Source organism: Gracilibacillus alcaliphilus (assembly GCF_016909015.1).
Classification (GTDB): Bacteria; Bacillota; Bacilli; order Bacillales; family Amphibacillaceae; genus Gracilibacillus; species Gracilibacillus alcaliphilus.
Genome location: NZ_JAFBFA010000004.1, coordinates 173,015 through 230,685, shown reverse-complemented (window position 1 = coordinate 230,685; position 57,671 = coordinate 173,015). Strand labels below are relative to the sequence as shown.

Annotated in this window: 46 protein-coding genes and 1 pseudogene (2 of these 47 running past the window's edge); 42 read left to right on the top strand and 5 right to left on the bottom strand. The window is 38.6% G+C overall.

Going from position 1 to position 57,671, the window contains the following annotated elements:
* The 22 genes from flgL to JOD18_RS05135 all read left to right on the top strand — a co-directional run.
* On the top strand, positions 1-109 hold the final stretch of the coding sequence (gene flgL / locus JOD18_RS05240) for a flagellar hook-associated protein FlgL (RefSeq protein WP_204667887.1). Its footprint begins 791 nt before the window's first position; 109 of the gene's 900 nt are visible here — the last part of the coding sequence; its start codon lies off the left edge, out of view; it ends in the stop codon at positions 107-109.
* Between the two features lie 60 nt (positions 110-169).
* Positions 170-760 (top strand): DUF6470 family protein, encoded by a 591-nt coding sequence (locus JOD18_RS05235; protein WP_204667886.1) that lies wholly within the window; start codon positions 170-172, stop codon positions 758-760.
* A gap of 14 nt (positions 761-774) precedes the next feature.
* Positions 775-1,221 carry a flagellar assembly protein FliW gene (gene fliW, locus JOD18_RS05230; RefSeq protein ID WP_204667885.1) on the top strand — a complete coding sequence of 149 codons (447 nt, stop codon included), beginning with the start codon at positions 775-777 and terminating at the stop codon, positions 1,219-1,221.
* Between the two features lies 1 nt (position 1,222).
* Positions 1,223-1,453 carry a carbon storage regulator CsrA gene (gene csrA, locus JOD18_RS05225; RefSeq protein ID WP_204667884.1) on the top strand — a complete coding sequence of 77 codons (231 nt, stop codon included), beginning with the start codon at positions 1,223-1,225 and terminating at the stop codon, positions 1,451-1,453.
* Positions 1,454-1,579: 126 nt separating this feature from the next.
* Positions 1,580-2,413: a flagellin N-terminal helical domain-containing protein gene (locus JOD18_RS05220; RefSeq protein WP_204667883.1), complete on the top strand. Its 834-nt coding sequence runs from the start codon at positions 1,580-1,582 to the stop codon at positions 2,411-2,413.
* Between the two features lie 131 nt (positions 2,414-2,544).
* Positions 2,545-3,129: a DUF8042 domain-containing protein gene (locus tag JOD18_RS05215; RefSeq protein ID WP_204667882.1), complete on the top strand. Its 585-nt coding sequence runs from the start codon at positions 2,545-2,547 to the stop codon at positions 3,127-3,129.
* 42 nt (positions 3,130-3,171) lie between these two features.
* Positions 3,172-6,030 carry a motility associated factor glycosyltransferase family protein gene (locus JOD18_RS05210; protein WP_204667881.1) on the top strand — a complete coding sequence of 953 codons (2,859 nt, stop codon included), beginning with the start codon at positions 3,172-3,174 and terminating at the stop codon, positions 6,028-6,030.
* Positions 6,031-6,054: 24 nt separating this feature from the next.
* Positions 6,055-7,017 carry a UDP-N-acetylglucosamine 4,6-dehydratase (inverting) gene (gene pseB, locus JOD18_RS05205; RefSeq protein WP_204667880.1) on the top strand — a complete coding sequence of 321 codons (963 nt, stop codon included), beginning with the start codon at positions 6,055-6,057 and terminating at the stop codon, positions 7,015-7,017.
* 36 nt (positions 7,018-7,053) lie between these two features.
* Complete coding sequence (pseC, locus tag JOD18_RS05200; RefSeq protein ID WP_204667879.1) at positions 7,054-8,208, top strand: UDP-4-amino-4,6-dideoxy-N-acetyl-beta-L-altrosamine transaminase; 1,155 nt, start codon at positions 7,054-7,056, stop codon at positions 8,206-8,208.
* 87 nt (positions 8,209-8,295) lie between these two features.
* Positions 8,296-9,009 (top strand): phosphocholine cytidylyltransferase family protein, encoded by a 714-nt coding sequence (locus JOD18_RS05195; protein WP_204667878.1) that lies wholly within the window; start codon positions 8,296-8,298, stop codon positions 9,007-9,009.
* 6 nt (positions 9,010-9,015) lie between these two features.
* The gene (locus tag JOD18_RS05190; RefSeq protein ID WP_239587925.1) at positions 9,016-9,936 is read left to right on the top strand and encodes a CatB-related O-acetyltransferase; all 921 of its coding nucleotides are present in this window, start codon (positions 9,016-9,018) and stop codon (positions 9,934-9,936) included.
* A gap of 136 nt (positions 9,937-10,072) precedes the next feature.
* Positions 10,073-11,287, top strand: a complete 1,215-nt coding sequence (locus tag JOD18_RS05185; RefSeq protein ID WP_204667877.1) for a CDP-glycerol glycerophosphotransferase family protein — start codon at positions 10,073-10,075, stop codon at positions 11,285-11,287.
* Positions 11,288-11,348: 61 nt separating this feature from the next.
* A complete protein-coding gene (locus JOD18_RS05180; RefSeq protein ID WP_204667876.1) occupies positions 11,349-12,746 on the top strand; it encodes a CDP-glycerol glycerophosphotransferase family protein in 1,398 nt (465 codons plus the stop codon).
* Between the two features lie 71 nt (positions 12,747-12,817).
* Positions 12,818-13,798 (top strand): glycosyltransferase, encoded by a 981-nt coding sequence (locus tag JOD18_RS05175; RefSeq protein WP_239587935.1) that lies wholly within the window; start codon positions 12,818-12,820, stop codon positions 13,796-13,798.
* 87 nt (positions 13,799-13,885) lie between these two features.
* Positions 13,886-15,286: a CDP-glycerol glycerophosphotransferase family protein gene (locus tag JOD18_RS05170; protein WP_204667874.1), complete on the top strand. Its 1,401-nt coding sequence runs from the start codon at positions 13,886-13,888 to the stop codon at positions 15,284-15,286.
* 5 nt (positions 15,287-15,291) lie between these two features.
* Entirely contained in the window at positions 15,292-16,449 is a 1,158-nt protein-coding gene (locus tag JOD18_RS05165) for a glycosyltransferase family 2 protein (protein ID WP_204667873.1), read from the top strand.
* Positions 16,439-17,119 carry an HAD family hydrolase gene (locus JOD18_RS05160; RefSeq protein WP_204667872.1) on the top strand — a complete coding sequence of 227 codons (681 nt, stop codon included), beginning with the start codon at positions 16,439-16,441 and terminating at the stop codon, positions 17,117-17,119. Before JOD18_RS05165 ends, JOD18_RS05160 begins: the two co-directional genes overlap by 11 nt.
* Positions 17,120-18,079, top strand: a complete 960-nt coding sequence (locus tag JOD18_RS05155) for an ATP-grasp domain-containing protein (RefSeq protein ID WP_204667871.1) — start codon at positions 17,120-17,122, stop codon at positions 18,077-18,079.
* A 4-nt stretch (positions 18,080-18,083) separates the two neighbouring features.
* Positions 18,084-18,806, top strand: coding sequence for a cytidylyltransferase domain-containing protein (locus JOD18_RS05150; RefSeq protein ID WP_204667870.1), 723 nt, complete (start codon positions 18,084-18,086; stop codon positions 18,804-18,806).
* Positions 18,807-18,836: 30 nt separating this feature from the next.
* Positions 18,837-19,907 carry a UDP-2,4-diacetamido-2,4,6-trideoxy-beta-L-altropyranose hydrolase gene (gene pseG, locus JOD18_RS05145; protein ID WP_204667869.1) on the top strand — a complete coding sequence of 357 codons (1,071 nt, stop codon included), beginning with the start codon at positions 18,837-18,839 and terminating at the stop codon, positions 19,905-19,907.
* Positions 19,904-20,959 (top strand): pseudaminic acid synthase, encoded by a 1,056-nt coding sequence (gene pseI, locus JOD18_RS05140; RefSeq protein ID WP_204667868.1) that lies wholly within the window; start codon positions 19,904-19,906, stop codon positions 20,957-20,959. Before pseG ends, pseI begins: the two co-directional genes overlap by 4 nt.
* A gap of 345 nt (positions 20,960-21,304) precedes the next feature.
* Complete coding sequence (locus tag JOD18_RS05135; protein WP_204667867.1) at positions 21,305-22,117, top strand: flagellin N-terminal helical domain-containing protein; 813 nt, start codon at positions 21,305-21,307, stop codon at positions 22,115-22,117.
* A 504-nt stretch (positions 22,118-22,621) separates the two neighbouring features.
* Here JOD18_RS05135 and JOD18_RS05130 read toward each other — a convergent pair.
* The 4 genes and pseudogenes from JOD18_RS05130 to JOD18_RS05115 all read right to left on the bottom strand — a co-directional run bounded on the left by JOD18_RS05130 (position 22,622) and on the right by JOD18_RS05115 (position 26,819).
* Positions 22,622-23,077, bottom strand: a pseudogene (locus JOD18_RS05130) (DUF2188 domain-containing protein).
* Positions 23,078-23,182: 105 nt separating this feature from the next.
* Entirely contained in the window at positions 23,183-24,487 is a 1,305-nt protein-coding gene (locus JOD18_RS05125) for a GTPase (RefSeq protein WP_204667866.1), read from the bottom strand.
* A 300-nt stretch (positions 24,488-24,787) separates the two neighbouring features.
* Positions 24,788-25,546, bottom strand: coding sequence for an EAL domain-containing protein (locus JOD18_RS05120; protein ID WP_204667865.1), 759 nt, complete (start codon positions 25,544-25,546; stop codon positions 24,788-24,790).
* A 211-nt stretch (positions 25,547-25,757) separates the two neighbouring features.
* Positions 25,758-26,819, bottom strand: coding sequence for an NAD(P)/FAD-dependent oxidoreductase (locus JOD18_RS05115; RefSeq protein ID WP_204667864.1), 1,062 nt, complete (start codon positions 26,817-26,819; stop codon positions 25,758-25,760).
* A gap of 454 nt (positions 26,820-27,273) precedes the next feature.
* Between JOD18_RS05115 and JOD18_RS05110 the strand changes: the two genes are divergently transcribed.
* From JOD18_RS05110 to JOD18_RS05035, 16 genes are all read left to right on the top strand, one after another.
* On the top strand, positions 27,274-28,230 hold the full coding sequence (locus JOD18_RS05110) for an AAA family ATPase (RefSeq protein ID WP_204667863.1): 957 nt from the start codon (positions 27,274-27,276) through the stop codon (positions 28,228-28,230).
* Between the two features lie 8 nt (positions 28,231-28,238).
* Positions 28,239-29,342, top strand: coding sequence for a DUF58 domain-containing protein (locus JOD18_RS05105; RefSeq protein WP_204667862.1), 1,104 nt, complete (start codon positions 28,239-28,241; stop codon positions 29,340-29,342).
* Positions 29,342-30,634 carry a hypothetical protein gene (locus JOD18_RS05100; RefSeq protein WP_204667861.1) on the top strand — a complete coding sequence of 431 codons (1,293 nt, stop codon included), beginning with the start codon at positions 29,342-29,344 and terminating at the stop codon, positions 30,632-30,634. The genes JOD18_RS05105 and JOD18_RS05100 overlap by 1 nt, the downstream gene beginning before the upstream one ends.
* Before the next feature lie 460 nt (positions 30,635-31,094).
* Positions 31,095-33,152 (top strand): flagellar filament capping protein FliD, encoded by a 2,058-nt coding sequence (gene fliD / locus JOD18_RS05095; RefSeq protein ID WP_204667860.1) that lies wholly within the window; start codon positions 31,095-31,097, stop codon positions 33,150-33,152.
* Between the two features lie 16 nt (positions 33,153-33,168).
* Positions 33,169-33,345, top strand: coding sequence for a YjfB family protein (locus JOD18_RS05090; protein WP_204667859.1), 177 nt, complete (start codon positions 33,169-33,171; stop codon positions 33,343-33,345).
* Positions 33,346-33,496: 151 nt separating this feature from the next.
* On the top strand, positions 33,497-33,877 hold the full coding sequence (gene flaG / locus JOD18_RS05085; RefSeq protein ID WP_204667858.1) for a flagellar protein FlaG: 381 nt from the start codon (positions 33,497-33,499) through the stop codon (positions 33,875-33,877).
* Positions 33,878-33,900: 23 nt separating this feature from the next.
* The gene (fliS, locus tag JOD18_RS05080; RefSeq protein WP_204667857.1) at positions 33,901-34,299 is read left to right on the top strand and encodes a flagellar export chaperone FliS; all 399 of its coding nucleotides are present in this window, start codon (positions 33,901-33,903) and stop codon (positions 34,297-34,299) included.
* Entirely contained in the window at positions 34,296-34,649 is a 354-nt protein-coding gene (gene fliT, locus JOD18_RS05075) for a flagellar protein FliT (protein ID WP_204667856.1), read from the top strand. The genes fliS and fliT overlap by 4 nt, the downstream gene beginning before the upstream one ends.
* 311 nt (positions 34,650-34,960) lie before the next feature.
* The gene (hpf, locus tag JOD18_RS05070) at positions 34,961-35,521 is read left to right on the top strand and encodes a ribosome hibernation-promoting factor, HPF/YfiA family (RefSeq protein ID WP_204667855.1); all 561 of its coding nucleotides are present in this window, start codon (positions 34,961-34,963) and stop codon (positions 35,519-35,521) included.
* A gap of 449 nt (positions 35,522-35,970) precedes the next feature.
* Positions 35,971-38,481 carry a preprotein translocase subunit SecA gene (secA, locus tag JOD18_RS05065; RefSeq protein ID WP_204667854.1) on the top strand — a complete coding sequence of 837 codons (2,511 nt, stop codon included), beginning with the start codon at positions 35,971-35,973 and terminating at the stop codon, positions 38,479-38,481.
* A 14-nt stretch (positions 38,482-38,495) separates the two neighbouring features.
* Positions 38,496-39,600 (top strand): peptide chain release factor 2 gene (prfB, locus tag JOD18_RS05060; protein WP_204667853.1). Its coding sequence is split into 2 segments (ribosomal slippage): positions 38,496-38,567 and positions 38,569-39,600, totalling 1,104 coding nucleotides; the frame shifts between segments, so codons are not numbered across the junction.
* A gap of 859 nt (positions 39,601-40,459) precedes the next feature.
* Entirely contained in the window at positions 40,460-41,146 is a 687-nt protein-coding gene (ftsE, locus tag JOD18_RS05055) for a cell division ATP-binding protein FtsE (protein WP_204667852.1), read from the top strand.
* A complete protein-coding gene (ftsX, locus tag JOD18_RS05050) occupies positions 41,136-42,029 on the top strand; it encodes a permease-like cell division protein FtsX (RefSeq protein ID WP_204667851.1) in 894 nt (297 codons plus the stop codon). The genes ftsE and ftsX overlap by 11 nt, the downstream gene beginning before the upstream one ends.
* Before the next feature lie 34 nt (positions 42,030-42,063).
* The gene (locus JOD18_RS05045; RefSeq protein ID WP_204667850.1) at positions 42,064-43,707 is read left to right on the top strand and encodes a murein hydrolase activator EnvC family protein; all 1,644 of its coding nucleotides are present in this window, start codon (positions 42,064-42,066) and stop codon (positions 43,705-43,707) included.
* 287 nt (positions 43,708-43,994) lie between these two features.
* The gene (locus JOD18_RS05040; RefSeq protein WP_204667849.1) at positions 43,995-45,476 is read left to right on the top strand and encodes a S41 family peptidase; all 1,482 of its coding nucleotides are present in this window, start codon (positions 43,995-43,997) and stop codon (positions 45,474-45,476) included.
* Positions 45,477-45,733: 257 nt separating this feature from the next.
* Positions 45,734-46,891, top strand: coding sequence for a PDZ domain-containing protein (locus JOD18_RS05035; protein WP_204667848.1), 1,158 nt, complete (start codon positions 45,734-45,736; stop codon positions 46,889-46,891).
* Positions 46,892-46,905: 14 nt separating this feature from the next.
* Here JOD18_RS05035 and JOD18_RS05030 read toward each other — a convergent pair whose 3' ends face one another.
* On the bottom strand, positions 46,906-50,139 hold the full coding sequence (locus tag JOD18_RS05030; RefSeq protein ID WP_204667847.1) for a DEAD/DEAH box helicase: 3,234 nt from the start codon (positions 50,137-50,139) through the stop codon (positions 46,906-46,908).
* Between the two features lie 158 nt (positions 50,140-50,297).
* Between JOD18_RS05030 and JOD18_RS05025 the strand changes: the two genes are divergently transcribed.
* The 4 genes from JOD18_RS05025 to JOD18_RS05010 form a co-directional block, all read left to right on the top strand.
* Positions 50,298-51,881: a peptide chain release factor 3 gene (locus JOD18_RS05025; protein ID WP_204667846.1), complete on the top strand. Its 1,584-nt coding sequence runs from the start codon at positions 50,298-50,300 to the stop codon at positions 51,879-51,881.
* A 412-nt stretch (positions 51,882-52,293) separates the two neighbouring features.
* The gene (uvrB, locus tag JOD18_RS05020; protein WP_204667845.1) at positions 52,294-54,279 is read left to right on the top strand and encodes an excinuclease ABC subunit UvrB; all 1,986 of its coding nucleotides are present in this window, start codon (positions 52,294-52,296) and stop codon (positions 54,277-54,279) included.
* A gap of 5 nt (positions 54,280-54,284) precedes the next feature.
* Positions 54,285-57,137 (top strand): excinuclease ABC subunit UvrA, encoded by a 2,853-nt coding sequence (uvrA, locus tag JOD18_RS05015; protein WP_204667844.1) that lies wholly within the window; start codon positions 54,285-54,287, stop codon positions 57,135-57,137.
* 196 nt (positions 57,138-57,333) lie between these two features.
* Positions 57,334-57,671, top strand: partial view of a YojF family protein gene (locus tag JOD18_RS05010; protein ID WP_204667843.1) — the 5' portion only. 16 nt of this gene lie beyond the right edge of the window; 338 of the gene's 354 nt are visible here — the first part of the coding sequence; its start codon is at positions 57,334-57,336; its stop codon lies beyond the right edge, outside the window.

The window sequence follows — 57,671 nt, the reverse complement described above, 5'->3', positions numbered from 1 at the left end:
TTTTGAAGAAGTCATTATGAATCTTATTTCTCAAGAGTCAATCCATCGTGCGGCTTTAAGTGGTGGTGCCCGAATCATTCAACCTAGTTTATTAGATTTCTTACGTTAAGAGAAAAGCCTTACCTATGTTGACAAGAGGTAAGGCTTTTTTGAAAAGGAGGGATGACCTGTGCAGCTTCCACAAATACGTATCCAACAGCAATCAGCTGAAATCGGCATTCGTTATCAACCACAACAAATAGAGGTGGAACAAGAGGAGGCGCAGCTGCATATCGATCAGCGGCCAGCTGAATTACGAATGACAACCAAACCAGGGAGATTAACCATTGATCAATCCAAGGCATTGGCAGATCTTCATATGATTCCATCCGAGCAATTTATTCGTAAAACGGCGAATGAAGCGATGCAAACAGCAATAGCAGGAACGAAAAAGAAACAGCGTGAAGGTGACCGCTTAATGAAAATTGAAAACGGCGGCAACCCGATAGCCGATATTGCCAAACAGAATGGTCAATGGCCGAAGAAGCAGATCGCACTCGGCTGGCTTCCCTCAGGCGGTGGAGTGACATTCGACTATCAGCCGGCAGAGTTAGAGATTGAGGCAATTGTTCAACCAGTTGCCTTCCGGGTTCAGTCAGCTGTCAGGAATATACATTATCAGCGCGGCGGTGTGGAAACCTATTTACAGCAAAAGAATTGGATCCAGATTGATTTCGATCAATTGAAATTTCGTGGTTTTCAATATGAACTAGATATTTAAAAAAGGGTGAAACTATGCAAATTCGTACAAAATACTTTGGTGAAACAGAGATTAATCCTGAGGAAACTATTCATTTCTCACAAGGACTGCCCGGCTTTTTACAAGAGAAACAATTTGTCTTATTAGGTTTAGAAGAGAACGGCTTCTTTCAAGTACTTCAGTCTACTGTGACAGAGCAGCTTGCCTTTGTGGTAGTGAACCCGTTTCTGTTTGTAGAGGATTATCAATTGCAATTAGAGGATACAGTACTTGAACAGCTTGCGATCAAACATGAGCAGGATGTGATGGTTTTGGCCATTGTTACGGTTAAAGATCCATTAGCGTGCAGTACAGCTAATTTACAAGCACCAATCGTAATCAATCATACCAATAAACGCGCCAAACAATACATTATCAAGAGCCAGCATTACACACCAAGAGAAACAATCTTCCAACAGGCTGAGAAGAAAGAGGTGGAGTGAGATGTTGGTTTTATCAAGGAAGGTAAACGAAGCTATTCAAATAGGTGATGAGGTCGAAATAAAAGTAATCAGTGTTGACGGAGATCAAGTCAAGCTTGGCATCACTGCTCCAAAGGAGATTGAAGTCCATAGACAGGAGATTTACCAGGCAATTCAGGCGGCAAATAATGATGCTGCACAGGTATCAGAAACTATTTTTGATTTAATAAAAAAAAATCATAAAAAGTCCTAAACAATCTATTGAACAGACCGATAATAGTAATAGGAACTAGTTCTAGTGATTGGCGGCCGCTTTCACCAGAGCTAGTACATACCACAAGGATGTGGAACTTAAACACTCTCAAGGAGGAAATCTATTATGATTATTAACACTAATATCCCTGCGTTAAATACGCATCGTCAATTAGGGATCAACCAAGGCAATATGCAAAACTCAATGGAGAAATTAGCTTCTGGTCTTCGTATCAACCGTGCAGGTGACGATGCAGCAGGTCTAGCTATTTCTGAAAAAATGCGTGCGCAAATCCGTGGTTTGGATCAAGCGAGTCGAAATGCAGCAGATGGTATTTCTATGATTAAGACTGCTGAAGGTGGATTAGATGAGGTTCATTCTATCCTTCAACGTATGCGTGAATTAGCAGTTCAATCAGCAAACGATACAAACGTTGACGTTGACCGTGGCGAGTTGAACAAAGAATTTCAACAATTAGCAAATGAAATAGAACGTATTAAAGACAAATCACAGTTTAACACACAAGACCTATTAAATGGTACAACTGGTTCAGGTGGAACAGTAACATTCCATGTTGGCGCCAATACAGGTGATGCTATTTCAGTTGATTTCACAACTGAAGGCGTTAATTTAAGTGGTGTACATGGTGCAGTAAGTGCTTTAGAAATTAATGATAGAGCTAGTGCTGACGCTGCAATTGATGCAGTAAATGCTCAGATTGAGGCAGTATCTGCAGGACGTTCTTATTTAGGTGCTATGCAAAATCGTTTAGAGCATACTATCTCTAACTTGGATAACTCTTCTGAAAACCTATCTGCAGCAGAATCTCGTATTCGTGACGTAGATATGGCGAAAGAAATTATGGAGATGACAAAAGCGAATATCCTTTCTCAAGCATCTCAATCTATGTTAGCTCAAGCTAACCAAGCGCCACAAGCTGTATTACAATTACTTGGATAATTATTAATAGTCGATGGAGAGACCTTAGCATTTCTAGGGTCTCTTTTTTGATATAGATAATTAAATTAAACATTTTTTGATAAAATCCGATATTATAAATAGGGACTATAATTTATTTTGGAGGCATTTGGATGCAGCTATTAATAGAACAAAAACGGTATTATTTTGAAAATGATGTGGAGGTACTAGACCAGCTTTTTGCTGAAATCAATACCCATATAGAAAAATCAAACAAATATTTCAGTCATTTATTGGTTGATGGAGTAGAAGTATTTGAGCAACATGATACATATATGAAAGAACATATTTCCAATCTTGACCAAATCGAAGTAGTTCTAAAATCTATCCAAGAATTAATAGAGGAAACATTATTATCTACTAATCATTATATTACACGTGCAATACCTGAAATAGAGGAATTAGCAGAACAGTTTTATAATCACCCTGATGAAGCAGCATGGATGAAGTTTGACCAGTTACTGCAAGGACTGCAGTGGATGATCGAGATGATGCAGCTGGTTGATCAAAACAATCAATATGTGAGCAATTGGAAAGAGTATATTTCCAGTACGGAGACATTAAAGCAGCAACTGACAGAATTATTAGAAGCTGTAGAAAATAAAGATATGGTATTATTAGCAGATATTATTCAGTATGAATTGTTGCCAGTCTTAGAACAACTGAAACAGCATATTGAAAATTCTATCAATAACTAGCGCCCTGCAAGAAGTAAGAATAGAACAGAGAGGTAAACCATTATGTTAAGCCAAAATAAAAGTTACTTGAAGAAAGAATATCCGGCTATATTAGAAGCTTATCAAAAAACAAAGTTAGCTTCCAATATAGAAATTATTTCAGCAAAGGATGGAAACAGGATTCCACAGGTATCTGCAGCCAATAGAAAAATGACACTTCATAGTAAATATGATCCTATCCAAGAAGCGGAACGGCTGATGAGTAAATATGCAAATGAGATAGAAGATTGCGATCATATTCTTTTCTTTGGCTTAGGATTTGGTTATCATGTCAAAATGATTATGGATCGATACTCTGACAAACGATTCTCTATATATGAACCAGATGTGAACATCTTCTATCACTTTTTAGCAGAACAAAAGTTAACAGATTTTCCGTTAGGGAATTTGAAACATTTGATGCTGGAATGGGATAAGCAAGCAGGTAGCTCTTGTTTACAACAATTTGGTCAAGAATTATATAACAAGGTGTTATTAATTACCTTACCTAGTTACCAGCGCATCTATCAGGAGAGTTTTGATCATTTTTCAGCTGTCTTTAAGCAGCTTATTCAAACGACTAAATTAAATAATCGAGCAAATATATTATTTTCACAGCGCTGGACAATCAATAGTCTGATGAACTTGCCAACAACCTTAGGGACGCCGAACTTTATGGAACATTATCAAGCTGTATTTAAAGGTAAGCCGATTATTTTAGTGTCTGCTGGACCATCACTTGCAGAAGAGTATGAACATCTTAAATATATTAAAGCGAATCAATCAGCCTACATCGTCGCCGTAGGTTCGGCCATTAAAGGCCTGCTTGCCAATGGTCTTCATCCTGATGCTGTCTGTACATACGATCCGCAGCTGCATAATTATAAGGTGTTTGAACCTTTATTAGAACAGGATATTAACTCGATTCCAATGATTTATGGTACAACCGTCGGCTATGAGACAATTCAGAAGTATAAAGGTCCAAAAACACATGTAGTGACATCACAAGATACAGTCACACCAGTGTTTATAAAAGATGTGGAGGCTCAATCGATTATTGATGACGCGCCCTCCGTTGCAGTGTTTACCTTTGACATTTTCGCCAAGTTACAGGTCGGTTTGATTATATTAGTAGGACAAAATTTAGCTTTTAAAGAGAATTTATATTATGCCAAAGATATCAAACGAGGGATATTAACTTCAGCTGAAATACAGGAGCGCGATATGGAAGAAGCAATGGAAGTGGAAGACGTGTATGGAAACAAGATTCAAACTCATTCTGTCTTTAACCAAATGAGGTTAAGCTTAGAAGATTATATTGAGAAATATCAAGACATTGAGGTAATTAATACAACAAAAGCAGGTGCCAATATAAAAGGAGCTCCTTTTATTCCACTAGAAGAAGTAGTACACTCTAAATTAACACCAGACGTTGTTGAACAACATTGGTTTGATTCGTATTCTCACCACAAAAAGCAACTATCATTACAAGAAGATATAACGGCAATCAGTAACGAGGCTAAGAAATTTCTATCTGTTTCTGATGATGTACAAACATTACTGCTAGAAATTCGACAGAAGATCAATAGTGCTTCCATTGGAAAAAGATTTACCAAATTAGATAAAAAAATAAATGAAATGTTAAAGAATACATATTTTAAGTTGTTTTTGTTTCCTGTGTTAAGAGTAAACTATGAAATTTTGGCAAGCCAGCTCCAACAATATCAATTAGAATCGGATAGTGGAGTGAGGTCTCAAAAGACTCTAGAATCGATAGAACAATATATGCAGAATGTGCTTGCAGCACATAATCATTTAGATCCGATTTTTAATGATAATTTCCAAAAAATGTGTGGAGGTGAAGAAGAAGTTTTGCGGAATGATTGTGGTGTTTTCCTATATGAGGGTCCATGGGAGAAAGGGGTTTGTAAAACTGATGTAAAATCTCGCGAAGCTGTGGTTTCTTATCATTATACGACAGGGGAAACAGCCAAAATTCACTTTCGCTTTAAGGGCACGCACTTAAAGGTACTAGCTGGAAAACGAAGAGATTTTGCAGAGAATGTTCAAATCCATTTGAATGGAGAAGCATACTCCTTTTCTACCAAAGACTATAAAAGGACACCGGCCTTTGTTTGTGATTATAACCAAACTGTGTATGAACTGAATCAGTTAGAAAATAAGCTATATGATGTCGAAATAATAGTTCATGATCCAAAAACATTTGTTTTCAATGGAATTGAGATAAACAAAGAAGCTCGTGTTTATCATATAGATGAAGTAACGGAAATAAGTGAATTAAGGCTTGGCAAACGAATCAGATGTCACTATCAAGCAACGTTTAATAAGGCTGGTACATTACAGCATATAGGGCGGTCAACATCTGATTTTATTCCACCTGAATCTACAGAAAATCCGAATGGTGACTTCTATTTTATCATGGTCGATGAAGAGAAACAGCTATTAATAGCTGACCGCAATATACAGCGTCATATTTCATGGATAAATTTAGAAAAAGCGGGTGTTGCGACGGAAGAGGGAATAGAGTTTAAACTAAGCGATGGACAGGCTGGCAAGGTACGATTAATGACAGGCGGTCACTATGAAGGTGATACAGAGAATGAGTGGGATCGATATTTGAATGAATTGCAATTGTTCTCCCATTACGGTAATCAGGAAGAATGGTGGAATGGTGGAAAAAAAGAGCTTACAGGCAGGATTGGCTCTTGGACTTTAACGAGACTAGAAGATAATAAGGCGATGAGAAGAAACTTTGAAAAGAAATATGTACTTACTGATCTTTCTTCCGTTGATATTGCTTCTCCAAATAGTGGCTATCGTCCTCTATTAGAAATGCGTGAAAATGAACGGCAACATAACTAATTTAACTAAAGAGAGGTTAACCAGATGCAATTTGACAACAAAACGATACTTATAACAGGAGGAACAGGCTCATTTGGTAGAAAATTCACCGAAAAAATATTAGAAACGAACATCAAAAAAGTAATTATTTTTAGCCGTGATGAATTAAAGCAATATGAAATGAAACAAGAATTTAAGGATGATCGCTTGCGCTTTTTTATTGGTGATGTACGTGATATAGAACGGTTATATCGTGCTTTTGAGGGTGTTCATTATGTTGTTCATGCGGCTGCTATGAAGCATGTAGAGGCTTGTGAATATAACCCTTTCGAAGCAGTGAAAACCAATATTAATGGTGCTCAAAATATCATTGAAGCGGCAATAGATAAACAGGTGGAAAAAGTTGTGGCATTAAGCACAGATAAAGCAGCTGCACCAGTTAATTTGTACGGAGCGACCAAGCTTGCTTCTGATAAGTTGTTTGTGGCTGGGAACTCTTATGCAGGGGATAAGAAGACTTGTTTTGCTGTTGTAAGGTATGGGAATGTAGTCGGCAGCAGGGGCAGTGTGGTTCCTTTCTTTAAAAAAGTAAAGGCCACTGGTAAACTGCCGATCACAGATGAAAGAATGACACGTTTCTGGATAACACTTGATCAAGGAGTGCAATTTGTATTAGATACTTTTAATAGAATGCAAGGCGGCGAAATTTTTGTTCCCAAGATTCCAAGCATGTCTGTTATGGATCTAGCCAAAGCGATTGCTCCGGAATGTGAACTTGAATTTGTTGGCATACGTGCTGGTGAGAAATTGCATGAGGTGATGATCACAGAGGATGATGCCAGACACACAGTCGAGTTCTCCAATTATTACATGATCCAGCCTGAATTCAATTGGTGGAGTCAAAGAAATGCAGAGGATGGCAAAACACTTCCGCTAAATTTCAGCTATAGCAGCGATAAAAATAATGATTGGTTAACCACAGAAGAATTAAAACAATTAATTGATTAACAATCGTTGATTTACCCATAGATAGGAGAAATGGCTATGTCATCACAACCAATAAGAGATACTTTTTTACCCTATGGCAGACAAAAGATTGATGACAAGGATATTCAAGCTGTTATCGATGTATTAACGAGTGATTATGTAACGACTGGTCCGGAAGTAGTTCATTTTGAACAAGCAGTTGCGGATTATGTGGGTGCCAAATATGCAGTCGCTTTTTCTAATGGTACAGCAGCTCTGCATGGTGCTTGTTTTGCAGCTGGTATAGGTAAAGGCGATGAAGTCATTACTTCTCCGCTGACTTTTGTAGCTAGTGCCAATTGTGTACTATACCAACAAGGGGTGCCAATTTTTGCCGATATTGATCCACAAACGTATAATATTGACCCGGTTCAAATAGAAAAACATATTACAAAGCGCACAACAGCAATTATACCAGTTGATTTTACTGGACAGCCGGCAGAATTAGAGCAGATTTGTGAAATAGCACGCCGTCATAACCTTGTCGTAATTGAGGATGCTGCCCATGCCCTTGGTGCAGTTTATCGTGGTGAAAGAGTGGGGTCTATTAGTGATATGACTATGTTTAGTTTCCATCCAGTTAAACATATTACGTCAGGTGAAGGCGGTATTATTACTACAAATAGTGAAGATTATTATCAGAAATTAATTCAATTTCGCTCACATGGTATTACCAGAAGCCGGGAACAGTTGGAAAATGATCATGGTCCATGGTATTATGAAATGCAATTTTTAGGTTTTAATTATCGTATGTCAGATATCCAAGCAGCACTGGGAAGGTCACAGCTAAATAAATTAGATGAATTTATTAGCAAAAGGAAACAAATTATAGAATTGTATAATCAATCTTTCCGAGATATAACAGGTGTGCAGATTCCCGTTCAATCTTCAAATACAGTTTCCAGCTGGCATCTGTATATTTTGCGTATAGACAGCACGAAATTTGACCGTAGGGAAATTTTTAATGCATTTCTCGATAATAATATTGGTGTCAATGTACACTACATACCTGTTTACTTTCAGCCTTATTATCAGCAATTGGGATATGAAAAAGGTTTATGTCCGGTGGCAGAAGAAGTCTACCAAACCATTATTACATTGCCTTTATTCCCCTCTATGGCTGAAAAGGATGTCCAAGATGTAATTACTGCTGTACATCACATACTCAACTAAATCTATATAATGATAGATCTTTTCATCATATCATGGATAATTGATTTTCGTAGTGTCTGCTGATAAGAGGAGGAAGGGGAGCTGGATATGAATTTATTTATACTAGCAGCTGGGAAGGGAAAGCGTCTAAAAGCCATGACTAAACATATTCCAAAACCTTTAATAACAATAGGTACTAACGGCATGACCATATTAGAACACAATATAAACCATGCTCTTGCCTCACAATGTTTTGATCAGATAACTGTTATCACAGGATATAAGTCTCACATGATTGATCAGTGTCTTGCTAAATACCAGACCGCTAACATAAACACTGTTTTTAATGATATGTATCGGGAGAATGGGCCAATCTCTTCATTGTCCCAAATAGAACGAACTATAAAGGAAGAAGATTGTGTCATCATCAACGGAGATACATTATATGACCCCATGTTCTATAATCATTTGAAGGAACAAACGAATACAGGATTGTATTACAGTAAAAAGGAATTATATCAACAAGATGAAGTGAAGGTAACTATTTTAAATCAAAATATACAATATGCTAGCAAAAATATTACATTAGATGAGATAGATGGCGTTTCGACTGGATTTGTCATTTTAAAGGGTTTGGCGGTCAGAGAGCGTTTTTGTTATTACGTAGATAAAATGAGTACAACAAATTACATGTGGCATGAAATTATCAACAAACTAATACAAGAAGGCTTATCCTTTTGCACATTTGAAATAGGTGAAGAATATTGGTATGAAATTGATACAGTTCACGATTATAATAAATACCAGCTTTTAAAAGGGTGAAGTGCTATGTCAGTTACAAGAAGATTTAAACAGATGATTGAAAAATTTCACACAGTGTTAGCAAACAAGAAAATCATTGTTTTTGGAACTGGAGAAGGAAGTTATTTGCTTATTCCAAATTTAGCGCAATATGGACTGGATATCTATTATTTCCTGGACAATAATGAAGAGCGATGGGGAGATAGACATCTAAATAAGCTTGTATATAACCCAAAACAGTTAGAGAAAGAGAATAAACAAGAGATATTTATTTTAATTGCCAGTTCTTATTATCAAGAAATTGGAACACAGTTACGGGAAGACTACAGGCTGGAAGAAGGAAAACATTTTTGTGCATTACTGCATCCAATCCCGGATGAATCGACAAGACAGACTAGAATTGTGCAAGGTGTACGAGTAGGTAAATATAGTTACGGCTATGAAAGATTGTGTAAGGCCCACTCGAATTTATTACAGAGTATTGGAGCTTTTTGTTCGATAAATAATACAGTAGAAATTGCAGGACCCAATCACCCTACTCAATATATCAGCACACATCCCTTTTTCTATAACCGGTTGATTCATGGAGAAGAATCAGTTCCACCGCTTTTGGATCACGATGAGGATGTAATAGAAGCAGTTAGAGATAATGAGAAAATTATTATAGGTAATGATGTATGGATTGGCAAAAAGGTATTATTACTGCCATCTATTAAAATTGGAAATGGCGCGATAATAGGGGCTGGAGCGGTAGTTACCAAGGATGTGCCTGATTACGCAATTGTAGCTGGTGTACCAGCAAAAGTCATTCGTTACCGCTTTTCTCCGTCAGAAATAGCTAAGTTAAATAAAATAGCATGGTGGGATTGGGATGATGAGAAGATAAAAGAAAATATGCAGTACTTTACAAAAAATAGTGAGTTCCTCGATAATTTTGGTAATATTTGACTAAAAGGTGAGTGCATTACTGTTCTACATATGTTACGGGTAATTATTTTACTTTCGGAGTGTATGGGTAATAAAGTAGTTTAGACTTAAATGAAACAGCTATTTAATTATAGATAGAGAGAATTTAGGTGAGAGAGTGTCGTTTAAAATAGAAAAACCAGTTAGATTTTTCTTGAAAGGGCTCGTATACCGCTTTATTGTAGGCTGGTTATTTTTTATCCCCCTTTCCATTATTATACCTAAAAAGGATATAGTAACGTTTATACCGAGAAACAAAGAAAGATTTGCTGATAATACTAAGTATTTTTATCTCTATTTACATAACTTACAGAAACAAGGGAAAACTAACTTTCAATCATTTTATTTATGTGAAAATGACTTATTATATGAAAGACTTGTAGAAGCAAGACTGGCACCGATCAAATACCCCGGTTTAAAAGGCTTTTGGATCTTATTAAGATCGAAATATGTAGTAGTAGATAGTAATGAATGGGGTTCTTATTTTAAGCCCCATATTGTATACAATAGCTTTAAAGTTCAGTTATGGCATGGTGTTGGCTTAAAAAAAGTAGGGAAACTGAATCCTATTCAAATGGAAAGAGAAAAGATAGGGCTTTATAAACTATATAGAAGAATTATTATGGAAAATCCAGTTTATCAGCTGTTAGTGTTGAGTTCGGAAGCGCAGGTAGAGCAAAAGGCAGCAATGTTTAACTATCAGCAAATTTTTATCAATGGTCAGCCAAGAAATGATATATTTTTTCAAACACCCAGCAAATTACATAAAATAGATAGTGATGAACAGACGTTATTATTGGTAGAGAGATATAAAGAAAAAGGGTATAAGATTTTATTATATTCACCAACTTGGCGTTTTTCCAGCAGTTTACCATCTGTTAATTGTGACTCCTTATCTCAGTTTTGTAAGGAGAACAAGCTTCTTGTTATTATTAAAAATCATCCACTTACAAAAAAAGAAACAGCCAATGAATATGATAATATAATAGAATACGATAAATCGATGGATATTTATCCATTATTAAATAAAATAGACATATTGATAACGGACTATTCCTCTATTTATACTGATTTTTTAATTTTTAATAAACCAATCATTTTTTACTGTGAGGATTTTAATGGCGGTTCTAATGCCGAGCAAAATCTTCAATTAGATTATGATAAGGTAACACCAGGAATGAAATGCAGAACACAAACAGAATTACAGTTGGCCATCAGTCAAATTATTAATGGAGAAGATCACTATGCTGAACTGCGCAAAAAGACCTTGACTTATTATTATTCTACTTATGACGGCAGCTCATCTGAGAAATTATGGCGGTTTTTAGACTAAATTATTTGTTTTAGAAATAGCGATACATCATGAAGCTATTTCAGACTAGGGAGGTAGTCATTTGAAGGATGTTATTCTTTTTGGAGCTTCTGCATTAGGTAATAAAGCTTTAAAAGACCTTATTAATGATTATAATGTTTTGTTTTTCTGTGATAATGATTTGAGTAAAAAACATACTAAATTGTCAGGCATTGAGATTATATCTCCATCCGAATTAATCAAACAGCTGGAAGTGCTAGTCATTATCACAAGTACCTATACATTAGAAATTGCGGAACAATTAATCTCACTTGGCATAAGACAATTTGGTATTTATGATAAAGATCCAGTGTCAAAAACGTATCAAGTTACGGAATATTCCTTTGACAACAAGATTACTGAACAAGTGAAGCAAAAAAATATTTGTTTAGTAACGACTTCCAACTCAGGCTCTAATATTTTAGCTTTACATAAATTAATGCCGGATAGAATTAAAAAGCAATTTCATATTACATTATGTCAATCCAATAATTTTTTTCAAGGTTATCACTTTTTTAAGGAAATTATTCAAAATAAGCTGCTTATCTTTGATGTAAGGTCGCCGGATTTTAAGACAGACGAAAATATCTTTATTCAGTTATGGCATGGCTTCCCATTAAAAGGTTTAGGTTCCAAGTCTAAAGCAGCTGCACGAGAAGAGAATTGGGATATGTTTGATAAAGTTGCCTCTTATTCAGATTTGTATAATACAATCATTGGTGAATGTTTTTCTGTACCTAATGATAAATTTATGATGACGGGTTTACCAAGAAATGATTTGCTATTTTCATCGAATGGATTGGAACTATTAGCTGAATTAATCCGAATTCCAGATGATAACACTAAAAAAATTGTATTTTATATGCCAACTTATCGAAAATCTCCAATACTAAAAGAAAATTCAGGGAATAAAGCGACTGACAACATCTTCGGTTTTGCTGACTTTAATATAGACTATTTTATTGCTTTTTTAGAAGGTTCAAATATCACTTTTATTACGAAGCTGCACCCATTAGAAGAGAACTGCTATAAGAATATAGAGAGCGACCATATTCACTTTCTTGATGATCAAATGTTGTTCGAGAAAGATCTTGATTTATATGAAATCTTGAATGCAGCGGATCTCTTGATTACAGATTATTCATCTATTTATATTGATTACCTATTATTGAAGCGGCCGATTATATTTACACCTGTTGATCTAGAAGAATATCAGAATACACGGGGATTATCCCTTTGGCCGTATGAGAAGTATACACCTGGTCCAAAAGTATTTGATCAAACCAATCTCCAGCAGGAAATCTTGAATTTACTAACGGATAAACATCTATATGCGGAGGAAAGAATGGAGCTGTTAGATGATTTTCATGCTTTCAAAGATGGGAAGGCGTCGGAACGTATTTGGGAACGAGTAGAAGATTTGCTTTTACAGAATAGGTGATTCCTTTATCTCTAATTTCCATAATTGTAACGCAAAGGCGGTGAATAAAAGTGTCGGTCTTATCTGTTGTGATGCCTGTATATAACGCAGCTGAATATTTAGCGGAAAGCATTGAAAGTATTTTAGCACAAACATTTTCGGATTTTGACTTTTATATAATTAATGATGGATCAACAGACGATTCCTCTTGTGTGATAAAGAAATATGAGAGGGTAGACCAGAGAATTAAGGTGATCGATAGACACAATAAGGGAGTTTCGTATTCATTAAATGAGGCAATTGCTTTATCTGATAGTACATATATAGCAAGAATGGATGCGGATGATATATCCTCTGCATCCAGATTTGAAATGCAAATAGATTATCTTGAAAATCACCCTGAAGTAGATGTGCTGGGAACAAGAATTATTCCAATTGGAGATGCACATTCCGAAGAAAAAAGAAAAATTCAGACAAGGTATGGAACAGAAGTATCGAAGGAATCTCTCCAAAATGACTTTTTAAGAGAGAACTTAATTTGTCATCCATCTGTTATGATGAAAAGATCATTTATTCAGATGATGCATGGATATCGATCAACATATAAATTGGCGGAAGACTATGATCTTTGGATGAGAGGAATAAAAGAAGGATTCATCATACAAAACCTGCAAGAAGAATTACTTCAGTATAGAATCCATAAAGATTCTGTAGTAAAAAAGAACATCAAAAATAATAAATTGTTAAAGGATCTAATCAATATCAGGCTAGATTTCCTTAGGGATCATTTTATTTCAACCAATTATTCTTACATGATTTGGGGGGCTGGTACTGGCGGAGAGGTTGCATTGCAAATACTTCAAGAAAGATTGACAAATGGTGATTGCCTTGGTTTTATTGATAGTTACAAACAAGGCGATTATTTGAAGTATAAAGTGTATTCACCAGCAAAGGCTGCAAAAATGAAGTTTGATTATTGTTTTATTGCCACTTCACCAGGAAAGGAATTTGCAGAACAGAACCTAATAAAACAAGGATTTATACCACAACAACACTTTTTTTATCTTGTGTGAATGGAGTATGGGGTGAAGTGCAGCCATCTTGATAGAATCTACAATGTATTCTTATGAAATATATTATGACTAGTAAAGGATAATTAGATGATGAAAAAAAGGGTATGTTTATTTGGTGCATCTCAACTAGGGGAAATAGCCTTTCAGCAGTTGAATTCAAAATACGAAATTAACTATTTTATCGATAACAGCAAGGAAAAGCAAGGGACATTTTTTTGTGATCATCAGATAATCAGTCCAGCTGAGGCATGTAAAATGAACGATATATGCATTATTATTTCCAGTACCTATGATATTGAAATTGCCAAACAGCTTATCAAGATGGGAATAAAATCATTTGGGGTGTTTACTATTACACATGAAAAACATCATGTCTCCTTTTTCGATTATTACCATATCGATGATTTTTCTATCAACAAAAACAAAATATGTTTATTAGTGCAGAACTATTCAGGTTCCAATACATTTTGTTTAAGCAAACATATACCTAAGAGTATATCGGATACATATGAGGTATCTGTACTGCATAAGGGAAAGTTAACTCCAAGCTATTATTATGATCTTATAACAAGCTATCTCATGATAGCTACACATGATTACAGGTGTGCAGTGGATCAAATAAATATTCAGCTATGGCATGGTATTCCTTTAAAAGGTATTTCTTACATGAGTAATTATCCATATCAAAATGCAGAAGCCAATCATATAGCATGGTCAAAATTAGATTATATTGGATCATCTTCTCAGACAGTTAGTACCTTATTTAATGCCTGCTTTGGTGTCACTGGGGCTAAGTATAAAATACTTGGCTATCCCCGTAATGATTTTTTATTTGCCGATACAAGCAAGATAAAGTTGAAAACCATATTGCGGCAGGATATTGCCGATCAAAAAGTTATTTTTTATATGCCAACCTATAGAAAGAATGTTTATGGAGAAAGCAACGGTGAGAGTTCCCAGCTTATTTCTCAGCTAGAAACGAAAGAATTGGAAGCTTTCAATCAATTTCTAAGCAGGCATGATTTTATCTTGTGTATCAAACAGCATCCAGAAGAAGCGAAACTAAAAAAGCAATACAGTCATATATATACCTTGCTTGAAGAAGATTTAGAACAGGCACAGGTGGATTTGTATGAACTATTGGGAGCTGCGGACCTGTTAATAACAGATTATTCATCGGTGTATTTTGACTATTTGTTGTTGGACAGGCCAGTTGTCTTTTTTACACCTGACTTGGAAAAGTATAGCTCGGACAGAGGTTTTTTATTAAATCCAATGGAATACTGGCTGGCAGGTGAGATTGTTTCGAGTTTGGACAGCTTGCAATATGCTATGATAAATGCTATTTACAAGGAAGATCGTTTTAAACAACGGAGGAGAGAATTAACTAAGGTATTCCATCACTATCAAGATAATAAAGCTGCTGAGAGAACATGGGATTTTATTGATCAGCTTCTACAGGGTGGGGTAAGTAAAGAGAGAAGGTGACAGGATTGGTTAAGGTATCTGTTATTATGCCTGCTTATAATAGTGAATTGTTTATTGGAGAAGCGATTGAAAGTATATTAAATCAGACATTCTCTGATTTTGAATTAATTGTGGTGGATGACGGCAGTATCGATCAAACAGCTTCTATTATTAAAGAGAAAATAAACGATGCTCCCAATAGGATTGTATTTATTCAACATGAAGATAATATGGGGGCGGCTCAGGCGAGAAATACAGGTTTAAACTATGCCAAAGCAGATATTATTATGTTTGCTGATGCAGATGATATTCAAGATCCGAGAAGATTGGAAACAGCCTATTACACTCTGCTGAGCAGTGAGGTCGATTTAGTTTTTAATGATTGCCAAATGATTGGCACACGAGGAGAGGCTCTCCATCGAACAAAAGGCTATCCAAAGGATGTCAATAATGCCAATGTAATTCTGCATTCCTTGAAAAGAAACCATTTCTGGAGTAGCTTGGTTCTGCTCAAAAAAACGGAAGATTTATATTTTGATACGAGTCTTGCCAGTGCGGAAGATTTTGAGCTTTTTTTCCGTCTATTTAGAAAAGGATATACATTCGACATTATACCAGAGCAGCTGACAAACTACCGTATTCATTCCACTAATTTATCAGGCGATACAAGCAAGGCACAACAAGCTATCGCCAATATAATGGTAAAAATAGATTTAGAAAAACTAATGAACAGATTATTCCAGCAGCATTCGGAAATAGAAGTTAAGGAAGCAATTGCGGCCGCATATCTATGGAGGCAGGAGTATAGTACAGCTATCGATCTATTGACTGGAGATCATTTAACAGCAGAAGGTTCCTTTTTATTAGCTTCTTGTTATATTAAACTGCAAAAATGGGAAGAAAGCTTTCACATCTTTAAACAATTGAAAACAGAGTCTGCTAATCCAGCGGTACTCAATAATTTTGCAGTTCTTCTTATATTACACCAAAAGGATGTAGAACAAGCCAAACTAATTCTTGAGCAAGTGCTGCAAATAGAGCCTGAGTATATGGATGCCCAGCACAATCTTAGTTGCATAGCTAATCAACAACTAGACCATCTCCGTTTAACAGAGAGACCATTAAGAGAAAAGATAACAGCGGGTCAGCACTACCGCCAGAGTGAGGTTTCCCATGATAAATAAAACCATCATATTAGACCTTGATGATACACTGTATTGTGAGCATGATTATGTGCGTTCTGGTTTTGAAGCTGTTGCTCATTATATAGCGGGGCATAGTGAGTTTACTCCAAATCACATCTATAACCAGTTAATAGCCTATTGGCAAGAACGAGGAAGAGGACAAGTTTTTGATTTAACTTGTGCCTTTTTCCATATCGATGATATAGACATTGCTGAGCTTGTCCAAGTCTACCGATTTCATACACCATCGATTCAACTGTATGATGATGCTGTGCAATTTTTAGATGATGCCAATATGCGCAAATTACCGCTTGGCTTGATAACAGATGGAACATCCATCACCCAATGGAATAAGATTAAGGCCTTACAGTTAGTGGATCGTATCGAGGCTATTGTGGTTTCAGATGACTTGGGCGGATCAGCATGCTGGAAGCCGAACAAAGCCCCGTACCAGCTGGCGCTTAAACAATTGGACAAACTACCGGAGCAATGTATCTATGTTGGTGATAATCCACACAAAGATTTTATAACAGCGAGAAAGTTAGGAATGGAAACAGTCAGAATCGTTCGCTCCATTGGCGATCATATGAATACTAGATTAGACAAAGCTTATGAAGCCGATTGGGAAATACATGCATTAACCGAATTAATAGATAGGCAGGGAACATAGATGAATGTACTAGTTACAAGCATATCCAAGAAAATACCGTTATTACAAGCTGTCAAAAAAGCTGTATTAAGTATTGACTCTGATTCAAAGTTATTCGGCTGTGATGTGAACAGCAACACGATTGGCAGACATTTTGTAGATGTGTTTTGGCAGGTTCCTTTTTTAAAAGACCTATCGATAGATTATCTGATCCAATATTGTCAGCAGCACGATATTAGGGCCATCATTCCGACACGAGATGGGGAGCTTAGCTACTTTGCAGCATACAAGCAGCGTTTAGAAGAAAATAATATCCATGTGATGATTTCAAGCCTAGATACCATCACAAAAATGAGGGATAAGTGGGCCTTCTTTCATGATTTACGAGAGCGTCATCTGCCAGTAATTGAAACAGCTGTTGATATCGAGGATATTCAAGCAGCTTATTATGTCGTGAAGGACCGCTATGGTTCAGGATCGATGAATATGGGACTGCGAGTGGATAGGGATACAGCTAAAGAAATCGCTGAAGAATTAGAACATCCTATTTTTCAACCTTATTTTCAAGGGAAAGAATTTACCATAGATATGTATGTTAATAAACATCAAGAAGTAGTAGGAACAGTTGTGAGGAGTCGAGACTATGTGGTGCAAGGTGAATCACAAATGTCGACTGTGACAGAACATCCTGTATTAGCAGAAGCGGCCAAGCGATTCAGCGGGAAAAACGGTTTTTATGGCCATATTGTGCTTCAGGCTTTGGAAAACAGTGAAGGAGAGATCGCTTTTATTGAATGTAATCCTAGATTTGGCGGTGCTTCTACATTAAGCATTGCAGCAGGACTTGATAGCTTTTATTGGTTTTTACAAGAAGTCATCTGCGGGCAGGAAATAACTGCCTTGCAATTCAACCCTGTTAAGGGTGAACTGCAATTAATTCGCTATCCTCAAGACCTTATTCTTGAAAAAGGAGGGCAATAATCCAATGAAGACAATGATTATTATCCAGGCACGGATGGGATCTTCCCGTTTACCCGGAAAGATTCTGAAGCCACTCGGAGATTCCAGTGTACTAGACTATGTGGTTTCACGCTGCAAACAGATAAAACAAGCAGATCAAGTCGTGGTGGCAACATCTGATTTGCAGACAGACGACCAAGTCGAAGCATGGTGCAGAGAGCATGATGTTCTCTGTTTTCGCGGTTCGGAGACAGATGTGTTAGCAAGATACTTTCATTGTGCTCAAATCTATCAGCCGGATTATGTGGTTCGTGTGACCGCTGACTGTCCCTTTGTTGATTATCAGACAGCTGGTGAATTGATTGATCAAATCCAGCGGACAGATAAGGATTATATCAAGGTAGAAGGTAACTTAGCTAGAGGGTTGATCGCAGAAGCCTTTGCCTATCGAAGCTTGGAATATATATATCAACATGGGCATGAGCCAAGGCACCGTGAACATGTTACCTATTTTGCGTATGAATATCCAGAGTTATTCCAATCAGCCATTTATCATGCACCAAAGTATCTATGTCAGCCAGAGTTGCGAATTACCTTAGATACAGAAGCAGATTATCAGGTCATGAAGCAAATAGCAGACCATTTCCAAGATAAACTAGTCTGCACAGAAAAAGTAGTCCATTTCTTATTAGATCATCCTGAAATAGCAAAGCTTAATGCCCATATTAAGCAAAAACCTGTTCAATAGAATAAGAACAGCAGAAAGAAGGTGCTAGTGTTGCAGATTGTTTTTAGAGCAGACGCATCTACCGAAATAGGCAGCGGTCATATTCAAAGATGTCTGACATTAGCAGACCAGCTTGCAGCTGCTGGGGCAGATTGTTGCTTTATCATGAGAAAACTGCCAGGGGATATGCGTGAGTTCGTCGAAGAGAAAGGCTATCCAGTGTATGTTATCGATCAAGCCAATTCATTTACAGAAAAATCGGATGCGAGTGCCACTCAAGCGATTATTGCCGCTTTGTTTCGGAAGGTGGATTTATTAATTGTAGATCATTACCAAATAGCGAAAGCTTGGGAAGAACAAGCCGCAATGTCTGTACAAAAGCTGATGGTAATCGATGATTTAGCTAATCGCGAGCATGCTTGTCATATTCTCCTTGATCAAAATTACTATACGAATTATCAACAGCGCTATGCTCAATTGGTGCCTGCAACTTGTCAATTATTACTAGGGCCCAAGTATTTGTTATTACGGCCAGAATTTTACCAAGCAGATACCAAGCTGTATCAGACAGAAGCAGTGAAGAAATTACTTATTTTTTTTGGCGGCAGTGACCCGACAAACGAGACGGAAAAGATATTGCGAGCCCTAAAAAATACAAAATTGGGACTGAATTTTCAGGTTGATGTAGTCATTGGAGCAAGCAATCCTAAGCTAAACAGTATTAGGCAGCTGTGTTTAGAAACTTCAGCAACATTACATGTACAAATAGATTATATGGCACGACTGATCAGGGGAGCTGATTTTGCTTTTGGAGCTGGCGGTATGGCTATGTGGGAAAGGGGATATTTATTACTGCCTAGTGCAGTGACAGCTGTCGCTGAAAACCAAAAGCAAGCTGTTTTGGACGCAGAACAGCAAAATCTGATTATGTATCTAGGCTGTCATCAGCAAGTGACAGTCGAGGATTATCAAAACTGTTTACGAAAAATAGCAGATGATCCAATGCCGGTTAACCAAATTAAGCGAAACTTAGCACGTTTTTTTAAACAAGATAAACTTGAAGAAGTGTCACTTGCCAAAGAAATTCTTACGTTAATTGCAGAAGGGAGCCGAGAGAAGTGACCATTAACATTGCAGGCAGACTTATAGGAAAAGATCAGGAACCGTTTATTATTGCAGAAATGTCTGGCAATCATAATCAATCATTAGACCGAGCATTAGCCATTGTAGAGGCAGCTGCAGAAGCAGGTGCTGACGCTATTAAGCTGCAAACTTATACCCCTGATACAATGACATTAGATATTAGTTCAGGAGATTTTTATATTGAGGACGAAAATAGTTTGTGGCAGGGGAACTCTTTATACCATTTATATGAAGAGGCTTATACACCATGGGAGTGGCATCAACCGATTTTTGACCGTTGTAAAGAGCTGGGATTAATAGCTTTTAGCTCGCCGTTTGATGAAACAGCAGTTGATTTCTTAGAAAAATTAGAGGTGCCGGCTTATAAGATTGCTTCTTTTGAAAATGTGGATATACCATTGATCAAGAAGGCTGCACAAACAGGAAAACCACTTATTATCTCAACTGGAATGGCGACAGCTAGTGAACTGGATGAGGCCGTTACAGCAGCTAAAGAGGCAGGATGTCAGAATTTAATCTTACTGACATGTACCAGTACATACCCTGCCAGTCCTGAGAATACGAACTTGCGGACGATGCCGCATATGCAGGAGCTTTTCCAATGCCAAGTTGGTCTGTCTGACCATACGATGGGTGTTGGAGTGGCCGTGGCTGGTGTCGCTTTAGGGGCAGCAGTCATCGAAAAGCATTTTACTCTGTCAAGGGCAGAAGGGGGAGTGGATGCAGCCTTTTCCATGGAACCACAGGAGTTAAAACAGCTGAAGGAAGAAACAACAAGGGCATGGCAAAGTCTTGGAGTTATCCACTATGGTCCAGTAAACGATGAAGTGGCGTCATTAAAACATAGAAGATCCCTGTATATTACCAAAGATATGCAGGCAGGTGAGAAGCTTTCTAAAGAAAATGTCCGAGCCATACGCCCCGGCACAGGTTTACCCACTAAATATTTTGATTTAGTAATGGGGAAAAAAGTGGTTCGATCGGTTAAAAAGGGAGAACCTTTAAGCTTTGAGCTGTTAATGGAAGAATAAGGGGGCGTGTGATTATGACAATCTAAACTAACGCAATTCATTAATGCATAAGCATGTGAAATGCGTTAGTTTTTTTGCAAAGAGTGATTTACATTTCTATTTTATCATAACCGATTTAAAGTTTGCCCGTCATGAACTAGCGACGTACATGATGTGCTAGCACCGGTGTTGCAACAATTCTTTTTAGTGGGGCGATTAATCGCAGTCCTAGGACGTTGCGAACTTAACCGATAATGAGCCTTTTTAGCGAATTTTTTGAATATGCACTATAAACCATTTAACTATAAGTACTTTCGAACCGATATAATATAAAATAGGCCGTATTTACTAATAGGAGGTGATTGGATGAGAATCAATGATATTAGTATGGCTATGTCTATCTACCATCATATGAACAGGCATTATGCGTTAGCACAAAAATCGATGCTGCGTATAGCGAGTGGAAAACGGATTAACAGTGCGGCGGATGATCCGGCTGGTTTAGCGATTTCGGAACGAATGCGGGCGCAAATTCGCGGGATGAATATGGCGATCCGTAATACAAAAGATGGCATATCATTGTTACAGACGGCAGAAGGAGCGGTAAATGAAAGTCATGCCATCTTACAGCGTATGCGGGAATTAAGTGTACAAGCAGCCAATGGAACCTATAGTGACTCAGAACGTAAGTCTATGCAGGATGAAATAAATATGCTGCGTGAAGAGCTAACTCGAATAGGAGGTAAAACCCAATTCAATACCCAGCCTTTATTAGAAGGTTCTTTCACTGACAAACGTCTGCAAGTAGGAGCTAATTCAGGGGATTATATTGAAGTTTCGATTGGCGATGTGACGGCAGCAGGTCTTGGCATCGAAGATATTGACCTGACTACGCAATCAGGGGCAAATGATGCAATTGATACTTTGGATGAAGCTATAAAAAAGGCTTCTTCTAAACGGGCTTATTTAGGTGCTATGCAAAATCGTTTAGGTCATACAATTAATAACTTAGAGAACTCAGTGATCAACCTTAGTGCAGCTGAATCACGAATTCGCGACGCAGATATCGCTAAAGAAATGATGTTATATGCCAAACACAATATCTTGGCACAAGTGGCTCAAGCTATGCTAGCCCAAGCTAATCAAATGCCGCAGATGGTATTGCAGTTGTTACGCTAATAACAGTAAAGCCGTTTATCAACCCTCCCCTGTATCGTTTCATCCATGCTATGGATAATGACAGAGGTCTGCTTCTGTTTAGCGGTGTATTCGGCAGTTTGATCATATTGATGAATTTCAAACTATAGAAAAAGTGGAAAAATATATGGAATAAATAAAAACGCAGGGTAGTCCTGTGTTTTTTAATTTCTGTATACAGAAGTAATCTTGTTATATTTTTGGTTTAGAGTTGGCAATAGTGGAACTTCTGTACATGTTTGCTGACCAAACCTGTGTCACCTTGGTCTTCGACGTACAAGGGCGTGTTAATGCAGGCGTTGTGAACCGAACTAATAGGCCTTTTTACCGAATTCTTTGACGATGATTTTTGAATAAACAAAAATAGGCTGGACAAATTTTTATGAAATTTTTGTCCCAGCCTTATTTTATTTACAGTTGGCTTAGGCTATAATAGCCCAAGCTAATCAGATGCTGCAAATTGTTACGGCATTATCCTGGTTAAAGCTAGCTGTTTTTATCTATTTTCCGCTGTATCGTCCCATCCTGCTTATGGATAATAACAGCGGTTTGTTTATTTTCCGCAATCTCTTCGGCACGTTTGATCGCTTCTTCTTTTGTTTTGAACACACCAGAAGCCTGTTTGGCATCCTGAGTTTTAACGGCCCAGCCATCTTTATGAGGAATCACATGTGCTCCTTTTTCTAATAGCTCAGGTCGGCTGTCCGACCGGTTACCATCTGTTTGGCGTAACTCCTAATCACTCATTTGTACCACTTGATTCCGTTCATGCTCTGAGGCGCTGTCATACCATTTTTTTGCTTGTTCTGTTGCAATTGGAATGGCTTGTCCTTCCTTATAACCATCTTCTATCATAGCATTGGCGATATCAATCGCCTTTTTTCTAACAGCTGTTTCCAAGTTTTTAAATGAAGCGGGATAATCAGTCGTGTCCCAAGGCATTTTCTCACCCTCCTTTATCATACATATAACCGTTTTTTAAAGGAACTAATCACAAAAAAACACCACATCAACAAAACGGTGTCAATGTGGCGCGAAACAAATCGTTTATTCAGGTGCTTTTTTCTTCGCTTCTTCACTAGCTTCTTTCATAATTGCTTCTAGCTCATTTTTACTTTTCTTATCAATATAGTAAGCCTGTGCGGCCTTTCCAATGGCATAGGTTCCAGAAAAGGCAATCGTACTGCTGACAGCACTGCCTGATCCTGGTAAGACGAGATTGAGAAATTTACTGCCTTGTTGGGCAAGAGTTCGCAATCCATAGCCTAAGATACCCACCCCGCCAATGCTTAAAAGAAATTCTTTTGCACTGTCTTTATCAACATCTGCTCCACTGAGATAGGCGATAAAGATAACCAGGATTAGCTGTAATGGCACTAGTACGGCCATATCGCTGACAGGAATTGGTGTCAGGGCAATTGCTGTACTGGCGATTGCGAATGCTTCGATAATCAGTTTGGATATTCTTTTCACAGCTTTATCGATCCTCGTAGACATCATCAGATGGATGGCAGCGCGAAAATCGATATTGTGTTCCAAAAAATCCAGCAATTCCTCGATATTGTATCTGCCGTCAAAATCAATGGTGAGTGTCTCTTGTTCTTCTCGGCTGAGCAAATGGGGATCAGGCCTGTCCCATTCAATATAGGTTGAAACAGGAATCACTTTAGAGGTTTTTACCTGTAATTCTTGTAATAGGTCCTCCATTTGCTGTTTCTTTTCGCGAATATTACGCAATTTGGATTCGGTGTATTGATCGGGTTCTTTAATGCGGGCAGGCTCTAAATTATCGACATGGGTGAGTACAGTTACTAATGGAATTTCAAAACCGATATCTTGGTATACTTTTTTGATATAGGCAACATCTTCATCCATGCGTGCACGCTGGGTAGCATCAGACAGAAACAGCACGGCATCTGGATCAAATGCTTGTACCGCTTTGGTGAAATCCTCTTCAGCACTAGTGTTTTGGTTTGTAGAGGATTCAGCAATTCCTCGTGTATCAATGACCTCAAATAAAACATCACCATCTGCCTCATAATTATATCGTTCCAACTGATTGGTACCGATTGCTACCGGGCTTGTCTTTGCAATATATTTCCCAAAAATAGCATTAATCAAACTGCTTTTTCCAACACCTGTTCTTCCAACTAAAATCAGGCGTGGCGGCCGTCTTTCCTTTAGATTCGCGATGGTTTCGTTAATCTCTTTATTGCTGAAAATCAGTTGCTTCACCTTGCTTTTCGCTCCATCAGGAAGCTTAACTGGAAGTGATTCAATCAGGTCATCCAGGTTGTCATATAAATGAATGATGCGATTTAGCCGCTTATCAAGTATAGCTTTGTTTAACATGATTGTTTGCTCCTTATCCATAGATAACTTTATCATATCACGTTACAGGCATGGGGGCTATTTTTCCATCTATGAAAATGATACAATTTTCTTCTTCCGAAGGGACGCAGTAAATAGTATATGGTTATTGAAAACAGGCCGCCATTCGTTCTGCAAAGAGGGAAGATCTAGGAAGTCAGCGGAGAAGTAAGATTTGATAAGTTACAATTGACGCTAGGCAGCTGCATAAGAAAGTAAAAGGGAAAATAAAACTGCAAGAAAACATGAGAATCAATCCAGTTTATTGGTTGCAGCTATTTTTTATTCATTACTTGCAATATTGCCTTCTTGTTTTAATTCATACTTTTTCACAACAGAGAATGGTTCAGGGCGAGCCAGTAAGTCACCTTGAATAATGGAGATTCCCATAGACTTGGCCATATCGAGATCTTCAGGTATTTCTACACCTTTTAAGATAAGTTGTGTATTAGTATGCATACAGTATGTGACAATAGAACGAATCATTTCTTGTTTTTCTACAGCTGTAGCAAGATCCTTAGCGAAAAACCGATCCATTTTTACATAATCAGGATTAAGTTCTAATACGGCTTGAATCGATGATACCTGTTTACCAACGTTATCCAGAGCGATTTGATAGCCGTGCTGCTGTAAGGTTTGAATGGTATCTGTCATCATGGAAGAACATTCTTTGATATCTACTTCCTTGATCTCTAGCGTAAGTTGACTTGGCGTTAAATCAGTCTTCTCGATAAAGAAATCCAAATACTGAATCATACCTGCATGTATCAGGTTTAACGGGTAGACATTGAGGAATAACTTCTTTTCAACAGAAAGTTTGTTATATTCATATAATGCCTTTCTAAGCGAACGTATTTCTAGTTCGAAAAAGCGTGAACTATTGCTTACTTTATCAAAAAGAATATCTAAATTCTTGAAAACGTTTGTTTGTAAATAAGCCTTATAACCAATGGTAGTGAGCGTCTGGAGGTCATATAATGCTTGATAATGGTGGTTGAATTTTTCATGATCGATTAAATCATTCAATTTGGCAATGGACAATGACTATCACTCCTTTTTTCTACATTGGCTAAACACAACACAGACTCCGCTATTTATTGGCAAATAGTCTGAGTGCATGTGCATGTGAATGTGTTCCTATTTTATAATAAAAAAAGTCTTTTTTCTACAAAGATAGGGCAAAAGTATGTAAAAAAATCAGACATATAGCCAGAGTATGTCTGATTTTTTACGCAATACCTCAAAAAGTTGATTAATGTCGTTTATTTAACCAGAGCACACCGGACTTTGCTAATCTTGGCAGGAATCCAGTAACAGCTTGACGGTACATATTGCCAAATCCATCTGATTTGCCTAGTGATCCTAACTGCCCTTTTAACTTAATGTCTTTTGGTTTGCGTGGTTGTTTATCATGTAAGATATCGGAAAGTATTGTCCCGATTTGCTCTCCTTGAATGCCTGCAAGTTGGGCGCTTGGTGAGTAATCTGATGCAGCGCAATCACCCACTATGTAAACATTCGGATGAGAAGGCACTTGATGGAATTCATTGACAATAATCTTTTCATGCCGGTCTTTTTCAAATGGAAGGCTGCGCACTAAATAATTAGGACGAACTCCTGCTGTCCATATAATGACATCACTCTCAATTCCCTCACCGTTATTATAGAAAATCCCTTCATCGACCGCTTCTACATTACTATGATGCAGAATATCGACATGGTTATTACGAAACCAATCTTCTACATATTTTTGGATTTTATCATCAAAGGCCGATAACACAGAGGCGCCTCGATCTAACAAACGAATCTTGAGGTCTGGGCGGCTTTCTCGTATCTCAGAGGCTACTTCGATACCACTTAATCCGGCGCCTATAACAGAAACCTGACTATAGGCAGGCAGATTATTCACCTTAATACTGGCCTGTCGTGATTTCGCAATGGTTTGAACACTTTCGGTATATTCCATTGCTCCTGGGATACCATGATAATTATCTTCACAGCCAAGTCCCACCAATAAATAGTCATAATCAACATTTTCTTCGGTATTGCGTAAACGAATCTGCTGGTTTTTTGTATTTATTTCAACGATCTCTCCAAACAGGTAAGACACTTTCGGATGATTTGGGAAATCAAGCCGCACTTCCTTATCTGCCTTTGTTCCTGCTACAATGGCATAAAACTCGGTTTTTAATGCATGGTAAGGATTACGGTCGATAAGCGTGATTTCTACATCATCTGGAATACCTTGATTGATTAATTGGTGTAAGGCGTTTATCCCCCCATAACCTCCACCTATAAATATGACCTGTTTCATTTTTACATCTCCTATCTATAGTGCTGCACCATAACTAATTCGTACCCGCTATCTAGATTAACAAAAAACAGGAAAGAAAACTATACAAAAGCATTAAGTGAACTACTGATTTTACTGGAATGCATAGGTAACTTTTGCTTCCTATAATTAGAAATGGTATAAAGGAGAAAGGTGAAAGCGTAATCAATCTGCTGGTAATTGATATCTAACAGCATGTTGAACCCCCATCTTGACGTGTTAGAAAGGCGAAAGGTGTAGGTAGAAGCATGCGAATTAAGGTTTTCCATATTACATAGCTTTTAATACGTGAGTAGCGGATTTGCATAGGAAGTGCTGACTTCTGCGTTACCCACACGATGTGGGTGATTTTAGTAGAAGCTCATCTAAACCAACTCCGACATTTGCCGTCATTTTTGTTGGACTTTTTGAACAACCTTTACAAAGGAGTTTTGTCATGGAATTAACAGAGATACCCGTATTAACAAACAAAGTGAAAGAGAACATTGGTCAGGTTGTGGTGGGACAGGAGGATACTATTGATTTATTGCTAGTGGCGATGATTGCCTCTGGTCATGTCTTGCTTGAGGATGTACCAGGTACAGGGAAGACATTAATAGCAAAGTCCTTAGCCACTTCACTAGCCGGTGATTTTAAGCGGATACAATTCACGCCAGACTTGCTTCCCACAGATATTACCGGTATTTATTTCTACCGCCAGCAGCAAGGCGATTTTGAATTTCGTCCTGGCCCTGTGTTTACTAATCTGTTGTTGGCAGATGAAATTAATAGAGCGACACCGAGAACCCAATCCAGTTTATTAGAGAGTATGGAAGAACGCCAAGTCACAATTGATAGTGTTACCCACACCTTAGCCCAGCCATTTATGGTTATCGCAACACAGAATCCGATCGAAAGTCAGGGTACGTTCCCTTTGCCAGAAGCGCAGTTAGACCGGTTTATGATAAAGATCCATATGGGTTATCCCACCAAAGAAGAGGGAATCGCCATTTTGAAGAGGTTTAATGGTGATAATCCATTGGCTGTACTGGATTCAGTAATCACTACCGAAGAGGTAGCAGCTATGCAGCAGCTTTACAGTCAAGTTACCATTCAAGAAGATGTCTTGGACTATTTGGCAGAGTTAATTGAGCAGACAAGACACCATGAACAAATTATATTAGGGGTAAGTCCACGGGGAAGTCAGGCTTTATTGAAGGCTGTTCAAGTATATGCCTTGCTCCAAGGGAGAACTTATGTCATTCCAGACGATATCAAGCGAATGGCCAAACCTGTGTTAGGCCATCGGATTGTTTTGGCAAAACGGATTGGTGTCAAACAGGAGGAGACGGACCAAGTGTTAGAAAGTATTTTAGCTAAGGTTCCTGTTCCAACAGAACCAGAAAAGGATTGAAAAAAGCGATGAATATTGCCTGGATCATTGTCGTCTTATTGTTGGTGATTTTTTTGCAAGGTATGATCTATAGCAAGTATGGACTGCGTGGTCTTAGTTATCACCGTCAGTTTCGCCAAGGGTCAGTATTTGCGGGGGAAACGATTGAAATGGTTGATGAAATTGCCAATAAGAAGTTGCTGCCTATGCCGTGGTTACGACTGGAGGTCAAGATGAGTCCCCACTTAATTAAAGAGGGAACAAATGTGGAAAAAGAAGAGACTTTTCACCGCACATTGTTCAGTCTTAGGCCTTATCAAAAAATCACACGTAAGCATCGATTGGTTGGCAGTAAGCGCGGTTACTATCCTTTACAGACGGTGGCTGTTACGACTGGAGATGCGATTGGCTTTGGTGAGGTATTTGATTCGTTTGAAGCAGCGACCTCAGTAACTGTGTTTCCTGCTTTGGTGCCATTAGAAGAAATACCGCTTCCATCACATAGCTGGTTAGGGGATATTACTGTTAAGCGCTGGATTATCGAAGATCCTTTCCTGCAAGCTGGTGTCAGAGAATATCAACAAGGTGATTCACTAAAATCAATTAATTGGCATGCTACAGCCAGAACACAGCAATTGCAAGTAAACAAAAAAGATTATACGGCCGACCATCACCTGTTGATTTATGTGAACTTTGACACCAATGAAGATATCCGTTTGCCAGTGGAGTATCCAGAGGCCATAGAGAAGGCGTTAGCCTATGCGGCCTCGCTGGCACAATATACACTGGCAAACGGCATTGCTACAGGTTTTGGCTGTAATGGTTACTTTGTTGAACCATTTACAAATTCCATTGACCGCATTAAGCCATCTGTACGTGTGGAGGCGTCTAGCAGTGGGCAGCAATGGGATTATTTATTGGATGCCATCGCCAAATTGAAGATCGACCGCAGCCGTAATTTTCGTGCCTTCTTACAAGAAGATGTCGAGGCTGGATTAACGAAACATGATATTCTTATTTTTACGGTGCAAGTAACCGAGAAGGTACACCGGCAGATTGCTGCTCTTGAACAACTAGGTAACGCGGTGGAAGTTGTAGAAATCCCAATTGAAGAAAGCGGGGGGACAAGCTGATGAGTAAACAACGGACATCATTTGCTATTTTCTGGCGTCTTCTCATGGAGGGCTTATGTTTCTTTCCGATTTTTTTATTAATTGGCATCTTTATGTTTTCCGATACAAGTATCTATTATTGGTTGATTGGTATAGCAGTTGTGTTTTTATTGAGTTATTTACTGGCTAGTTTGAGTCGTTACCCTGCATGGACTTTGATACTTACAGCTGGTGTTATATTGTTGACCGGTTGGTTGATCACCACTTCGATTTGGATCATCGTTCCTGTCATACTTATCTTGTCAGTAGTAGGTTATCGCGGGATTCAATATGCCTATGCAGATTGGGGTCAATTACTGCCGAGTATGGTGATGTGGGCAGTATCGTTACCAAGTTATTTTATTGGCTACCTGTTTTTTTACTTTCTGGAAAAATTACAACCTTATCTGTCTTGGCTTAGTACAGCCGGTTTGATCTTTATCGTGATGTTGCTGTTCGTAACTAATCAGAATCATTTGCAAAAAGAGTCATTATCAAAGGGGAAACAGAAGCTATCGAAAGGAATGACTACCTTAAATCGAGGCTATCTGCTGCTGACATTGGCAATTGTTCTAGTGATTACGAACTTCCAAGTTGTGCAGTCCTCGCTATATCACATGGTCAGGGGGATTATTCAGTTCTTTATTTGGTTAGGATCACTGTTTTCGAGCGAGAGTGGACCTGCAGAAGAGCCGCCGGTTCAGGCACCGTCGATGTTTCCTGATGAACCGGCACAAGAAAAATCTGCCTTTGCAGAATGGACCGAATTGCTGATGCAAATATTCGTGATTATCTTATTAATAGCAGGTGTTGCATTTGTTATCGCTCTGTTGTTTAAGAAATTCCGCCGTTTACTGAAACGGATTGGGGCGGCACTTTGGAGAGCGATAAAACAGGTGTTTATCCGAAATGGACATCAGCAAACAACAATGGATTATGAAGATACGAAAGAAAATCTATTTGACTGGCGCAAATGGCGCAAAGAACAAAAGGATAAGTGGGTACGTACCTTTACAAGGAAAACATCACACCAGCCAAAGACTGCAGAAGAAAGGGTAAGAAGACTGTATCTTTATGTAGCAAACGAGGTTAAACAAGAGGAAAAGTGGCACCATGCTTTAACGGCACATGAGGTATTAGAACGGTCAGAAAACCAATTAACGAAACAGCAATTACAAGAATGGTATGATGATATTCGTTACGGAGGCAAAACCTTCACCAGTGATGAAAAGCAGCAAATTGACCAACTGTGGCAGAAATGGCAGCAGAAATAGATACAGATATACAAACAAATAGCACCTGCGATCTGTGATTTAATTTTCTCGCGATTAATCCTTCACATTTTATCTGGGCATCCGATAATACAGTTAAAGAGGTTGTTCAAAAAGTCCAATAAAAATGACACGGCGAATTTCTGCGTTGGCTTGCTTTTCCGCTACTCACGTATTAAAAGTATACGCTCCGTTCCTTGGAAAAGAAGATCGCTTTTCCGGCGTGCAAGACCATCTTCTTGAAAAAGAAGGTCACTTTTTCTGCGTGCAAGATCGGTTGCTCAAAGGCTGCGCCGCCTTGAACTTTCGACGCACACGATGTGCTAGTATCGGTGTTGCAACAAATGGTTTCGGTGGGGCGAGTAACCGCAGTCCCAGGACGTTGCGAACCTAACCGATTATGGCCCTTTTTATCGAACTTTTTGAACACGCACTTAAATAGACAAAAAAGGACGTGAACGAGATGAGAATTACCGGTCTTGCCAGTGGGATGGATATTGAGCAAATGGTAAAGGATTTAATGAGAGCCGAGAGTATGCCGCTTCAACGCTTGGAACAACAAAAGAAAGCCTTGGAGTGGAAACGTGATGATTACCGCTCCATGAATACTTTATTGTTGGACTTTCGTAATAAACTAGCAGAAATGACGAGACCAAGTACATATCGTGCCCGTCAAACATCATCTACCAATGAAGCTTTCATATCTGCAATAGCAAACAGTGCAGCAAGCCAATCTTCCTTTGAAATTTCCGAAGTAAGTCAATTGGCTAAATCAGCGTCTTGGATTAATGGTGGGGCGGTTGCCGATAAGGACTTTGATGCAAGTAAATCCTTAATTAATCAGAATTTCACAGAGGGTATGGAATGGAAGCAAGGGGCCATTCACAGCAGTTCACAACTTGCTACAGCTAATAATCAATCCTTTACTTTAGAAACGGATGGAAATATTGATGTGGACTCTGTTAATGTGCGATTAAATGGCAAAGGCTACGAAGTGGTGACTGGTATTGACTCAAGCGAGTTAAAATCAAATCAGGTGCTATTAGAGGGTAATGAAATAAAATTTGCGGATGGTGCAGTTAAGGAGAGAGACTCTGTTCATATTGAATATGCTTCCACTGGACGTAATCAGGATAAACGGACATTAACTGCAGATGAAACAACCTCTATTAATTTGTCAGGTCAATCAATTGTGGCTGATGATTTTAGCTTAACGATTACACCTGCGAACGAAGATGGTGAGCCAACTACCTATAAACTCTTAGCTTCCAGCGAAAATGATGGGGTTTATCAGCTGGTGGAAGATGGCAATGAGTCAAATGTGATTGGAAATGTCAATGTTAGCACAGGCAGAGTGACGTTTCAGGAGCCATTAGCGAAAGAGACAACTATCGAAGCAAACTATCAGCAGAACTATGCCAGTTTTGGTATTGGTGCGAACACCTCCAAGGGTGAAACCTATCAAAACTTTATTATTCGAGGCAGTGATTCATTAAATCAGGTGGTCAGCCGTGTGAACAATGCCGATGTAGGTGTTTCGCTTACCTTTGATTCTTTTACTAACCAGCTTTCCATGCGGCGTACGGAGACAGGTATATTTGCTGACAATGGAGAAGATATCCGTTTAAAAGGTGCTTTTTTGAATGAAACACTGCGCTTTGGTGAAACCAATATGCAAGCAGGTCAAAATGCCAAATTTACAATTAATGGCTTATCAACAGAACGGACAACCAACAATTTTCAAATGGATGGTGTTACTTTCCAGTTAAAACAGACATTTACGGAAACAGATGGAGCAGTAACCGTAAATGTTACCAATGACTCAGAAGCAGTATTTGACCGGATTAAAGAATTTGTCGATACCTACAACACGTTAATTGAGGCGATTAACACAAAAATAAATGAACCGTTCCATCGTGATTATGAGGCACCAACCGAAGAAGAACGGGAATCTTTATCTGATAAACAACTGGAAGAATGGGAAGAGATGGCGAAAAGTGGTCTGCTTCGCCGGGATCCGTTATTGCAGGATGTGTTGACACAGATGCGGCGTGATTTCTATTCACCAGTAAGCGGAGCAGAAGGATCTGCTTTTAGCCAGCTCGTACAGATAGGTATTACTACAACTAGAGATTATATGGATGGCGGTAAATTAGAGATTGATGAAGCAAAGTTAAAGCAAGCCATTGAAGAAGATCCGACTGCAGTGGAAAATCTTTTCCGCGGTGATGGGACCAGTTATGAAGGGCAGGGGATTGCTCGTCGTTTAACGGATTCGGTTAACCAATCAATGGACCGCATCTACGAACGAGCCGGGCGAGCTTCTTATACGGATAACCAATTTACCATTGGACGTAATTTATCTGATATGGAGAAACGAATTGAAGCTTTTCAAAGAAGATTAGACCAAGTGGAACAGCGTTACTGGAAGCAATTTACAGCGATGGAGACCGCCATGCAGCAAGCAAATAATCAAATGGCTTATATGATGCAGCAATTTGGCGGCATGGGTATGGCGTAAAGGGAGGAGTTTCTTAATGGATATAGCAGCTTTATCGATGATGATGAACCAGTCCCAGTTAAAACAACAGGTAGACATTGCCGTGATGAAAAAAGCAATCGATCAAGCCCAAGTCCAATCAGAAGAGATGATTAAGCTAATGGAAGGCTCTGTCCAGCCTCATCTTGGCCAGCAGATTGATATGAAAGGTTAAACAAGTAGAGTCCGTCTGGGCTCTATTTTTCTTCAAGAGGATGTTTCTTATTGTAATGAATAGATTTTCTTAAATAGCTTAAGAAAACAATTTAACATTTTTCGTTAGTTGCCGATAATAAGAGAAAAGAGAATAAGGAGCTGACTTTGTCATGGAAATTGGTAAAATGATCACTGGGTCTCCACTCATGCAATCAGGCATACTATCTGAACAATCCAAATCCGCAAGAGCGCGATCCAATAACCATGAACAAACAACAAGTAAAGTGACACAAGATACAAACATGGTAACGCAAGAATCAGATGTAACAGAAGAACAGTTAGGAAATATGATCGAAGGTATTAATTCATTTTTAGAAACAGCCAATACAGGGATTCGATATGAGCTGCATGAAAAGCTCGATCGCTATTTTGTAACTATCATAGATAAAGATACCGACGAAGTGGTGAAAGAAATACCACCGAAGAAGATGTTAGATCTTTATGCATCAATGTTTGAATATATGGGGTTTTTAGTAGATAAAAAAATTTAAGTGAAAAAGAGGAGTGTTTCTGTATGGCTTACCAACAATATCAAGCATACCAGAATAATTCTGTGAATACAGCCACGCCAGGCGAACTAACACTCATGTTATACAATGGTTGTTTAAAGTTTATCAAACAAGCAAGAAAGGCACTGGAAGAGAATAACTACGAAAAAAAGAATACGATGATTCAGAAAGCTCAGAATATTATTCGTGAGTTGATGGTGACTCTCGATCCTAATGCAGCGATTGCTAAGCAAATGATGCCTTTATATGACTTTGCCTACCACTCTTTAACACAGGCTAATATAAAAGATGATCTTGAAGCCTTAGATCAAGCCTATGGTATTATGGAGGAATTTCGTAACACATGGAAGGAAGTTGTTCAAAAAGAGAGAGTAAGACAACACGGGAATGGTGTGAATGCATGAGAAAGCATATTACCGCCTATATCGACACCACGAAACAAATATTGGATTTAATAGACAAGGCAAAAAGAGAGGAACGAGACAGATTGATTGAGCGGATCGAGCAATTAATCACAAAACGCGAAGAAAGTAAAAATAATATCCGCCCGCCTTTTTCAGAATCCGAAATAGCACTTGGCAAGCAGGCAGTCGAGCTTGATCAGCAATTGGAAAAAGCACTTGCACTAGTTATGAAGCATATCAAGCATGATATGCACAATACGAAGAAACAATCGAAATCAAATGATTCTTATTTGAATCCATACAAGCATGTAGCCAGCTTTGATGGCAGATTTATGGATTCCAAGAAATAAACACTTCGTCCCTATGACGAAGTGTTTTTGTTAAAAAGTAAAGTAAGTACATCCAATACCCGCCATTATTAGCTATTTCAGAAAAAATAACCCCTGCAGAAGCCCAATCTCTACGTTTTTAATAGGGCCTTTGCGCTTTTCGTTCGGATAGGAAAAGTTAGGTAAATCAAGGGGGAAAAGCTAATGTTTTTTATTCGTTAAGAAATTGTAAAATAATTATGAATATTATTCGTTTAACTTATCCAAAGTGTGGTATTATTAAACTATAAAGCTAAAGGTTAGCTTTATAGTTTGAAAGGAGGACACTTTTTATGAAATACAACATCCGAGGAGAAAATGTAGAAGTAACAAATGCAATTAAGGAATTTGTAGAACGTAAAATAGGGAAACTTGAAAGATATTTCGATACACCTCCCACTTCTGATGTAAATGTAAATATAAGTGTCTATAATGAGGAGCAGCAAATAGAGGTGACTATTCCAATGTCCAATCTACTGTTGAGAGCAGAGGAACAGCACATTGATTTGTATGCTGCGATTGATCTTGTTGTTGACAAATTAGAGAGACAAATTCGTAAACACAAAACGAAAGTAAATCGAAAATTCCGTCAGCAAGGTTCTCCAAAACATGTATTTGCTGAACTAGAGAAAGAGGCAGTTGAGGCAAGACAAACAGATGAATTTGATGAAGATGAAATAGAAATTGTAAGAACAAAACGGTTTGATTTAAAACCAATGGATTCTGAAGAAGCGGTATTGCAAATGGACATGTTAGGACATGCCTTCTTCGTATTCGAAAATGCCGTAACAGGTAATACCAATGTAGTGTACCGCCGAAGGGATGGCAAATACGGGCTAATTGAGCCTAGTTAATATAATACTTAGAAAGGACGGTCTACCTAGGTGGACCGTTTTTTTATGCGGAAAATTATATTGAAAAAAATGGCTTATAGCCAAAATTTTTTGATGAAAGGTTTCTTTTTTTGCTATTGCAAAAAGTACCGGTAAACAACAGTATTTAAACTTTAATAAATGGTTATCCTGCTAAAAAGACATTTCCAGCTGAAAGAAACCAGGTTTCTTAACGTCTAATCATTAGCAATTTACCTTTTTAGATAATTGGAGATTAGGGGAGAGTGTGGTATAAAAAGGGTAACTCCATTTTTCGAAGGAGGAGGATCGCCCTCCAATCTTATATTCTCCTCCTTTCTTCTTTTTTTGCGGAATATTTTCAATTTTGCGGTGCAAGTGTTATGATTAAGAATGGAAAATAATTTTAAGGAAATGTATCGATTTCATGATGGAAAAGAGGAGCGGCTAGAATGCGAGGATTATTGAAAAAAGTATTCGGTGATGGTACCCAACGCCAAGTGAAAACTATGGAAAAGCTTGCAAACGAAATAGATGCGTTAGAGCCATCGATACAACAACTATCAGATAATCAATTAACCAATAAAACAGAGGAATTTAAACAAAGATATGAACAAGGGGAATCATTGGATGATCTCTTGGTAGAGGCATATGCAGTAGTTAGAGAGGCTTCTAAGCGAATATTAGGTATGCGACCGTTCCATGTTCAACTGCTTGGTGCTATTGCTATGCATAAAGGTGATATTGCAGAGATGAAGACAGGGGAAGGTAAAACACTAGCCTCCACTATGCCTGCCTATTTAAATGCCTTGACCGGTGAAGGTGTACACGTGATTACGGTTAATGATTATTTGGCTGAACGTGATGCACGTCAAATGGGAGAATTATATCAATTCCTAGGGCTATCGGTAGGACTGAACCAAAATGGGATGGACAAGGATGCTAAGCGTGACGCATATGCAGCAGATATTACGTATGGTACCAACAATGAGTTTGGTTTTGATTATTTACGTGATAATATGGTACTGTACAAAGAACAAATGGTACAGCGCTCATTGCACTATGCTATCATAGATGAGGTCGATTCCATTCTTATTGATGAAGCAAGAACACCACTGATTATTTCTGGTACGGCACAAAAATCGGCCAGTTTGTATCAGCAAGCCAATATGTTTGTCCGCACATTAAAACAAGAAGATGACTACACATATGATGAGAAGACAAAAGCAGTGCAATTGTCAGAAGATGGTATGACCAAAGCAGAGAAGTTCTTTAAAGTCGATAATTTATTTGATCTCAATAATGTTTCGCTCACTCACCATATTAATCAGGCACTGAAAGCACATGTGTCTATGCACAAAGATACAGATTATGTGGTAGAGGAAGACCAAGTGGTGATTGTTGATCAATTCACAGGCCGACTAATGAAAGGGCGTCGATATAGCGATGGTCTTCATCAAGCTATTGAGGCAAAAGAAGGACTGCCTATCCAAAATGAAAGCATGACATTAGCTTCGATTACATTTCAAAACTATTTCCGGATGTATGGAAAGCTTGCTGGTATGACTGGTACAGCCAAGACAGAAGAGGAAGAATTCCGCAGTATCTATGCCATGGATGTTATTGTCATTCCAACTAATAAAGAGATCATCCGTGAGGACAGACCTGATTTAATTTATAAGACAATGGGTGGCAAGTTTAAGGCTGTTGTGGAAGAAATTAATCAGCGCCATCAAGTCGGACAGCCGGTTCTAGTAGGTACAGTGGCTGTAGAAACATCAGAATTGATTTCAAGCCTATTAAAAAAGGCAGGCATTAAACATAATGTCTTAAATGCAAAAAACCACTACCGTGAAGCAGAAATTATTGAAAATGCGGGTCAGCAATATGCAGTAACGATTGCGACTAATATGGCTGGACGTGGTACAGATATTAAACTTGGGAAAGGTGTTCGTGAACTAGGCGGACTTGCCGTTATTGGTACAGAACGACATGAATCAAGACGGATTGATAATCAGCTGCGTGGTCGTTCCGGGCGCCAGGGAGACCCGGGTATTACACAGTTTTATCTTTCTATGGAAGATGAGTTAATGCGCCGTTTTGGTTCTGATAACATGAAGAAGGCGATGGACCGTCTAGGTATGGATGATTCGCAGCCGATCGAAAGCAAGATGGTATCAAGAGCAGTAGAATCGGCACAAAAACGAGTTGAAGGAAACAACTATGATGCCCGTAAAACAGTCCTTTCCTATGATGATGTTTTGCGTCAACAACGTGAGATTATCTATAAACAACGTTTTGATGTAATTGATTCTGATAACCTCCGTGGTATTATTGAGCAAATGATCCGCACATCTGTGGAGCATACGGTTAATTCATATATTGCTGAAGATACAGAAGAAGGTATGAATACATCTGGTTTGATCGAGTATATTCATGCTAACTTGTTAGAGGAAGAATGGATCAAGGAAAGTGACCTCAAAGGAAAAGATAATCAAGACATTATCGAATTGGTCATGAAAAAAATTAATGAGAAGTATGATTATAAAGAGGAAGAATTTACACCTGAGAAAATGCGTGAGTTTGAGAAGGTTATTTTACTTCGTACTGTTGACACGAAATGGATGGACCATATTGACCAAATGGATCAGCTCCGTCAAGGAATTCATTTGCGTGCATACGGTCAGAATGATCCATTGCGCGAATATCAAATGGAAGGCTTCGCTATGTTTGAGGACATGGTTATGAATATTAATGAAGAAGTCGCGAAGTACATTATGAAGGCTCAAATCAGAGAGAATATTAAACGTGAAGCAGTAGTAAAAGACACACAGGAAGTTTCAGGCGATACCAGTGAGAAGAAGAAAGTCAAGAAACCATTTGTGAAGGCGCAGGAAGTAGGCAGAAATGACCCATGCCCTTGTGGCAGCGGAAAAAAATACAAACACTGTCACGGAAGATAAGATGAGGTGGAAGAATGGAATTAGTAGAAATTAAACAACAGTTAAACAAAATGGCTAATCGGTTAGCGGATTTTAGGGGGTCTCTTTGACTTAGATGTAAAGAGAGCCCGTATTGCTGAGTTAGAGGAACAAATGGCTGATCCAAACTTTTGGGATGATCAACAGCAAGCACAGAAGCTGATAGCTGAATCCAATGGTTTAAAGGAATTAGTAGACACCTTCGATAAAAATGAGGAAGCATTGGAGAATGCGGAGGTCTCTTATGAATTAGTAAAAGAAGAAAATGATGAGGAGCTTCATCAAGAACTGGAGGCAGAAGCCCAAGCCTTAGGAGAGGCTCTCAATCAATTTGAATTATTTATTCTGCTTAATGAACCATATGACAAAAACAATGCAATATTAGAGCTGCACCCAGGTGCTGGCGGAACGGAATCTCAAGATTGGGCCAGTATGCTGTTACGTATGTATACGAGATGGGCAGATGCTAAAGGATATAAAGTCGAAACCTTGGATTATCTCCCAGGTGAAGAGGCCGGTGTGAAAAGTGTTACCTTGTTGATCAAAGGACATAATGCCTACGGTTACCTAAAAGCTGAAAAGGGTGTACACCGCTTAGTGCGAATTTCACCTTTTGACTCATCTGGCCGACGCCATACTTCTTTTGTATCGTGTGATGTAACACCTGAATTAGATGATGATATAGATATTGAAGTAAATGCTGATGATATCAAAATTGATACCTACCGTTCCAGTGGCGCTGGGGGACAGCATGTCAATACGACAGACTCTGCTGTCAGGATTACCCACCTGCCAACCAATACAGTTGTGACGTGTCAATCAGAACGTTCGCAAATAAAAAATCGTGAGCAAGCGATGAAGATGTTGAAAGCCAAACTGTATCAATTAGAAATAGATAAACAAAAGCAAGAGATGGCTGCCATTCGTGGGGAACAAAAAGAAATAGGATGGGGAAGTCAGATCCGTTCTTATGTTTTCCACCCGTATTCCATGGTGAAAGATCACCGAACAGATCAAGAAACAGGTAACACACAAGCCGTAATGGACGGCGAGATTGATGAGTTTGTTGACGCTTATTTACGATCAGTAGTAAATGAATAAACGAGAATAGTATAACGATAGAGAGTGAGTAGCTTGGTCTGGAAACAACATAGTACTTCCTCCTATCGTTTTTTATTTTCTACAGGATTTTTCTTCGCATTTTTCCCCCTTATTTGCTTATTAGTACCATCTCCCACTTTAATAGAGCATTTTGACGAAAAATGGTTGTTTGTTTAATGATACAATGCGGGGGGATTTAACAGGTGCATGCTCCAAATGATAAAAGAGTTCATCATTTGTTCAAATTTAAAAATCAATATAAAAGCAGATGAAAAGGGATTTTTCCAAAAGCAATAAGGCTTATTTTTCCTCTTCTCTCTAATTTATTCCCATTGAAATGAAATTGTAATAAAAATTTAGCCGAAAAATAACGAAATTAATGTTATAATGTAGAAGGTTATGGAGATATGTTATTACATAATAGGACAGAATATTTTACCATAGAGACATATGTACTAATACAACTTATTAAAACCATCAATTGAGAATGGTTATCCTTTTTTATTCAACGTATAGAAGTTCGGGAAGCATTAGGTGCTCCAGAAATATGTCGTACTTTGTGAGTTTGTGCAAACATGTGCAACCCAGTAAAAAAACTATATGTGCATATTTCTTCCACTAACTTATGTTTACGTGTATTTTCCACAACAAAAGATGAGGCAAGCAATAAACGCTGCCCCTGCAAGAAGTAAGTTAACTAATCTTTCTAACAATAAAAATAAGAGTTAGTCTGTAAGAGAAGCAGATATCTCGCCTGTCAAACAGCAAAGTACCAAGTACACACTTCTTGGCTTTTCTTAGGTAACGCTTTTTTTAGTGGAAAGAAATCTCTTAAAATGAAATGTAAAGGTGATTATATATGATTGAAATGAAAGATGTATATATGACATATCCAAATGGAGTTGTAGCTCTAAATGGAATTAATGTGAAGATTAAACAAGGTGAATTTGTTTATATTGTAGGTCCTAGTGGTGCGGGAAAGTCCACATTTACAAAAATGTTATTCCGCGAAGAAATACCAACTAAAGGAACTGTTACCGTAAATCATACAGATACGACCAAGTTGAAATGGAGAGAGGTTCCTCACTTCAGAAGAAATGTGGGTGTTGTCTTTCAAGACTTCCGTTTACTCCCGAAATTAACTGTGTACGAAAATATTGCTTTTGCCTTAGAAGTAATAGAAGTAGCGCCTAAACAGATTCGTGAACGAGTATTACAAGTACTTGACCAAGTTGGATTAAAGAATAAAGCACGATTTATTCCTGATGAATTATCTGGAGGGGAACAACAACGTGTGACGATTGCACGTGCGATTGTTAATAAACCCTCTTTATTAATAGCAGATGAACCGACAGGAAATCTCGACCCTGAGACTTCGTGGGGAATTATGAAGATCCTAGAAGATATTAATGCAAGTGGCACGACCGTTCTAATGGCGACGCATAGTAAAGAGATTGTAAATACCATTAAGAAGCGGGTAATTGCAATTGAAGACGGCGTTATTGTACGGGACGAACATCGAGGAGAGTATGGATATGAAATTTAGAACTTTAGGTCGACATATAAAAGAAGGAGCTAAAAACACCTGGCGAAATGGCTGGATGACAGTAGCTTCGGTTGGAGCTGTTACGACAACACTTATTTTAGTAGGTGTATTCTTGGTTTTAATGCTGAATTTAAATCATATTGCCGATGAGCTGGAGCAGGATGTACAGATTAAGGCACTGGTAAGTTTAACGACGGAAGAAGAAGACATTAGTACAATTGAAGAGAATATCGAGAATATCCGAGGAATAGATGAGATCGAATTCTTAACCAAAGAAGAAGAGTTAGCGAATCTGGTTGAGAGTTTCGGTGAACAAGGACAAGCATGGGAATTATATGAGCAGGATAATCCATTAAATGACGTTTTTGTGATTAGTGCTACAGATCCCCAAGATACAGAAAGAATAGCACAGGAGATTGAGGGGATTGATCATATTGATCGTGTAAATTACGGTCAAGAATATGTAGATACACTTTTCCAGTTTAATAACTATGCTCGAAATGTAGGGCTGGTATTGATTGTGGCACTAGTATTTACCGCTATATTTTTGATCTCTAATACGATAAAGATTACTATTCTTGCTAGAAAGAAAGAAATTGGGATTATGAAGTTAGTTGGTGCTACTAATAGTTTTATTCGTCTCCCGTTCTTTGTAGAAGGATTATTATTAGGGATACTAGGAAGTCTTGTTCCGATAGGAATCATTCTTGGAGGTTACTACTATCTGACCCAAAATTTAGTTGTGTTCCAAGAATTTAATTTTATAAAGATACTGCCATTCTTCCCATTCGCACTGCAGGTTGCTGCAATAATTATCGGTATTGGTGCAACAATAGGGGTTTGGGGAAGTCTGATGAGTGTTCGTAAGTTCTTAAAAGTATAAAAAGGAATTTTTTCAGAGAGGGGAATAATGATTTATGCGAAAAGTAACTGTAGCAATGAGTTTCCTCATATTGTTTACCACTTTTTTAACTGCTCAATCTGTATCTGGTGAAACAATAGGTAATGTACAACAAGAACTAGACTCATTACAACAGGAACAAGATCGAATCAATCAGGATGCGAATAACGCCAAAGAGAAAAAGCAGCAAACAGAACAAGAACTTTCAGAAAATCAATCTAAACAATTGGAAAATCAGAGCGAGTTGGATCAGATTAATGCGGAATTAAAAGAAACTCAAGCACAATTGGAAGAGAAACAGCAAGAAGTATCGGAAACAAACGATAAAATAGCTGATACCGAAGCCGATATTAAACAAACAGAAGAAGAAATTGAAGCCGTAAAGGCCGAAATTAAACGCTTGAATGAAGAAATCGAACGATTAAAAGAAGAGATCATTGAGTTAGAAGAAAAGATCGCTGCTCGTGAAGAACTATTAAAACAAAGATTGCGCTCTATGCAGCAAAATGGCGGAAATACGACTTACTTAGAAGTACTTATGGGTGCTCAAGACTTTGGAGATTTTATTAACCGTGCAACGGCAGTTAATAAAATCATGGATTCTGACAAGAAGATTATGGAAGAACAGGAAGCTGATAAAAAACAGCTGGAAGAAAATAAAATAGCCGTTGAAGAAAATAAGCAAGCAATCGAAGATAATAAAAAAGCTCTAGAGGATAAACAAGCCTCTTTAAAAGAAAGTAAAGCAGAGCTGGAAGAAGAGAAAGTAACACTTGTTTCACAAGAGAAAGAACTGGAAGAAATTGAAGATACATTAAATGGTCAAATGAAATCCAAAGAAGAGATCCTTGCTCAATTAGAAGTGGAAGAAGAGGAGCTTCATGAGGCAAAATTATCTCAAGAAGAAGAGGAACAGTTAATTGCCGCCCAAGCAGCTTCTGTTGAACAAGCTATTGCCGAAGCAGAATCAGAAAAAGAACGACTAGAGCAATTAGCTAAGGAAGAGGAAGAACGTAAAGAGCGTGAGCGTCAAGAAGCAGAACGTAAGGCTGCGGAAGAAAAAGCTGCTCAAGCGAAAGCCGATGAGGAAAGACAAGCCCAAAGTCAGGCTCAGCCAGAGACAAAGACTGCAACACCGAAAAAGAGTAGCAGTTCTAGAGCTCCTTCTACTAGCAGCAGTGGCGGTTCAAGCAGTGGCGGCTCTACAGAGACGGCCGAACCTGATACACCAAGCGCCCCTTCAAGTAATAGTTCAGGCTTCATTCGTCCCACAAGCGGACCAGTTACATCACATTTTAATCCAGGGCGTGCACATCCAATCTATGGTGATGTGAGACCGCATAATGGAACAGACTTTGGTAGCCGTTCTTCTGCAGACTCCATTATCAAAGCCTCTGCTGGCGGAGTTGTTTCTTATGCAGGATGGATGAGTGGGTATGGCAATACAGTGATGATTACTCATCATATTAATGGTCAAACCTATAGTACCTTATATGGCCATTTAAACAGTGTGCAGGTATCTAGTGGACAATCTGTCAGTCAAGGACAGCAAATTGGTATTATGGGTTCAACTGGTGATTCGACAGGTGTACACTTGCACTTTGAGATTCATCCAGGCGGATATAAAAACCCTGTCGATCCATTACAATATATCAAGTAAAGCAGTACTTTTATGAGACTATAGGCTAATTAGAACTGGATCTATGTCATGAATAAAAAAAGACATCACAAAAAACTTGTGATGTCTTTTTTAAACCTTCATAATATAGAGATAAGGGTCATTATCTAGTGAATAGTGTTATCTGGTCATACTCAGAAGTTATCCGAAAGGCTTACTGCCTAAACCTAAGCTAACGGTCACTTCATGTGGTGGTAAGTGTTACTGTTCATTCATGTAAAGATCAGTCCCCAATAATAAAAGTCTCATTCTATAAACGAGGTGGAGTAATGAATGTAAGTAAGGGAAAATTTATTTTGATGTTGATATTATCAGCATGTCTTGGAGCTGTATTGATGTTTGCTGGTGTATCTATTATAAGCGGCAATTTTTTGATAAATGATGAACAAGGTAATCTAGCAAACTCCGATCAGGGGTTATTTTCTGGTTCACAAAGTGAACTGTCAGAGCAGCAGCTAGAAAACATGTCAAAAATCGCCAATGCTTTTTCAATTATTGAACAAAACTATGTAGAAGAAGTAGAAGAGAATCAGTTAATTGAGGGAGCCATTCAAGGAATGCTGGAGTCCTTGAAAGATCCATATAGTGTATATATGGATCAGGAAACGATGGAACAATTTAATGAACAGATTGAATCTTCTTTTGAAGGAATTGGAACTGAAGTATCCATGGTAGATGGCAAGGTGACGATTATTGCCCCTATTCAGGATACTCCAGCCGAGAAGGCAGGTTTACGGCCGAATGATCAGATTATTTCAGTGGATGGGGAAAGCTTAGAAGGATTAGATGTACATGAAGCCGTAAATAAGATTCGAGGAGAAAAAGGAACCCAAGTAGTCTTGGAAATTCAGCGGCCTGGAGCAGAAGATATGCTGGAAATTGAGATTACCCGAGACTCTATTCCTATTGAAACAGTCTTTGCGGAGACAGAAGAAGTGAATGGTAAACTTATCGGTATATTACGATTGACCTCTTTCTCTGAAGGAACCGCAAGTGATATGGAAGAAGAGTTAGTCCGGCTGGAAGATCAAGGCATTGAGGGGCTGGTTATCGATGTGCGTGGTAATCCAGGCGGTTTATTGCCAGCTGTGGAAGAGATTCTTAAGAATTTTATCCCAAAAGACAAAGCCTATATGCAGATTGAAGATCCAACAGGGAAGAAAACAAGGTATTTCTCTGACTTGGAAGAAGCTAAAGAATACCCTGTTGTTACCATAGTTAATGAAGGTAGTGCCTCGGCTTCCGAGATATTAGCTGCCGCCTTAAATGAAGCTGAAGGTTATGATATTGTCGGTGAAACATCATTTGGTAAGGGAACCGTCCAACAAACAGTTCAAATGGGGGATGGCAGTACAATTAAGATTACCACATTTAATTGGTTAACGCCTGAGGGTAATTCCATTAATGAAGTGGGTGTTAAGCCAACCGTTGAACAGGACATGCCAGAATATTACTATACGAACCCTATTCAAATTGATGAACCGCTTGTTTATGATCAAAGCAACAACCAGATAGCAAACATACAGCTGATTTTAGAAGGATTAGGCTATCAGCCAGAACGAACAGACGGCTATTTTAATGAAGCTACTAGAGAAGCTGTGGAACAGTTTCAAGCCGATCACGATATAGAGGTTTCAGGTGAAGTAGATGAGGTAACCGCTGAACTGATGCAAACCGAAATTATTGAGAAAATCAGGGACGGGGAAGACGACCTGCAATTGGAAAAAGCTATAGAAGTAGTAGCACAGTAAGCAATAAGAAAGCATCTGATGTCAAATTGAACTGCACCCCAATTGTTAGACACAAATCTAATAATTGGAGGTGCAGTTTTTTAGTCCCATTTTTCAAACATTATAGACACTTGCAGCCATATATGATCATTCATTCCTGTTTTTCTATGAACTTGTCCATCTGACCCATTGCCAAATCTTCTTTTTTTGCCCATAATAGAGATACGATATTTTTACAAGATAATAGATTCTTGTTTGGTGAAGAGGAGTTGTTGTGGGTGGAATGGGTGATTGAATCAGGCTTAACGATCGGCCGTGCGTTTTTGCAGCCATTTATTTATTTGTTTGTCCTGTTTATCTTTCTAAGTGGATACATAAGAATTAAAAAAGATCGGAAGAATATAGGTTCTAAGGTTTATTCATATTTTTATGAAGCGAGATATACATTATCTATATCCATTATGATGGGGATCGGCATCTCGATCCTGTCTATTGTCGGTGGGTTTGCTTTTTCCTTACCATTTGCACTGTTAACAGGTGTGATAATGTTGATAGCAGGGATAGCAGGCCGTTTCAGTTGGTTATCGGCTGGGTATACCTTATCTATTGCGGGTCTTATCACAGCAGTGATTCAATTATTTGGTGCAGCATACCTACCTGCATTTATGATGGAGATGTTCCAAGATGTCCATCTGATTTTTATTCCCTTTCTGATTGGAATGCTGCTGATAGCAGAAGCATGGCAGTTATCGAAAGTGCGCAGTGAGGAAACCTTCCCAGAATATATTGATAGTGGCAGAGGGAAAAAAGTAGGGCAACATCGAATCAAGAAAATAATGCTTATTCCGTTTATAGCATTAGTTCCGGGCGGATGGCTGGAACCATTTGCTGATTGGTGGCCGTTGATTGATATAGGAGAAAACTCCTATGGGTTGATTCTAGTGCCATTTTTGCAGGGATTTGAATATGTAGCAAAAACTCGTTTACCACAGCAAGCAGGTAAATGGCTGGCAAAATGGAATTTGTTATTAGCCTTCGTGATTTTGGCATTATCGATTGCTGGTTATTTTGTGACTTGGATTACCTATATTGCATTGGCGCTGGCTTTGTTAGGCAAAGAGTTTATTGTTTACTATTATCGTAATCAGGAACACAACCATGCCGTATACTTTCAACCCCATCACCAGCACTTGCTTGTATTAGGTGTTATCGCAGATACGCCAGCAGTGGATTTAGGCTTGGTACCCGGTGAACAGATAGTGAAAGTAAATGATGTGAAAGTATCTACTGAAGAGGAATTTTACCATGCAGTAAATCAGAATCGTGCTTACTGTAAAATAAGTGTACGAGATTTGAATGGGGAAATCCGCTTTGCTCAACGAGCCTTATATGAAGGTGAACATTATAATTTGGGAATATTATTTGTATCCAAATAATAAAACAGGAGGCCTTAATGGCTCTCCTGTTTTTCATTAAACTGTAATAATTCACGGATTTCCTGTTCAGATAACTTTGATAACAGGGTTTCGCCTGGTTGAATAATTTGATCAACTAATTCCCGTTTTTTATGTTGAAGTTGATAAATTTTCTCTTCGATGGTTCCTTCTGTAATAAAGCGAATCACTTGTACGACATTTTTTTGTCCAATACGGTGTGCCCTGCCTGCAGCCTGTTCCTCTACTGCCGGATTCCACCATAAGTCGTACAGGATTACTGTATCGGCGCCTGTCAGATTAAGTCCTGTTCCTCCTGCCTTTAATGAGATCAGAAAGAAACCTCGTTCTCCATGATTAAAAGCCTCCACCATTTCCATGCGTTGTTCAGATGGGATAGAGCCGTCTAAGTAAAACACTTCTTTTCCATTTTGAACCAATGTGTCCCGGATAAGTGCTAACATACTGGAAAACTGAGAGAAAATCAATGTCCGCTTGCCGTTTGTTTCTAGTTCATCTGTCAATTCCATTAATTGATCGAGTTTGCCCGATTTTCCATTGTAGTTTTCTAAAAATAAACTAGGATGACAACAGATTTGCCGCAATCGTGTTAATCCGGCAAGTATTTGTATTTTACCTTGTGCAAAACTCTTGCTGGCAATACTTTCATCCAGTTCGGCTTGAATACGCTGCAGATAGCCAATATAGACTTCCTTTTGTTCCTTGGTTAATTCTGAATATTGAACAGATTCAATTTTGTCAGGAAGCTCATGCAGTACTTCTCGTTTTACCCTTCTTAAAATAAACGGGCGTGTGATTTTGGCAATGTAATCTGTCTTTAACTGACTAAATGTCTTTTTACTACCGAATAATCCTGGTGAAATGGTATAAAAAATCGACCACAATTCATCTAATGCGTTCTCGATCGGTGTCCCGCTTAATGCAAAGAATTGTTTCGCCTGTAAAGAGCGGACGGCTTTGGCTGTTTGGGTCAGGTGGTTTTTGACAGCCTGTGCTTCATCAAGAATAATGCAGTGGAAAAGTTCATTTTTATACATTAAATAGTCTTTGCGCAAGGTCGGGTAAGAAGTGATTAGGATATTCGTATTTTGATGTGTTTGTAATAATTGCTCCCGGTCGTGTTTATTGCCGATTAATACTGCCGAAGTTAGGCTGGGGGCAAATTTTTCGATTTCCTTTTGCCAGTTATATAATAAAGAAGCTGGTGCAATGACCAATGCCTGATAAGGCTCTTTAGCTTGCTGTGCTTCGGATAATAAATAACTGATTGTCTGTAATGTCTTCCCCAGCCCCATATCATCTGCCAGTATCCCGCCCAAATGATAATGGGATAATGTCTTCATCCATTGAAAACCAGTAATTTGATAATCACGCATATCTGCTTGCAGCTGGTCTGGCAGTTCAAATTCTAATAGCTCGGGATGCTTTAGCTCCTGCAGCATTGTTTCGAATGCTTCGCTGTAACGGAAATCGGTCTTATTTAATGCATCCTCTACTTGAAAAGTACGAGCGGCGGGAACTTTGATATCTCCTTGCTGCAGCTGTCCTTTCGTGAGTTGTAAAGACTGCTGTAATTGCCGGAAGGATTGGAAATCCTCTCTTTCCAGAGAAAGCAGTGCACCATTTGGAATTCGGTAGTAATGTTTTTTCTCAATTAGAGCCTGTAGGATAGCTTGAACATTCTGCTCAGAAATGCCTTCAATATTAAAAGAGATATCAAGCATCCCTTCATTTGGCTCATAGTCAATCCTGGATTGCAGTTGAATATCATCTAATCCTGCTGTCATTTGTTTTACACTTCGGGTTAAATAGACAGAAGCGATCTGTTGCAGTTGAATAATTCCATCATGAATGAAGTGAAAGACAGCTGCATCGTTAAATAGATAATAGGTTTGATTCATTTCAATAAATGCTTCTTCTTGAAGACATTCTACTACTTGCTGTTCTTGATAGGTATCCCTTTTAACGATTTTGCTGGTTTCGGCTTCTAAAGAAAAAGGCGTAAAAACCTCTTTGCCATAATGATATTCGACTATTGCTTTTAAGGCACCATCCATTTCATCGATATACACCTTTGCTTCTAGTGGCTCGGTATTGATCTGCTGCTCCATGTTCTCCGTCATAGACAATTGGCCGACCTGTTCGAACTGCGGGATAACATGTTGAACAAAATCATTCATTTCTGCCGCTGAAATAGTTTGTTTGAGCTTGCTTTGAAAAGGAGCAACACGAAACAGCTTTTCCATGATCATTTTTTGTTGAAAACTTAATTTATAAAAATGTTGTTCATGAATCACATAGTTGTAGCTTTCCAGAAAATAATAGTCAGATAAGTCGGTCATTTCAAGTGTATAACGGCTTGAAGAATGATAATCCAGCTTGAATTGCAACTGATTTCCCATAGGGCTTACATCAATATAAGGATATTCTTTACTGGAAGTAGTCTTGAAATAATAAGACAGTTCTTGTAAATGTGCTAATAATCGATCAATCAAGCTCGGCGGTATCAGAATACTTCGCGGCTGCTCCATTTTTAGGATATAGTTGTTGCCTAATAATTTTTCTTGTTCTAAGCAAGTAACTAACATCTCCATCATGCGGCGATCCTTTGCTGAAAAGGTGTGGTTCTCAGGCTGGAACGTATAGCTTTGATTGATTTTATAAGGCTCATTCTTTTGAAAGGCCTTGATAAATTCTCGAATATCGCGAATAACATAGGGACGTTTATCACCAACTTTGGCTTCCAGGGTTAAAATATATTGTGCGTTTTTGTTGGATTTGGTTAAGGCTAAGATATATTCCGTTTGAATAACGAGTGATTCACCACTTGTTGTTTTTTGCTGTCGGAAAGTATGCAGCAATTGCTTAGCAAATAAGTCAGTTTCTTGTGCAGGTATAGTTGATGTGCTGCGATCGACTGCAAATCTTTTGCGGCGATTGGATTGTGATTCTTGTGTAATAGCCAGCAGTACAGCTGCGATGTGTTTACATGTGTCGAATGTCTCAAATGCAGGACAATTACAAGTAGCATCTACATGCAGATCTTTCTCGAAATAAATTCTGACTGTGTAGACCTTGGATCCTTTCACCAGCCCGCGCCAGGAATTCGCATCCGGATTATAGGAAAGACCATACACCTTGCCATTTTCATAATAGGTTTTGCCTCGTTTATAAAAACGCTCACCCGTCAGGCTGCGGATTGATTCTTTGGTCATATTAATTTGCTGCAAAACGATCCCATCCTTATTAAAAGAATTCATCATTACATTATAACAGATTCTACCGTTATTCACATCTTGATACTGTTTTTTCTTCAGATAAATGTTAAAATAGGAAAGGCTATAAGCATAGAAAGATCGGATAGTGATTGTAGAAAGAAGGTAAATAGATGGATTTACAAGAACAAGTACAAAAAAGAAAGACGTTTGCGATTATTTCCCACCCGGATGCCGGTAAAACGACAATGACGGAAAAGCTATTACTATTTGGGAATTTGATTCGCTCAGCTGGTACGGTTAAAGGTAAAAAATCAGGTAAATATGCTACCTCTGACTGGATGGAGATTGAAAAACAACGTGGTATTTCTGTTACTTCCAGTGTGATGAATTTTGATTATAACAGCTATAAAGTCAATATTTTGGATACACCAGGTCATGAAGATTTCAGTGAGGACACCTATCGAACCTTAACAGCGGTAGATAGTGTGGTGATGATTATTGACGCTACAAAAGGGATCGAGGCACAGACGATTAAGCTATTTAAGGTATGTAAAATGCGCGGAATACCCATTTTTACATTTATTAATAAATTAGACCGTGAAGGCAGGGAACCGCTCGATTTATTATATCAAATTGAAGAGGTTTTAGATATTGAAACGTATCCAATGAATTGGCCGGTAGGAATGGGAAAACGTTTCTTAGGGATTCTTGATCGTTATAACGATCAATTTATTCAATTTAATGGGAATGAAGAAGAGACATATATTCCGCTGGATGAGATGGATCAGACTGCCATAGCTCAAGACGCAACCTATCAAGAAACATTAGAAGAATTAGAATTAATCAATGAAGCAGGGGATCAGTTTTCCTTAGAACGGGTACTAGCAGGAGAACAAACACCGGTATTCTTTGGCAGTGCCTTAGCACCATTTGGGGTACAGACATTTTTTGATACCTTTATCCAATTAGCACCAGCGCCAGGTCCGCGTCGGACGGAAGACGAAGTAGTGGACCCGGACAATCCAGATTTCTCAGGCTTTATTTTTAAGATTCAAGCCAATATGAATCCTCAGCATCGAGATCGTATTGCCTTCTTACGTGTCTGCTCAGGCAAGTTTGAGCGAGGCATGAATGTAACACTTGCCCGTACAGGGAAAACCATTCGCTTAGGGCAAACTCAGCAATTTGTTGCTTCCTCCAGAGATACTGTAGAGGAAGCTTATGCCGGTGATATTATTGGTGTATATGATTCTGGATCTTACCGGATTGGAGATACCTTACTAGATGGTAAGCTGAAAAGCGAGTATGATGAATTACCACAGTTCCCGCCAGAAATGTTCCAACGTGTATCTGCTAAAAATGTCATGAAGGCAAAACAATTTAGAAAAGGACTGGAACAATTGGTTCAGGAAGGGGCCATTCAGCTGTTTCGCGGGTATCCAATCGATTCATTGATTATTGGCGCAGTTGGCCAACTGCAATATGAAGTGTTTCAGCACCGCATGAAGAATGAATATAATGTCGAGGTACTGTTGGAATCGATAGGGGATCGTATCCCACGCTGGCTAAAAAAAGAGCAAGTCGATCCAAGTATGTTTGATGAACGAAACTTACTTGTCAAGGATAGAGAAGAGGATTTTCTAGTTTTGTTTAAAAATGATTTCGCCTTGCGCTGGTTTGTGGATAAGCATCCAGAAATAGACTTAATTGATTTATATGAAGTTAACCAATACGACCAAACAACCTACAGCTAATGTGGGTTGTTTGTTTTCTATATAGAACGGAACAAGGAGATGATAGGCTGCGTTTAATAAGAGGGGGCACTATGCCTGGATAATTTATCTGGCAAGACCTCCATTTCAGGAAAAAGAAGACAAAATGGGAAAGAACGGACACTAACGATCTGATAATCCACACAGTATAACATCAATAACTCCAATTTTGCCATCCCCTCTTATATTGGGTCAAAATAAAGGTCATAATGGGAATATGATCAATTGAAACAAGAAAAACGCAAACGTATCTTTTTTCGAATAAAAAAGAATTAGGTATAATAAAAGAACTGCTAATAAATCTTTCCAAAAACAACAACGAATATTTGTTCGCTTTTTGTGCAGAAATAGTGTATACTAATTCTAGATAGAGGAAAGAGAACGGAGGGGCATAATGGAAGAACATACTTTTTCATTACAATCACCATATCAGCCGCAAGGAGATCAGCCAAAAGCTATCAAAGAATTAGTGAGTGGTGTGAAAGAGGAGAAACGCCATCAAACTTTACTTGGTGCTACTGGTACAGGTAAGACATTTACAATTAGTAACGTAGTCAAGGAAATTAATCGGCCTACATTAGTTATTGCCCATAACAAGACATTGGCTGGTCAATTATATAGTGAGTTTAAAGAATTTTTTCCAAATAACGCAGTGGAATATTTTGTGAGTTATTATGATTATTATCAGCCAGAGGCCTATGTACCCTCAACAGATACTTTTATTGAAAAAGATGCCAGTATTAATGACGAAATTGATAAATTGAGGCACTCTGCCACATCTGCTTTATTTGAGCGGAATGATGTCCTGATTGTAGCTAGTGTATCTTGTATCTATGGTTTGGGTTCACCAGAAGAATACGGCAGTCAAGTGCTTTCACTTCGTGTTGGAATGGAAAAAGAGCGAGACGAACTATTGCGATCGCTCGTAGCTATTCAATATGCGCGCAATGACATTGATTTTCAACGTGGTACATTCCGTGTGCGCGGAGATTCTGTTGAAATTATCCCAGCTTCAAGGGAAGAACAGTGTGTGCGAGTCGAATTTTTTGGTGATGAAATTGATCGGATTCGGGAAGTAGATGCCTTAACAGGAGAAATTATTGGTGATCGGGAACATATTGCTATCTTTCCAGCGTCCCACTTCGTCACCCGTGAAGAAAAATTAAAGGTAGCCATGGAAAATATCAAGCTGGAATTGCAAGAACAGCTCCAACGTTTTAGAGAGGAAGATAAGTTGTTGGAGGCACAGCGTATTGAACAGCGGACCAATTATGATTTAGAAATGATGGCAGAGATGGGCTTTTGTTCAGGAATTGAGAATTATTCCCGTCATTTGGCCTTAAGGGAAGCAGGCTCGACTCCATATACTTTATTAGATTACTTTCCAGACGATTCCTTGATCGTCATTGATGAATCTCATGTTACATTACCACAAATTCGTGGTATGTATAATGGGGACCAGGCGAGGAAACAGGTGCTAGTTGATCATGGTTTTCGTTTGCCATCCGCACTGGATAACCGCCCTTTAAAATTTGAAGAATTTGAAGAGAAGGCCAATCAGCTAATCTATGTTTCTGCCACACCTGGACCTTATGAATTAGAACATACACCAAGGATGACGGAACAAATTATCCGGCCTACCGGCTTGATAGACCCCGAGGTTCGGGTTCAGCCAATTGAAGGACAGATTGATCATTTAATCGGTGAAATTAATAAGCGTGTGAAAAAGAATGAACGTGTATTGGTTACTACGTTAACGAAAAAGATGTCGGAAGATTTAACCGATTATTTGAAAGAAATCGGGCTGAAGGTTGCTTATCTTCATTCTGAGATTAAGACCTTGGAACGAATTGAGGTTATTCGCGATTTGCGTGTTGGTAAATTTGATGTGCTTATTGGGATTAACTTGTTACGGGAAGGATTAGATATCCCAGAGGTATCATTGGTTGCAATTTTAGATGCTGATAAGGAAGGATTCTTACGGTCGGAGCGTTCTTTGATTCAAACAATGGGACGAGCGGCTCGTAACGAGAACGGTCTCGTTATTATGTATGCAGATAAGATCACCGATTCGATGCAGCAAGCAATAGATGAAACCTATCGTCGTCGTGAAATCCAGATAGCATACAATGAAAAACATGGTATTGTACCAAAAACGATTAAAAAAGAGGTACGTGATGTTATTCGCGCGACAATAGCGGCAGAAGAAGAAGCGACTTATGAAACAAAGTCAAAAGAAATAAGTAGAATGACGAAGAAAGAAAAGCAAAAAGTAATCGAAAAAATGGAACAAGAAATGAAAGATGCTGCCCGAGCGCTTGACTTTGAGCGTGCTGCAGAACTTCGTGACCTTGTTTTAGAATTGAAAGCAGAAGGGTGAAATAAATGGCACAGAAATCCATTTCGATAAGAGGTGCGAGAGCACATAATCTTAAAAATATTTCATTAGATATACCAAAGGATAAATTAGTTGTTTTAACGGGTCTTTCTGGTTCTGGTAAGTCTTCCTTAGCGTTTGATACGATATATGCGGAAGGACAGCGTCGTTATGTCGAGTCGCTGTCTGCATATGCCCGTCAATTCCTAGGTCAAATGGATAAGCCTGATGTGGATTCGATCGAGGGTCTTTCGCCAGCAATTTCGATTGACCAAAAAACAACAAGTAAAAACCCACGCTCCACTACAGCAACCGTAACAGAGATCTATGATTATATGCGGCTGTTATTTGCCAGAATCGGTCATCCGATTTGTCCGATCCATGGGGAAGAAATCAGTTCACAAACAGTTGAACAGATGGTAGACAGGGTGATGGAATATCCGGAACGGACGAAATTACAAATCTTGTCCCCGGTGATTTCAGGCAGAAAAGGAACCCATGTAAAGGTATTGGAAGATCTGCAAAAAGAGGGTTATATCCGACTTCGTATTGATGGGGAAATGCGTGAGATAACCGATGATATTCAATTAGATAAAAATAAAAAGCATTCGATTGAAGTAGTAATTGACCGGATTGTTGTGAAGGAAGGGATCACCGGTCGATTAACAGATTCTTTAGAAACAGCGCTTCGGTTAGGTGAGGGAAAGGTAATTGTCGATATTATCGGAGAAGAAGAACTGTTATTTAGTGAAAATCATGCCTGCCCCATTTGTGGATTTTCAATCGATGAATTAGAACCGCGCCTGTTTTCTTTTAACAGTCCATGGGGGGCTTGCCCTACCTGTGATGGTTTAGGGTCACAATTAGAGGTGGATGTGGATTTAGTTGTGCCAGATAAGAAGCTGTCATTGAACGAAGGGGCGATTGTTCCTTGGGAGCCAATTAGTTCACAATATTATCCGCAGCTGCTTAAGAGTGTTTGTGATCATTATGGAATCGATATGGATACACCGGTAGACAAGTTACCGAAGAAACAATGGGATAAAATATTGTATGGCAGTGGTAAAGAGAAGGTCCATTTTCGTTATGAGAATGATTACGGTTTACTCCGCGAAAATGACATTCAATTTGAGGGAGTTATTCAAAACATTTCCCGCAGATATCATGAAACATCTTCTGACTTTATTCGTGAGCAGATGGAAAAATATATGACACAGAAGGCGTGTCCAAGCTGTAACGGATATCGACTTAAAGATGAGGCATTAGCTGTCAAGGTTAATGGAAAGCATATTGGTGAGGTAACGGAACTATCAGTGACAAATGCATTAGACTTTTTTCAAAACCTAAACCTGTCAGAAAAAGAAAAGCAAATTGCACATATGATTATCCGTGAGTTAGATGATCGCTTATCCTTTCTAATTAATGTCGGACTCGAATATCTCACTTTATCTCGTTCATCTGGTACCTTATCTGGTGGAGAGGCACAGCGTATCCGGCTGGCAACACAAATCGGTTCAGCCTTAACTGGAGTGCTCTATGTATTAGATGAGCCGTCAATTGGGTTACATCAACGCGATAATGACCGATTGATTGCGACATTGGAACGGATGCGTGATTTAGGTAATACCTTAATTGTTGTAGAACATGATGAGGATACCATGTTAGCTGCTGATCATCTGATCGATATTGGACCAGGTGCTGGTGAACATGGAGGGGAAGTAGTCGCTCAAGGAACACCAAAACAGGTGATGAAGAAAAAGAAATCCTTAACAGGCCAATACTTGTCTGGAGCAAAGTTTATTCCAGTCCCGGCCAAACGGCATGAACAAAATGGAAAATACTTAGAAATTATCGGTGCAGCAGAAAATAACTTAAAAAATGTAGACGTCAAGATTCCGATTGGTCTCTATACAGCAGTTACTGGTGTCTCAGGATCTGGAAAGAGTACACTGATAAATGAAATTCTGCATAAGAGTTTGTCTGTTCAGATTAACCGAGCGAAAAGGAAGCCTGGAAAACACCAAGAGATCCGAGGTATCGAACATATTGAAAAGGTGATTGACATTGATCAATCACCAATTGGTCGAACGCCAAGATCTAACCCAGCCACTTATACTGGTGCCTTTGATGATATTCGCGATGTGTTTGCACAAACCAATGAGGCGAAGATTCGCGGCTATAAGAAGGGACGTTTTAGTTTTAATGTCAAAGGCGGACGTTGTGAGGCCTGTCGCGGGGATGGAATTATTAAGATAGAGATGCACTTCCTGCCTGATGTCTATGTTCCTTGTGAAGTGTGTGAGGGCAAACGCTACAACCGAGAAACATTGGAAGTTAAGTATAAAGGTAAAAATATTGCGGATGTTCTAGATATGACTATTGAAGAAGGGTTACACTTTTTTGAAAATATCCCAAAAATCAAACGAAAAATGGAAACCATTTATGATGTAGGTTTAGGTTATATTCGTCTGGGACAGCCTGCGACGACACTCTCAGGGGGAGAAGCACAGCGTGTAAAGCTGGCTAGTGAATTACACCGCCGTTCTAATGGTAAGTCGCTGTATATTCTGGATGAGCCAACAACTGGATTGCATATTGATGATATTTCTCGTTTGCTTGAAGTGATTCAAAGACTAGTCGATAATGGCGATACGGTAGTTATTATTGAGCACAATTTAGATGTGATTAAAGCTGCTGACTATATTATTGATCTGGGTCCGGAAGGTGGCGATGGCGGCGGGATGATTGTGGCTACTGGTACACCAGAAGAAGTGGCAGAGGTCGCAGATTCCCATACAGGTGCTTATTTAAAACCTATTCTGGAAAGGGATAAAGAAAGAATGGCTGTGTTGATCAAATAATAATGTTGAAACACTGTCTAACTTGTGGAGGATACTTCCAAGCTGGGCAGTTTTTCACCTCTTTCTCTATTCTTAAATTCCTTTTCGTAAGAACTTCTGGGCGCTCTATGCTAAAATAATAAGGTAAGACTTTCAAATAAGAGATTAGTGATATTTATAATCAATTAATTTACTAATAGGGAGGTAATGATCAGCTATGCAACCAATTGAAATAGATCAATTACAGCAGTATATTGATGCATTTGCAAATAAAGAGGTGTATATCCATTTGGAGACAACCAATGGGGCATATGCCAGCCATTTTAATAAAGACGCATATAACGCTGGGGCATTTATTCGTAATGCACAAGTAACATATCAACGAGGAAAAATTGTTGGTGCCGGTTCTACATATCGTGTTGGATTAAAGTTGGAGATCGGCTGGATTTATGCAGAAGGTGTAAGTCAATATGAATTAGATAAAAACAATCGTTTACTAATGGCAGGTCATGATCGAGAAGGCAGATTAATGGTGGCACTGCAAATTAGTGAAAC

Excerpts from the sequence above, each read along its gene's own strand:
- fliW (WP_204667885.1), top strand. The coding sequence starts at position 775 with ATGCAAATTCGTACAAAATACTTTGGTGAAACAGAGATTAATCCTGAG.
- csrA (WP_204667884.1), top strand. The coding sequence starts at position 1,223 with ATGTTGGTTTTATCAAGGAAGGTAAACGAAGCTATTCAAATAGGTGAT.
- JOD18_RS05220 (WP_204667883.1), top strand. The coding sequence starts at position 1,580 with ATGATTATTAACACTAATATCCCTGCGTTAAATACGCATCGTCAATTA.
- JOD18_RS05215 (WP_204667882.1), top strand. The coding sequence starts at position 2,545 with ATGCAGCTATTAATAGAACAAAAACGGTATTATTTTGAAAATGATGTG.
- JOD18_RS05210 (WP_204667881.1), top strand. The coding sequence starts at position 3,172 with ATGTTAAGCCAAAATAAAAGTTACTTGAAGAAAGAATATCCGGCTATA.
- pseB (WP_204667880.1), top strand. The coding sequence starts at position 6,055 with ATGCAATTTGACAACAAAACGATACTTATAACAGGAGGAACAGGCTCA.
- pseC (WP_204667879.1), top strand. The coding sequence starts at position 7,054 with ATGTCATCACAACCAATAAGAGATACTTTTTTACCCTATGGCAGACAA.
- JOD18_RS05195 (WP_204667878.1), top strand. The coding sequence starts at position 8,296 with ATGAATTTATTTATACTAGCAGCTGGGAAGGGAAAGCGTCTAAAAGCC.
- JOD18_RS05190 (WP_239587925.1), top strand. The coding sequence starts at position 9,016 with ATGTCAGTTACAAGAAGATTTAAACAGATGATTGAAAAATTTCACACA.
- JOD18_RS05175 (WP_239587935.1), top strand. The coding sequence starts at position 12,818 with ATGCCTGTATATAACGCAGCTGAATATTTAGCGGAAAGCATTGAAAGT.
- JOD18_RS05170 (WP_204667874.1), top strand. The coding sequence starts at position 13,886 with ATGATGAAAAAAAGGGTATGTTTATTTGGTGCATCTCAACTAGGGGAA.
- JOD18_RS05160 (WP_204667872.1), top strand. The coding sequence starts at position 16,439 with ATGATAAATAAAACCATCATATTAGACCTTGATGATACACTGTATTGT.
- JOD18_RS05155 (WP_204667871.1), top strand. The coding sequence starts at position 17,120 with ATGAATGTACTAGTTACAAGCATATCCAAGAAAATACCGTTATTACAA.
- JOD18_RS05150 (WP_204667870.1), top strand. The coding sequence starts at position 18,084 with ATGAAGACAATGATTATTATCCAGGCACGGATGGGATCTTCCCGTTTA.
- JOD18_RS05135 (WP_204667867.1), top strand. The coding sequence starts at position 21,305 with ATGAGAATCAATGATATTAGTATGGCTATGTCTATCTACCATCATATG.
- JOD18_RS05125 (WP_204667866.1), bottom strand. The coding sequence starts at position 24,487 with ATGTTAAACAAAGCTATACTTGATAAGCGGCTAAATCGCATCATTCAT.
- JOD18_RS05115 (WP_204667864.1), bottom strand. The coding sequence starts at position 26,819 with ATGAAACAGGTCATATTTATAGGTGGAGGTTATGGGGGGATAAACGCC.
- JOD18_RS05110 (WP_204667863.1), top strand. The coding sequence starts at position 27,274 with ATGGAATTAACAGAGATACCCGTATTAACAAACAAAGTGAAAGAGAAC.
- JOD18_RS05105 (WP_204667862.1), top strand. The coding sequence starts at position 28,239 with ATGAATATTGCCTGGATCATTGTCGTCTTATTGTTGGTGATTTTTTTG.
- JOD18_RS05100 (WP_204667861.1), top strand. The coding sequence starts at position 29,342 with ATGAGTAAACAACGGACATCATTTGCTATTTTCTGGCGTCTTCTCATG.
- fliD (WP_204667860.1), top strand. The coding sequence starts at position 31,095 with ATGAGAATTACCGGTCTTGCCAGTGGGATGGATATTGAGCAAATGGTA.
- JOD18_RS05090 (WP_204667859.1), top strand. The coding sequence starts at position 33,169 with ATGGATATAGCAGCTTTATCGATGATGATGAACCAGTCCCAGTTAAAA.
- flaG (WP_204667858.1), top strand. The coding sequence starts at position 33,497 with ATGGAAATTGGTAAAATGATCACTGGGTCTCCACTCATGCAATCAGGC.
- fliS (WP_204667857.1), top strand. The coding sequence starts at position 33,901 with ATGGCTTACCAACAATATCAAGCATACCAGAATAATTCTGTGAATACA.
- fliT (WP_204667856.1), top strand. The coding sequence starts at position 34,296 with ATGAGAAAGCATATTACCGCCTATATCGACACCACGAAACAAATATTG.
- hpf (WP_204667855.1), top strand. The coding sequence starts at position 34,961 with ATGAAATACAACATCCGAGGAGAAAATGTAGAAGTAACAAATGCAATT.
- secA (WP_204667854.1), top strand. The coding sequence starts at position 35,971 with ATGCGAGGATTATTGAAAAAAGTATTCGGTGATGGTACCCAACGCCAA.
- ftsE (WP_204667852.1), top strand. The coding sequence starts at position 40,460 with ATGATTGAAATGAAAGATGTATATATGACATATCCAAATGGAGTTGTA.
- ftsX (WP_204667851.1), top strand. The coding sequence starts at position 41,136 with ATGAAATTTAGAACTTTAGGTCGACATATAAAAGAAGGAGCTAAAAAC.
- JOD18_RS05045 (WP_204667850.1), top strand. The coding sequence starts at position 42,064 with ATGCGAAAAGTAACTGTAGCAATGAGTTTCCTCATATTGTTTACCACT.
- JOD18_RS05040 (WP_204667849.1), top strand. The coding sequence starts at position 43,995 with ATGAATGTAAGTAAGGGAAAATTTATTTTGATGTTGATATTATCAGCA.
- JOD18_RS05025 (WP_204667846.1), top strand. The coding sequence starts at position 50,298 with ATGGATTTACAAGAACAAGTACAAAAAAGAAAGACGTTTGCGATTATT.
- uvrB (WP_204667845.1), top strand. The coding sequence starts at position 52,294 with ATGGAAGAACATACTTTTTCATTACAATCACCATATCAGCCGCAAGGA.
- uvrA (WP_204667844.1), top strand. The coding sequence starts at position 54,285 with ATGGCACAGAAATCCATTTCGATAAGAGGTGCGAGAGCACATAATCTT.